This window comes from Peptidiphaga sp. (assembly GCF_057238965.1).
Window position 1 is genome coordinate 311 of record NZ_DBHHEV010000006.1, and the last position, 54,404, is coordinate 54,714.

The 54,404-nt window shown below is 63.7% G+C and carries 39 protein-coding genes, 3 tRNA genes and 2 pseudogenes (1 of these 44 cut by a window edge); 27 read left to right on the forward strand and 17 right to left on the reverse strand.

The window, feature by feature from the left end:
- Window positions 1-29: transfer RNA gene (locus tag ACO48X_RS01580), tRNA-OTHER, on the forward strand (it extends 42 nt beyond the left edge of the window).
- A gap of 736 nt (window positions 30-765) precedes the next feature.
- Here ACO48X_RS01580 and ACO48X_RS01585 read toward each other — a convergent pair.
- Entirely contained in the window at window positions 766-1,434 is a 669-nt protein-coding gene (locus ACO48X_RS01585; protein WP_484999896.1) for a uracil-DNA glycosylase, read from the reverse strand.
- Window positions 1,435-1,580: 146 nt separating this feature from the next.
- Between ACO48X_RS01585 and ACO48X_RS01590 the strand changes: the two genes are divergently transcribed.
- The 7 genes from ACO48X_RS01590 (at window position 1,581) to groL (ending at window position 10,737) form a co-directional block, all read left to right on the forward strand.
- The gene (locus ACO48X_RS01590; RefSeq protein WP_484999898.1) at window positions 1,581-1,832 is read left to right on the forward strand and encodes a DUF3263 domain-containing protein; all 252 of its coding nucleotides are present in this window, start codon (window positions 1,581-1,583) and stop codon (window positions 1,830-1,832) included.
- 9 nt (window positions 1,833-1,841) lie between these two features.
- Complete coding sequence (locus tag ACO48X_RS01595) at window positions 1,842-2,498, forward strand: LytR C-terminal domain-containing protein (RefSeq protein ID WP_484999900.1); 657 nt, start codon at window positions 1,842-1,844, stop codon at window positions 2,496-2,498.
- A 292-nt stretch (window positions 2,499-2,790) separates the two neighbouring features.
- Window positions 2,791-5,700: a leucine-rich repeat domain-containing protein gene (locus ACO48X_RS01600; RefSeq protein ID WP_484999902.1), complete on the forward strand. Its 2,910-nt coding sequence runs from the start codon at window positions 2,791-2,793 to the stop codon at window positions 5,698-5,700.
- 245 nt (window positions 5,701-5,945) lie between these two features.
- Window positions 5,946-7,649: an alpha/beta hydrolase gene (locus ACO48X_RS01605; protein ID WP_484999904.1), complete on the forward strand. Its 1,704-nt coding sequence runs from the start codon at window positions 5,946-5,948 to the stop codon at window positions 7,647-7,649.
- Window position 7,650: 1 nt separating this feature from the next.
- Window positions 7,651-8,352, forward strand: a complete 702-nt coding sequence (locus ACO48X_RS01610; protein WP_484999906.1) for a hypothetical protein — start codon at window positions 7,651-7,653, stop codon at window positions 8,350-8,352.
- A 150-nt stretch (window positions 8,353-8,502) separates the two neighbouring features.
- The gene (locus ACO48X_RS01615; RefSeq protein WP_484999908.1) at window positions 8,503-8,808 is read left to right on the forward strand and encodes a hypothetical protein; all 306 of its coding nucleotides are present in this window, start codon (window positions 8,503-8,505) and stop codon (window positions 8,806-8,808) included.
- Between the two features lie 300 nt (window positions 8,809-9,108).
- Window positions 9,109-10,737 (forward strand): chaperonin GroEL, encoded by a 1,629-nt coding sequence (gene groL / locus ACO48X_RS01620; protein ID WP_484999910.1) that lies wholly within the window; start codon window positions 9,109-9,111, stop codon window positions 10,735-10,737.
- A 167-nt stretch (window positions 10,738-10,904) separates the two neighbouring features.
- Here the strand turns inward: groL and ACO48X_RS01625 are convergent, their stop codons facing one another.
- Window positions 10,905-12,596, reverse strand: a complete 1,692-nt coding sequence (locus ACO48X_RS01625) for an HD domain-containing protein (RefSeq protein WP_484999912.1) — start codon at window positions 12,594-12,596, stop codon at window positions 10,905-10,907.
- Window positions 12,597-12,734: 138 nt separating this feature from the next.
- On the opposite strand from ACO48X_RS01625, the gene ACO48X_RS01630 reads away from it, so the two are divergent.
- Together ACO48X_RS01630 and ACO48X_RS01635 are read left to right on the forward strand one after the other, a co-directional pair.
- Window positions 12,735-13,535, forward strand: a complete 801-nt coding sequence (locus tag ACO48X_RS01630) for an SDR family NAD(P)-dependent oxidoreductase (protein WP_484999914.1) — start codon at window positions 12,735-12,737, stop codon at window positions 13,533-13,535.
- Entirely contained in the window at window positions 13,532-14,275 is a 744-nt protein-coding gene (locus ACO48X_RS01635; RefSeq protein ID WP_484999916.1) for a lysophospholipid acyltransferase family protein, read from the forward strand. Before ACO48X_RS01630 ends, ACO48X_RS01635 begins: the two co-directional genes overlap by 4 nt.
- 139 nt (window positions 14,276-14,414) lie before the next feature.
- On the opposite strand, the gene ACO48X_RS01640 is transcribed toward ACO48X_RS01635, so the two are convergent.
- The 4 genes from ACO48X_RS01640 to ACO48X_RS01655 all read right to left on the reverse strand — a co-directional run bounded on the left by ACO48X_RS01640 (window position 14,415) and on the right by ACO48X_RS01655 (window position 19,911).
- Window positions 14,415-16,187: a sensor histidine kinase gene (locus ACO48X_RS01640; RefSeq protein WP_484999918.1), complete on the reverse strand. Its 1,773-nt coding sequence runs from the start codon at window positions 16,185-16,187 to the stop codon at window positions 14,415-14,417.
- A 3-nt stretch (window positions 16,188-16,190) separates the two neighbouring features.
- Window positions 16,191-16,931, reverse strand: a complete 741-nt coding sequence (locus tag ACO48X_RS01645) for a response regulator transcription factor (protein WP_009197666.1) — start codon at window positions 16,929-16,931, stop codon at window positions 16,191-16,193.
- 178 nt (window positions 16,932-17,109) lie between these two features.
- The gene (locus ACO48X_RS01650; protein WP_484999920.1) at window positions 17,110-17,865 is read right to left on the reverse strand and encodes a PspA/IM30 family protein; all 756 of its coding nucleotides are present in this window, start codon (window positions 17,863-17,865) and stop codon (window positions 17,110-17,112) included.
- Between the two features lie 33 nt (window positions 17,866-17,898).
- Entirely contained in the window at window positions 17,899-19,911 is a 2,013-nt protein-coding gene (locus ACO48X_RS01655) for a TPM domain-containing protein (protein WP_484999922.1), read from the reverse strand.
- A 316-nt stretch (window positions 19,912-20,227) separates the two neighbouring features.
- Here ACO48X_RS01655 and ACO48X_RS01660 point away from each other — a divergent pair, with 316 nt between their 5' ends.
- From ACO48X_RS01660 to ACO48X_RS01680, 5 genes are all read left to right on the forward strand, one after another.
- Window positions 20,228-20,602: a cold-shock protein gene (locus ACO48X_RS01660; protein WP_484999924.1), complete on the forward strand. Its 375-nt coding sequence runs from the start codon at window positions 20,228-20,230 to the stop codon at window positions 20,600-20,602.
- On the forward strand, window positions 20,595-21,377 hold the full coding sequence (locus ACO48X_RS01665; protein ID WP_484999926.1) for a DUF3027 domain-containing protein: 783 nt from the start codon (window positions 20,595-20,597) through the stop codon (window positions 21,375-21,377). Before ACO48X_RS01660 ends, ACO48X_RS01665 begins: the two co-directional genes overlap by 8 nt.
- A gap of 1 nt (window position 21,378) precedes the next feature.
- Window positions 21,379-22,614: a mannose-6-phosphate isomerase, class I gene (gene manA, locus ACO48X_RS01670; RefSeq protein ID WP_484999928.1), complete on the forward strand. Its 1,236-nt coding sequence runs from the start codon at window positions 21,379-21,381 to the stop codon at window positions 22,612-22,614.
- 224 nt (window positions 22,615-22,838) lie between these two features.
- Window positions 22,839-24,338, forward strand: a complete 1,500-nt coding sequence (locus ACO48X_RS01675; RefSeq protein ID WP_484999930.1) for an NCS2 family permease — start codon at window positions 22,839-22,841, stop codon at window positions 24,336-24,338.
- Between the two features lie 332 nt (window positions 24,339-24,670).
- Window positions 24,671-26,047 (forward strand): MFS transporter, encoded by a 1,377-nt coding sequence (locus ACO48X_RS01680; protein ID WP_484999932.1) that lies wholly within the window; start codon window positions 24,671-24,673, stop codon window positions 26,045-26,047.
- A 145-nt stretch (window positions 26,048-26,192) separates the two neighbouring features.
- On the opposite strand, the gene ACO48X_RS01685 is transcribed toward ACO48X_RS01680, so the two are convergent.
- The gene (locus ACO48X_RS01685; protein WP_484999934.1) at window positions 26,193-27,419 is read right to left on the reverse strand and encodes an aminotransferase class V-fold PLP-dependent enzyme; all 1,227 of its coding nucleotides are present in this window, start codon (window positions 27,417-27,419) and stop codon (window positions 26,193-26,195) included.
- A 117-nt stretch (window positions 27,420-27,536) separates the two neighbouring features.
- Here ACO48X_RS01685 and ACO48X_RS01690 point away from each other — a divergent pair, with 117 nt between their 5' ends.
- The 6 genes from ACO48X_RS01690 (at window position 27,537) to ACO48X_RS01715 (ending at window position 37,198) form a co-directional block, all read left to right on the forward strand.
- Window positions 27,537-28,259, forward strand: a complete 723-nt coding sequence (locus ACO48X_RS01690; RefSeq protein ID WP_484999936.1) for a metal-dependent transcriptional regulator — start codon at window positions 27,537-27,539, stop codon at window positions 28,257-28,259.
- Window positions 28,260-28,893: 634 nt separating this feature from the next.
- The gene (locus ACO48X_RS01695) at window positions 28,894-29,772 is read left to right on the forward strand and encodes a C40 family peptidase (RefSeq protein ID WP_484999938.1); all 879 of its coding nucleotides are present in this window, start codon (window positions 28,894-28,896) and stop codon (window positions 29,770-29,772) included.
- 309 nt (window positions 29,773-30,081) lie between these two features.
- On the forward strand, window positions 30,082-30,993 hold the full coding sequence (locus ACO48X_RS01700; RefSeq protein WP_484999940.1) for a universal stress protein: 912 nt from the start codon (window positions 30,082-30,084) through the stop codon (window positions 30,991-30,993).
- Window positions 30,994-31,178: 185 nt separating this feature from the next.
- Window positions 31,179-31,250 (forward strand) — tRNA-Arg (locus tag ACO48X_RS01705).
- 384 nt (window positions 31,251-31,634) lie between these two features.
- The gene (locus ACO48X_RS01710; RefSeq protein ID WP_484999942.1) at window positions 31,635-36,821 is read left to right on the forward strand and encodes a hypothetical protein; all 5,187 of its coding nucleotides are present in this window, start codon (window positions 31,635-31,637) and stop codon (window positions 36,819-36,821) included.
- A 143-nt stretch (window positions 36,822-36,964) separates the two neighbouring features.
- On the forward strand, window positions 36,965-37,198 hold the full coding sequence (locus ACO48X_RS01715) for a hypothetical protein (RefSeq protein ID WP_484999944.1): 234 nt from the start codon (window positions 36,965-36,967) through the stop codon (window positions 37,196-37,198).
- A 273-nt stretch (window positions 37,199-37,471) separates the two neighbouring features.
- Here ACO48X_RS01715 and mscL read toward each other — a convergent pair whose 3' ends face one another.
- From mscL to ACO48X_RS01735, 4 genes are all read right to left on the reverse strand, one after another.
- Window positions 37,472-37,990: a large conductance mechanosensitive channel protein MscL gene (gene mscL / locus ACO48X_RS01720; RefSeq protein WP_484999946.1), complete on the reverse strand. Its 519-nt coding sequence runs from the start codon at window positions 37,988-37,990 to the stop codon at window positions 37,472-37,474.
- Window positions 37,991-38,001: 11 nt separating this feature from the next.
- The gene (locus tag ACO48X_RS01725) at window positions 38,002-38,589 is read right to left on the reverse strand and encodes an SAF domain-containing protein (RefSeq protein WP_009197643.1); all 588 of its coding nucleotides are present in this window, start codon (window positions 38,587-38,589) and stop codon (window positions 38,002-38,004) included.
- A 139-nt stretch (window positions 38,590-38,728) separates the two neighbouring features.
- On the reverse strand, window positions 38,729-39,229 hold the full coding sequence (locus ACO48X_RS01730; RefSeq protein ID WP_484999949.1) for an FmdB family zinc ribbon protein: 501 nt from the start codon (window positions 39,227-39,229) through the stop codon (window positions 38,729-38,731).
- Window positions 39,230-39,638: 409 nt separating this feature from the next.
- On the reverse strand, window positions 39,639-40,256 hold the full coding sequence (locus tag ACO48X_RS01735) for a 5-formyltetrahydrofolate cyclo-ligase (RefSeq protein WP_009197640.1): 618 nt from the start codon (window positions 40,254-40,256) through the stop codon (window positions 39,639-39,641).
- Between the two features lie 14 nt (window positions 40,257-40,270).
- Here ACO48X_RS01735 and ACO48X_RS01740 point away from each other — a divergent pair, with 14 nt between their 5' ends.
- From ACO48X_RS01740 to ACO48X_RS01750, 3 genes are all read left to right on the forward strand, one after another.
- The gene (locus ACO48X_RS01740) at window positions 40,271-40,465 is read left to right on the forward strand and encodes a hypothetical protein (protein WP_138587165.1); all 195 of its coding nucleotides are present in this window, start codon (window positions 40,271-40,273) and stop codon (window positions 40,463-40,465) included.
- Window positions 40,466-40,974: 509 nt separating this feature from the next.
- Window positions 40,975-42,489: a DUF6667 domain-containing protein gene (locus ACO48X_RS01745; protein ID WP_484999951.1), complete on the forward strand. Its 1,515-nt coding sequence runs from the start codon at window positions 40,975-40,977 to the stop codon at window positions 42,487-42,489.
- Between the two features lie 449 nt (window positions 42,490-42,938).
- Window positions 42,939-43,014, forward strand: a tRNA-Ala gene (locus ACO48X_RS01750).
- Between the two features lie 841 nt (window positions 43,015-43,855).
- Here the strand turns inward: ACO48X_RS01750 and ACO48X_RS01755 are convergent.
- The 3 genes and pseudogenes from ACO48X_RS01755 to ACO48X_RS01765 all read right to left on the reverse strand — a co-directional run.
- Window positions 43,856-44,647: pseudogene (locus ACO48X_RS01755) on the reverse strand (recombinase family protein); the annotation flags it as partial.
- 516 nt (window positions 44,648-45,163) lie between these two features.
- Window positions 45,164-46,573 (reverse strand): glycoside hydrolase family 18 protein, encoded by a 1,410-nt coding sequence (locus tag ACO48X_RS01760; protein ID WP_484999953.1) that lies wholly within the window; start codon window positions 46,571-46,573, stop codon window positions 45,164-45,166.
- Window positions 46,574-47,105: 532 nt separating this feature from the next.
- Window positions 47,106-47,696, reverse strand: coding sequence for a DNA-3-methyladenine glycosylase I (locus tag ACO48X_RS01765; RefSeq protein WP_484999955.1), 591 nt, complete (start codon window positions 47,694-47,696; stop codon window positions 47,106-47,108).
- Window positions 47,697-48,480: 784 nt separating this feature from the next.
- Between ACO48X_RS01765 and ACO48X_RS01770 the strand changes: the two genes are divergently transcribed.
- Window positions 48,481-48,642 carry a hypothetical protein gene (locus ACO48X_RS01770; protein ID WP_484999965.1) on the forward strand — a complete coding sequence of 54 codons (162 nt, stop codon included), beginning with the start codon at window positions 48,481-48,483 and terminating at the stop codon, window positions 48,640-48,642.
- A gap of 50 nt (window positions 48,643-48,692) precedes the next feature.
- Here the strand turns inward: ACO48X_RS01770 and ACO48X_RS01775 are convergent.
- Window positions 48,693-48,899 (reverse strand): annotated as a pseudogene (locus ACO48X_RS01775) (helix-turn-helix domain-containing protein); the annotation flags it as partial.
- Window positions 48,900-49,228: 329 nt separating this feature from the next.
- Between ACO48X_RS01775 and ACO48X_RS01780 the strand changes: the two are divergent.
- Window positions 49,229-49,639: a hypothetical protein gene (locus ACO48X_RS01780; RefSeq protein WP_484999957.1), complete on the forward strand. Its 411-nt coding sequence runs from the start codon at window positions 49,229-49,231 to the stop codon at window positions 49,637-49,639.
- Window positions 49,640-49,996: 357 nt separating this feature from the next.
- Here ACO48X_RS01780 and ACO48X_RS01785 read toward each other — a convergent pair whose 3' ends face one another.
- The gene (locus ACO48X_RS01785) at window positions 49,997-50,731 is read right to left on the reverse strand and encodes a hypothetical protein (RefSeq protein ID WP_484999959.1); all 735 of its coding nucleotides are present in this window, start codon (window positions 50,729-50,731) and stop codon (window positions 49,997-49,999) included.
- 1,424 nt (window positions 50,732-52,155) lie between these two features.
- On the opposite strand from ACO48X_RS01785, the gene ACO48X_RS01790 reads away from it, so the two are divergent.
- Window positions 52,156-52,929, forward strand: coding sequence for a DUF7822 domain-containing protein (locus ACO48X_RS01790; RefSeq protein ID WP_484999961.1), 774 nt, complete (start codon window positions 52,156-52,158; stop codon window positions 52,927-52,929).
- 260 nt (window positions 52,930-53,189) lie between these two features.
- Here the strand turns inward: ACO48X_RS01790 and ACO48X_RS01795 are convergent.
- Window positions 53,190-54,404: peptide MFS transporter (locus ACO48X_RS01795; protein ID WP_484999963.1), on the reverse strand; the 1,215-nt coding region annotated here is incomplete at its 5' end.

The following is a 54,404-nucleotide window of genomic DNA, read 5'->3' on the forward strand; positions in this document are numbered from 1 at the left end:
GGTCAAGGGTTCGAGTCCCTTAGGTGGCTCACACTTTCTTGTGCCTCTTGCCTGTGACCTTACGCCCTCGGGCGGTTCACGCCGCTGCAGCTTTTCAATCTCGTACGCGGTTGCAGTCTGTCTTTCAATCTCGTACGCGGTTGCAGTCTGTCTTTCAATCTCATACGCGGTTGCAGCCTCTCAATCTCTCGGATCCGTCCCTGCGCGGATAGGGCCGCGGGAGGCTCAAACCGCGTACGCCTCGTTCGCAATGCCCGGGGCGGAGGGGGAATCGTGACGAAATCCGCCTCTCGCAGTATGGGTTTACACGGTCTCCTAGTTTAAGATTGAATTACGAGCCGGAAGTCACGCACCGGCTCGGCAAACCGACACCGGTGCAGAAAACGTCGGAGGAGACGGCTGCGATGCCCGCAACCCTTCGCGGCCCCGGCAGTCGCCTTCATTGGTGTCGGTTTGCGCCGGTCTTACGAGCAGGCCCTTTCGTCATCGGCGACGGAAGGGCCTGCTTTGCCTCGCAGGCTTTCCCTGCCGCTTAGCCGTTCGCAAGCCGCCGGGGCGTTTTTTCTGGCGGCTCGGACGTTCGCCCGCTTCCGGGGAACCGGCTTAGCGCCGTCGGCGTGTGCTGCGTCGGCCCCTCGCCTTGTCGCCCGATTTGTCGCGCTGCGGCAAGCGGGGCGCGGGGGATTCACGCTGAGTTTTACGGACGCCGTCGTTGTCGCGCTGCCGAAAGCGAGGCGCGACGCTCCGTCAAAGCGGCCAGTCGCCCTATCGAAGCGACCAGTCGACAGGATGCCCGCCGAGGTCGGTGAGGAGGGAGTTGGCTCGGGAGAAGGGACGCGACCCGAAAAAGCCTCGAGTCGCCGAAAGCGGCGAAGGATGCGGGGACTCGATCGTCGGCACGTCGCCCAGCAGAGGCTTGAGCTCCTGGGCCGGCCTGCCCCACAGGATTGCGACCAGGGGGCCGCCGCGCCCCGCGAGTCTGCGGATGGCGTGGGCCGTCACCTCTTCCCATCCCTTTCCCCTGTGCGATGCGGGTTTGCCGGGCTGGACGGTCAGGACCCTGTTGAGAAGCATCACTCCCTGCTCGCACCAGGGGGTGAGGTCGCCGTCGTCGGCGGGGGAGATGCCCAGATCGTCGTAAAGCTCCCTGTAAATGTTGACGAGGGAACGGGGGATCGGGCGAACGGAAGGGTCGACGGAAAAGCTCAGTCCCACGGGGTGCCCGGGCGTCGGGTAGGGGTCTTGCCCGACGATCAGCACCCGCACGGCGTCGAACGGGTATGAAAAAGCGCGCAGCACTCGATCGCCCGCGGGGAGGTAGCCGCGGCCTGCGGCGTTCTCGGACCGGAGGAAATCGCCCATTGCGTGAATGCGCTGTTCGACGGGTTCCAATTCGCGCGCCCATCCGGGGTCGATGATGTCTGCCAGGGTCATGGCACAAGCCTAGCCTTCTTGTGTGTGAGATTGGCTGACCGAGAGACCCTCGCGGACCGGGCGGGGTAGGATGCCTGAGGAAGCAGGATCGCTTTCGGCCGGAGGCACACTCGCGATGGAGGCGCGAAACCGAGAAAGGCGGAACATTGGAGGAGGGCACAAGCCTGTCCGACGTCGAAAACGCCGTTCTGGACTTGGAGGAAACGTGGTGGACCCGCGGGAGAACCAAGTCTGAGGCCATAGCGACTCTGGGAATGACCACCACCCGATACTACCTCGTGCTTAATCGCGTTCTTGCCAATCCGCAGGCGCGAATGGAGCGCCCTGAGCTTGTGGGTCGGTTGCTGCGTTTGCGGGACCGGCGCGCTGGCGAGCGAAGTAGTGACGGCGATTGTTAGGCTATGAACGTGGCAGATAACGAATACCCCGCAGACGAGTTCGATCGGCTGGCAGACGCCCGGACGATTCGAGGAACTCACAGGCGCAAGGAGTCGAACCTCAAATGGTGGCTGGCGCTTGTCGCCGTTGTGATCCTTGCTCCGACCGCGGGATGGGCGATCTCGAACTACATCGGTTCCTCCGAGGAGAAGCCTGCGCCTACCGCCTCCGCGAAGGAGGCCCCTTCGGGCGCCCCGAGCGGCGCCTCTCCGACGGCGGGCTCAGGCGGCGATCCCAGTTCCTCCGGCGGGGACAAGCCGTCGGAGTCCGGCAAGCCAAGCGGGAACCCGTCGACGGACGCCTCTGCCACTCCGTCGGCGCAGGAGAGCAGCACGTCGGCCGACGCCGGCCGTCCCGTTCTCGTGCTCAACGGATCGAAGAAGCCCGGATTGGCCGCCACCGGGAAGCAGAAACTGGAAAAGGCCGGCTACACGAAGGTCTCGGCGAACAACTACAGCGGAGGAAGCCCCGCAGTTTCAACCGTTTTCTACGCGAAAGCCTCGGATGCGCAAGCGGCCAAGCAGGTCGCCGCGGCCCTCGGCATCCGTCCCGGCAACGTCGTCCTTGCGCCGAAGGCCACGGGCGGCGACCAGATCGTCGTCGTTCTTCGCGCCGACGTGAGGTGAGACGCGAAGCAAAGCCTAAATCCCCTCTTGAAGCCCGCTCCCTTTGCAAAGAAAGGAGCGGGCTTCAAGCTCTTGTGGGAGTTTGCAAACCCTTGTGGACAAGTGTGTGATTGCCTATAAAGCGAGGGTGCGTGCGCCCCTGCCGGCGCGGTGTATGCAACAGAAAACGACATGGGTACCTAAACTCATATATTTTTAGGTACATCCTGTGTAAAGTTGGTGGCACCTGGAAAAGGCAGCAATGTCTCAACGCTCACTTTCGCGCATTTGCGCTATTTCCATAGGAGAAAGCATGAATATTTCTACTAGGAGGCTGTCGCTCGCCGCCACGGTCGCCGTTGTGGCTCTGGCCGTGCTCATGGTCGTTTCACCGGCTGCGGCCGCGGAACCGGCTGCGGCCGTGAAACCGGTCGGAATCACGGAACCGGCTGCGGCAGGCAAACCGGCCGCGGCCGCAAAACCGGCCGTTTCCAATAATGCGCCGCAGGCCGCTTTGGTCCGCAACCATGCGGTTTCGGCCAATAAAGGGGCCGCATCGGCCAAGAGGCAACTTTTGCCCGCAGACACACCAAGCCCGCGAACCGGGGATTTCGAGATAGACAGCAAGGGCAAGCTAGTGCGGTATAAAGGCTCTGCCAAGGACGTCGTCATTCCCGACTCGGTCAAGGTCATCGGCAAGGAGGCGTTTTACAGAAGCGGCGTCGTCAAGGTCAAAGTCCCCGCGACGGTGACCGAAATCGAGGAAGAAGGCTTTGCCTACTGCCGCGAGTTGGCTGCCGTCGAATTCGAAGACGCCCAGGCCAAGCCCAGCAAGCTGGCGAAAGTCGGCGAGTCTGCTTTCAGCAGGACGGGAGCTCTCAAAGAAATCGTCCTTCCGCGTTCGGTGACGCACCTTGGGCAAGAGGTGTTTTACGACAGCGGAATCGAGAAGGCCGCCCTGCCTGTCGGGTTGACGGAGATCCCCGAAATGACGTTCATGAAGGCAGGTCGCTTGAAGGACGTCACCGTTTCGGACAACGTGACGAAGATCGACTACCGGGCGTTTGCCATAACCCATAGCCTCAGGTCTCTGAAAGTGGTCGGGGCGGATGGGCAAATCTCGACGGGATTTCCCTCGAAGCTCAAAGTTCTGGGCAGATGGGCTTTCTGGCGTTCGGGGATCAGGCAGGCCGTGCTTCCCTCCGGACTGGAAACAATCGAAGAATCCGCATTCAACCGTTCGGCGTTGGAGAAGTTGACCCTTCAGGAGGGTCTGAAGTCGATCGGTCCAGGAGCATTCTCCTTCTCCAATCTAACCGAACTGACGATTCCCGATTCGGTCGTCCACGCTGACGGCGCGGTGAGCGGCACGAGGGAAATCGCCAAACTCCACATCGGCAAGGGCGTGGGTCCCGATCAGCTTGACGGCTCATTCTCCCGAAACAATTCCCTCAGAACGATCTCCGTCAGCGAGGGCAATCCAAACTATGCGGTCGTCGGAAAGGCGCTGTTCAACAAGCAGCGGACCAAGCTCGTCGTCGTCCCCCGGGACCTCTCCGGAAGCAGCGGTCCAAAGACCTACGACGTTCCGGCAAGTGTGACGACGATCGCCAGTTACGCCTTCAGCAATTCGGCTTATGAAGAGGTCAACCTGCCGTCGGGCCTTCGAAGCGTCGAAGACGGAACTTTCTATTCTTCAGCGCTTAAGAGGATTGTTTTGCCGAGAGGCCTTGAGACAATCGGGGATAGCGCCTTCGCGTGGGCAGCCAACCTGACCGAGGTCGATCTTGGCGGCGCCACGACGATCGGCGTCTATGCCTTCCAGAAGACGCCCGCGCTCAAGACAGTCAACATGCGGACCGACCTCAACAGGCTCAAGGAAATCGGTTCGCTTGCCTTCTACGAATCCGGATTGGTCGAGGCGACGCTTCCCGACTCGGTCACGGCAATCCGCTCCGGCGCCTTCTCCGGCAATGAAAAGCTTCTCAAGGTCCGCCTGGGGTCGGGGCTCTCCGTGCTGGAGGAGAACGTCTTCTACGGGACGCCGCAACTGCGCGAAATGACGGTGGCCCAAGGCAATCAGACCTTCAGCGCCGAGGGCAACATGCTCTACGCCAAACGGAGCGATGGCGTGCACCTCATACGGTCCGCCCCGGGCGACCACACCCCCGAGCGCCGCGTCAAGGACGGCGTGACGGCGATCGACGAGAGCGCCTTCGCCGACAATGCGAAGCTGCAAAAGCTCCGCCTTCCCGACGGGCTCAAGAGCATCGGGAATCGCGCATTCTTGAATGCGACGGCTCTCAACGAAGTGCGTTTCCCCGACAGCCTCGAGGTTGTGGACGGATTCTTCAACACGCCGTCGCTGCACAAGGCCGATTTCGGAACCCAGATCACTTCGATTGACCGCGCTTTCGAAGGCAGGTACCCCGAGCGGATCGTCGTGCGCGGAGCCAAGAACGGAAAGTTCGTGTACTCCTACGACGAAAGCGACGATAACTTGACGAACGGCGCGCCCCGGCCAAAGCCCGTCTCCGCATACTTCGGCGAGGGGATGACGGAGGTCAGCTACTCTGCGGGCCTGTTCCCGAAGGTTCTCGTTCTGCCGGGCACGCTGAAGGAGCTCAACATCGACAGCGAGTCCGTCGATGGGCAATGGAAGGCTTCGGCGGTCTTCTACGTGGCGGCCGAGCCGGGCTCATCCGCCTGGAAGCTCGCGTCCGAGAAGATGTCCGCCTTCGGCATGGATCCGGCCAAGCAGCTTAAGAGGTATACGCCGATGAGCGTGACTGCCCGGCACGCCGCCTCTTCCCAGGGGAAGTTGGCTGTCACGGCAGATGTGCGCGGAGGCGTGGCAGAGGGCGCGCACCAGGTGCGGGTCGTCGCGGTCGGCTCCGACGGGACGACGACGCCGCTGTCCGACTGGGTCGAGGCAAAGGCCGCCGGCCAGGGCCACCGGGCGACCGTCGAGTACAACGCCCCCGCGGCGGGCGGGAAGGTCAGGGTCGAGGTCCGCGACCACACCGAGCTGACCCTCATGGCCGACGTCTCCGACGGCGCGACGCCGAGCCCGGAGCCTTCGGCTTCTCAGGCGCCCACGGCGTCGCCGACTGCGACGCCCACAGCCGGGCATGCCGCCACGCCCTCGCCGACGGCTTCGACAGGTTCGGCCGCGCCTTCCTCTCCGGCTGAGCCGGAAGCCTCCCGAACCGGCCGCGGCTAAACCGGCCCAGCCGCGCAAGGAAGGGCCCCGGGACGGACGATTTCGACGTCGTTCCGGGGCCCTTTCTGTGCCCGAGGCGCGTGTTCGCCGCCGTCGATGCACTTCCCGACCGGTTCGTAGACTTTGGACTCCTTCGAACCGCTTCCCAATAAAGCAAGGGTGGCTCATTTTCTAGAAGAATCAAGTTACGCCTGGCATACACGGCATCGATTTGATAGGCTCGTTGGGAAACAAAGGAGGATGCGATGGTTTCTTTTCATGATGTCATGCTATGGCGCGGCGGCAAGTTTCGCGACGCGGCGGTGATGCTGCGCGCCGCGGCGAAGCGATTCGGCGAGACGCACTCCGCGATGGCGGGGATAGGCTCTTCCGAGCTCGAAGGCAAGTTCTCCGAGGCTGAGCAGAGGAAGCGCCGATCGATGGTGGACGATGCGGAGGATCTCGAGCGCACCTTCCAGCACGCTGCCCAGAAATTCGACTTGGCCGGCGAGTCGGCGGACAAACTGGCCAAAGAGGCCGCCGACCTCAACGCCGAGGTGCGCGCGAAAGGCGGGGAGGTCGACGACGACGGCACCGTCAGCGGCGTCGATATGGGCTTCCGCCTTGGCAATCCGGGTCCGGTCACAAAGGAAGATCTTCAGGACACGCTCCAGGAGGGGTTTACTAAGCGAGGCTGCCTGTGCGTGGGCAAAGCCGAGCAGTTCCTCAAGGTCGTAGAGCAGATCTACTCGCATTTTGGCATCGAAGCCTGGAGCAATGCCATTGAGAGTGGAAGCAATGTGGTCCAGCTCGGGACCAAAGGGCCGCCGCGCTCGACGCTGGGGGCTCAGTACGTCAACGACTGGTGGACGGCGCTCTCGCCCGAAGAGCAGAAGGAGATCATCCTCAAGCACCCCGAATGGATCGGGCACCGCGACGGCATCCCGGCCGACGCTCGAAGCCGCGCCAACACGGTCTTGCTGCACAAGTACCTCGACCGGATGGAGGAGCTCAAAGGAAAGGTCGAAACCGAAGGGGAGTCCGACGCCCTGTTCAAAAAGTACGGCGTGACGCCGGGCGAGTACCGCGCTTACGTTTACAACAACCGAGATCACGTTCTTGCCCTGGCCAAGCGGTTTCCGATGCCGAAGGGCGGGCCGGAGGCGCTTTTCAGCGCGCAATCGGCGCGGCAGAGCCTCCTGGTCTTCGATCCGGGGAAAGGCCATGAGCACGTGCGGGCGGCGATAGGAGTGGGCGACGTCGACAAGGCCAAGAACGTCATGGTGTACGTTCCCGGCATGACGACGAATGTACGGGACGGCCTGATCGGCTCCGGAGGCGCAGGAGGGAGCTCCGTGGTCGGCCTCGAAAGGGCCCTGCAAGTGTCCGATCGGCAGCATACCGGGGGAAGCGCGGGGGTCGTGTGGCTCGACTACGACGCCCCCAGCTGGGGCGAATCGGCGCCGTATCAGAAGAATGCCGTCTATTACCCCCATGCGGCCAACGAGGCGAAAGAACGCCTGTCTTCCTTCATGGAAGGAGTGCAGCAAACGCATGCGGGGGATCCGAATCTCACGTTGAGCGGGCACTCCTACGGTTCGCTCGCCGCGGCTGTCGCCGCGGGCCTCACCGACGTTCAGGATCAAGTTGCGGTGTGGGGATCCGCCGGGGTGAACGCGACGACCAACGACGAGCTCAACGTCCTTCCTGGAAATACCTACGTCGGCGCCGCGGAGGGGGACGCCGTCGCGGCGAGCGGGCGGTTCGGCCTGAATCCCGACGTCAACAAGAACTTCGAGCATTTCAGCACCGAGAAGTGGACAAGTCCCGAAGGAGGGCGTTATGAGGCCTCTCATGGTCATTCGGAGTACCTTTCGGGGCCCGAGTCCAAGAATTCCGAGGGAAAAACTTCGACGTACAATATTGGACGCATCATGTCGGGCAAGGGCATGGCTGCGGAGGAGAAGTGAGATGGTCGGCAAGAAAGCGATCGCCGCCCTGTGCGCGGCTGGAGCGTTTGCGGCGGGGTGCGATATGTCCGACGAGTACCTCGGCGGGGGCGAGGCGACGGCTTCGCCCGTCGAGCGGCCCGTCGTCGAGCTTCGGCGCGAAACCCTGGGGCTGGAAATCTCGCTTTACCGGATGCTGAGCCAAGAATACGGGGTGGGCGAATGGAAGCCCCAAGAGGAGCAGATTCAGACGAAGGTGAGTGCGTTCGTCGTCTGCCCGGCCGGATACTCCTCCGAACTGTATAGGTTGGCGACGGCGGCTCCCATTCCGGCCGAAAAGTGGAAGGCTGCGACGGCGAGGATATACGAGCTCGCCAAGCCTTACGGATTTGGCAAGCCCGAACCTTATATACACACCGAGGGCAACGCGGGAATCCTCAATAATCCGCGCACCGGCGCCGAGCTCACCGTCATCAGCCACCCGGAGTTCCTTCTGATTGAGATCGACACCGGTTGCGGCAAGGACAACAGCCCCCAGGGTTTTTCCGACTGGCCTCGCGGAACGGAAGTGGTTCCCGACAGTCTGCGCAGCACCGGACGCGGCTTTTCTTCGCCGGAGAGATGGGCGCCCTACGATCCGAACGTCGCCGTCACACCGCCGCCGAGCCCCGCGGCAAAGCGGTCCGGCGCCACAGCGAAGCAATCCGGCGCCACAGCGAAGTGATCAAGCCCTGAGGAAAAGCGATCGGGCCCGAAGGAGTAAGCGGGCTCCAGCAGGGAACTCGAATGGCGGGCTCCTCTAAGAAGGCTCGAATGAGACAGGCGAATCCCAAAAGCCCGGCTCACATCCCGGGCGTCACGCAAAGGAGGAAACATGGGAGAGCTGAGAGTAAACGATGCGGCCCTTCGCAAGATGGTGGCGACGTCGGACGACCTGGCCGGCGTCATTCGAGGCATCGACAACGGCGATGCCATCCGCGAGTCGAACGACGGCGTCGTCAACGGCGGCCTGGGCGCCGCAGCCGAGAAGGCAGCGGGGTATTTCGAGGAAGCGGTGGGCATCTACGCGAAGCGCCTGGAGGCGTATTCAAAGGCCACCAGGGAGGCGGCGGAGGACTTTGCCTCAGCCGATCAGGCGAACGCGGCGGCCTTCTCTTCCACGCGGCAGAAGCCGGTGTGAACGGAGGCCGTCCTCGGGCGGCGGCTAAGCTTCCCTCGGGCGGAGGTTTCCGCGTGCAAACGGGAATCCCCGCCGAAAGAGACCTCCAGACTTGAGCCGCGAAGACTCAGCTTTGGGTGAACGGCGTTGCCTTGCACTCTCCGGGCGCGAGTGCCAGAATCTTAGTTAGCACTCGCAACCGTAGAGTGATAAAACCTCTCAGTCGGTGAGGCGCCGGGCGGGCCGGAAATAGGACCGGTTCGGGCGGCGTCGTCCGTCGCGGGCACCGACCGAGCATCCCATCTGGAGGGAATACTAAGCATGGCAAAAACCATTGCCTTCGACGAGGAAGCACGTCGCTCCATGGAGCGCGGCCTCAACCTTCTTGCCGACACCGTCAAGGTCACGCTCGGCCCCAAGGGGCGCAACGTCGTCCTCGACAAGAAGTGGGGCGCCCCCACCATCACCAACGACGGCGTTTCCATCGCCAAGGAGATTGACCTCGAAGAGCCGTACGAGCGCATCGGCGCCGAGCTGGTCAAGGAAGTCGCCAAGAAGACCGACGACGTCGCGGGCGACGGCACCACCACCGCCACGGTTCTGGCCCAGGCGCTCGTGCGCGAGGGCCTGCGCAACGTTGCGGCCGGTTCGAACCCGATTGCGCTGAAGAAGGGCATCGACAAGGCGGTCGCTCGCATTTCAGAGCAGCTGCTCGCCGACGCCAAGGAAGTGGAGACCGAAGAGGAGATCGCCTCGACCGCCGCCATCTCGGCCGGCGACAAGGAGATCGGCCAGGTCATCGCCGAGGCGATGAGCAAGGCGGGCAAGGAAGGCGTCATCACCGTCGAGGAGTCCAACACCTTCGGCCTCGAGCTCGAGCTGACCGAGGGAATGTCCTTTGACAAGGGATTCCTCTCGCCGTACTTCGTCACCGACCCCGAGCGTCAGGAAGCCGTCCTGGAGGAGCCCTACGTCCTCCTGGTCGACTCCAAGGTCTCCAACGTCAAGGAACTCCTTCCCGTCCTCGAGAAGGTCATGCAGACGGGCAAGCCGCTGCTCATCATCGCCGAGGACGTCGAGGGCGAGCCCCTCGCGACCCTCGTCGTCAACAAGATTCGCGGCACCTTCAAGTCCGTGGCCGTCAAGGCCCCCGGCTTCGGCGACCGTCGCAAGGAGATGCTCCAGGACATGGCCATCCTCACGGGCGGCCAGGTCATCTCCGAGACCGTCGGACTCAAGCTTGAGAACACCGACATCGACATGCTCGGCCGCGCCCGCAAGGTCGTGCTGACCAAGGACCAGACGACGATCGTCGACGGCGCCGGAACCCCCGAGCAGATCGAGGGACGCGTCGCGCAGATCAAGGTGCAGATTGAGAACTCCACCTCGGAGTACGACACCGAGAAGCTGCAGGAGCGCCTGGCCAAGCTCGCCGGCGGCGTCGCCGTCATCAAGGCGGGCGCCGCGACCGAAGTCGAGCTCAAGGAGCGCAAGCACCGCATCGAGGACGCCGTTCGCAACGCGAAGGCGGCCGTCGAAGAGGGGATCGTCGCCGGCGGCGGCGTCGCCCTCATCCAGTCCGCTGAGGAAGCCTACAAGGGATTCGAACCCGAGGGCGACGAGGCGACCGGTGCGCAGATCGTCAAGATCGCCATCGAGGCGCCGCTCAAGCAGATCGCTGAGAACGCCGGCCTCGAAGGCGGAGTCGTGGCCGAGAAGGTCCGCAACCTCCCCAAGGGCAGCGGCCTGAACGCCGCGACCGGCGAGTACGGCGACCTCCTCTCCGAAGGCGTCATGGACCCGGTGAAGGTGACCCGTTCCGCTCTGCAGAACGCGGCGTCCATTGCCGGCCTGTTCCTGACCACCGAGGCGGTTGTGGCCGACCTGCCGGAGAAGCCCGCTGCGGGCGGCGCCGACGCCGACATGGGCGGCATGGGCGGCATGTACTAAGCCGCGAGGCCGCATCGGCAGTCTCTTCGCATAATCGAGGGGCGGGAGCCTTCCAGGGTTCCCGCCCCTCGCGTGTGCAGCAGGGCTGAGCCAAAGAGACGGACGGCGGCAGCCTCGGCATCCCGCCTCTCGCGTGTGCAGCAGGGCTGGTGGGCCTCAGTCGCGCCTCACAGGTCGGGTTCGCGTTCCATTCCGCTCGTGGACACTTGCGCTGTGGCGGCCTCCTCTTCGTCGTCGACCCACTCGGGGGTGGCGGCCGAGAGAACTTTGTAGCCATGCCTCCCTCTTGGGAAGGCCAATCGCCACGACTCCGCACCTGAGGCGCCTCCCTGCTCGGCGGCGTCCTCTTCTGTCAGGCGGCTGAGGCTGGAGCCGAGCGCGTTGTCCCATTCTCCGGCTTCCGCGGGGGCGGCGTCCGGCGACTGCGAGTTCGCCGCCTTAAAGCCGTCCGGAACGCGAGGGCTTGCGACGGCGTCCAGGCCGTCCGCGGCACGGGCATTTGCGGCCCTCTGGCCGCCCGTCTCCGCCTTCCCTGACTCCGTTGCGCCCGCCTCCGCATTTCTTGGCTTGGCGGCGCCGACGGCGCGCACCGTCCCCGCCTCGGTCAAGGCGCCGCCGGAGCCCGCTTGGGCGTCGCCCGCGCAGCGTCCGGCCTGATGGCGGTCCTCAATCCGTTTGCGCACCTGTGCGGCCAGCCTTTCGCGTTTGAGCTGCTTGAGCTCTTCGGGGCTCAGATCCGTCGGAGTCTTCTCGCCCGGTGAGAATCGCTCCCCGCAGGACTCAAGGCTCGAAACCTGCGTGGCGCCTGAAACCTGCCCTTGGGCGTCCGCGCGGCCTCCGCCGCCGACGCGGCTTTGCCCGGCGTTGCTTTGTGCGGCTCTGACGTGTGCCGCGTCGCCTCGCCCCAAGCCGTCTTGCCTGCCGTTGCCGTGCTCTGTGGCCTGAACGGCGGCGAATGAGCCCGTCGCGGGAGACGGGGCGCTTGCAGGGTAGGGGGGCGTGACGGCTGAGAGGGGCGATTGCGCGGAGGAGGGCGTGAGGATTCGTGCGTGAGGGACGAGCGTGGGCCGGGGGTCTTCTTCGACCTCCGGGACCCTGGCGGCCATGGCCTTTCGCTCGTTGGTCGCCGGGGCGCCGTCCTGCTCCGACATGGCTTCAAGTTTGGCGGCGATCCGCTGCGATTCGGCTTGCAGGTTCTCCCGGGTGGTCTCCTCCCACTGGCGGGCCAGCGGCGTGATGAAGAGCGCTGGGCGTCCGAGCAGATGGCGAATGATCTCCTGGCGTCCGCGCAGGAAAAGAACCGTGGGAATGTGACTGTACTCTTTGCGAACTCGTTCTATGTACTTCTTGTAGCGCTGAGGCTCGACCGCGAGCGTTCCCATGTGTGCGTCGCGCAGGGCCAGCAAGTCGATGTCGATCGCATCGAGCTTGGCTGTGTCGCTCGACCGCGGATCGCACTTTGAGCGGACTCCCCTGACAAGCTCGGCCACTCGGCGGGCGTTGTCCTCAGGAACGCCGAAGCGCAGCAGATCCTCGTATGCGACCTCCGCGGAGGCCGCCTCGTCTTCTCCGCCGTTGCGGGTGTACGTGTCTTTCGCCTCAGTTGAGAAGACGACGCCGTGGTACCAGGCCGCCAGCCGAACAAGCTCGGGGCGGTGCATCTGCGGCGTCAGGGTCTCCACGCTCGCCGCGATGTCCATCAAGTGCTGAAGCCCGTGATAGTGCCTGTCGTCGGACGACCATCGTCGGAGAACGTCGCGACATGCTACGGCGAGCTCCTCCTTCGACAAAGGAGAGCCAGCCGCTTGGACTGCCCGCACATACGCCTGCGGCAGCCACTGCGGAATGTCGACGTGCATCGAAACCTCCTACCTTAGGCCAGCCATACTAGTCCTCTTGGCTGAAATCGCACATTCGGCGGCTGGGGAGCTCCTGAGCTTTCGCGTAGTCAGCGCTTTGAGTCCACGCAATGGGGCGAAATGCCCTAACGTAGTGATGTGAAGTTTTCGAAGAGATCGGCCTCGCCGTCGCCGCTGCGCGGAAGAGCTCTGGTGACGGGGGGAACCTCCGGGATCGGATTGGCTTTCGCCCGCGCCCTGGCCGCACGCGGATGCGACATCGCGCTCGTGGCCCGCAACGAGGCCCGACTGGAATCGGTCGCCGCCGAGCTCTCCTCGAGGGGCGTCGACGTCGTCGCGCTTTCGGCCGATCTCTCGCAAGCGGAGGGCGTGGCAAAGGTCTGCTCCTACATCGACGAGGAGCAAGTCGAGATCCTCGTCAACAACGCGGGCAAAGGCCTGCATCACCCCCTCGCCACAACGGACACGGCGCCGCTGAGGGAGGCCATCGATCTCATGGCCACCGCCGTCGTCGAGGTCGGCGCCGTCGCCGCCGCCGCCATGAAGGCCCGCGGCCACGGCGTCGTCGTCAACACGGCCTCGGTTTCGGGCCTCGTTCCCATGGGCCTGTACTCGGCGATCAAAGCCCTTGTGAAAACGTGGTCGCAGGCGCTCGCGCTGGAAATGCGACCCCACGGAGTTCAGGTTGTGACCTTCATGCCGGGGTGGGTGCGCACGGAGCACCACGCTCGCGCGGGCATCGCGACGTCGAACCTTCCCGACGCCGTCTGGCTCGACGCCGACGCCGTCGTCGAGGAGACGCTTCGAGCCGTCGACGCCGGGAAGACCTACGTCACGCCTTCCCTTAAGTTCAAGGTCGCCTCGGCCCTCGCTCGATACGCCCCGCAGCGCGCCGTCGGCGCCGTGACGCAGAAGATCGTGAGGAGGCGCGACGGGTGACGGAGAACCTTGAGCCGGTTGACCGGTATCTCGACGAGAAGAGGGCCAGAAGGCGCCATCGCGTGCGCAGGTACATGACCCGGCCCGTCATGTCGACCTACTTGAAAACCGAGGTTCTGGGGGAGGAAAACGTCAAGGGCCTGGAAGGCGCCTTCATTTTGGTGCCCAATCACTCCTCGCACTTGGACGCGCCCATGGTCTTCTCGCTTCTGCCCGACTGGATCACAGAAAAGCTCGCCACCGGCGCCGCGGCCGATTACTTTTACCGCAAACGCGGGATCTCCTCCCTCACGTCCGTCTTTTTCAACACCTATCCGATCCTGCGCAAGGGCAAGCGCGAAAGCGTCGAGCACAGCAAGGCGGCGGGGATGACGGGGCGCCTGCTGCGGGCAGGCGTGCCGATTCTGGTCTTCCCCGAAGGCACGCGCTCGCGCAGCGGCAAGATCGGCCAGCCGAAGGCGGGCGCAGCGGCCCTCGCCATGCAGGTGGGGGTGCCGATCGTCCCAATCGCCATGCTCGGCGGGCACGAAGCCATGCCCGTGGGGAGGTTTCTGCCGAAGTTCCGATCGGAAGTGTGCCTGTTCATCGGCAGGCCCATGAAAGGACGCGAAGGGGAGTCTGCGGAAGCCTATATGGCCAGGGTTTTCCACGCGATTGAGCTCATGCTCGAACAGCACACGCCTCATCCCGTCGACGAGGACGGAACGTCTCCCTTCGGGGAGTTCGACGACGCCGCCTGAGGCCTGACCGCCTTCCGGCAGAGCCGGAGGACCGCCGGAACGAACCGGCTCTTCAGCGCGCCGCGATCGTCTGCGTGTGAGGCCGTTCGCGGCCGTCTCCGCACAAAGCCGGGCCGCCAAACCGTCTTTGCCTGCGAGGTCAGTCTTTTGCCGGGCCCTTGGCCGGGGCTTTGTTAGCCGAGCTCGTGTTGTCTGAGCTCTTGTCGGCCGAGTTTTTGTCGGCCGAGTTTTTGTTGGGCGAGTTCTTGTTGGCCGATCCTTTGCCAGCCGAGCCCTTGAACCGACCGATGCCCTTGGGCTTGGACTCCGGCTTGGACTTCTGCTCCGTCTCCGACGGAGATGCGACGCGCGCCGCCTCCTCGGCAGCTGTGATGCCGCCCGACGCCGTTGAGGAGGCGACAGGCGGGAAGGTCAGGCGCACCGTCAGGCCGCCGCCCGGCGTCTCGCTGATCCGCGCCGTCCCGCCGTGTGCGGCCATGACAGAGGCGACGATGGCCAGGCCAAGGCCCGATCCGCCGGATGCCCGCGACCGGGAGGAGTCCGTTCTGAAGAAACGCTCGAAAAGCCGCTCAGAATCCTCAGGTTCGACGCCGGGCCCGTGGTCGCGAACCTCGACGACGGCGTCCTTTCCCTGTCTTCCCAGAGCTATCTCGACCGGGGTGCCGGCCGGCGTGTGGCTGAGAACGTTGGAGAGCAGATTGGTGACGACCTGGATGACCTTGTCTGAATCGGCGTAGATCGTGATTTCCGGCGCGGGGCCTCCGTCGAGGCCGATGACGGCGGCGGGGCGGCCTGCGTCGCGAACCCTCAAGTCCATGGCCGCATTCATGGCTATTTCGGTCAGCTGCGTGTCCTTCAGCGAAAGAGGGCGCCCCTCGTCGAGCCGGGCGAGCTGGAGAAGGTCCTCGACGAGTCCGCTCATGCGCTGAGCCTCGGATTCGATCCTGTCCATCGTGACCGGGATTTCGCAGTCCGGCACGCCGCCGATGCGATAGAGCTCGGCGTAGCCGCGAACCGTGGCCAGCGGAGTGCGCAGCTCATGCGAGGCGTCGGAGACGAACTGACGCATCTTTTTTTCGGAGCGTTCCTTGATGTCGAAGGACTGCTCGATCTGCTCGAGCATGACGTTGATGGAATCGGCGAGCTTGCCCACCTCGGAGCCCTCTTGGCCCTTGGGGACGCGGCGCGAGAGGTCGCCGTCGGCGATCGCATGGGTTGCGCTCTCGATCCCGCGAAGGGGCTTGAGCGACGAACGGATGGAAAACAGCGCCGTGAACGCGCCGACGATGACAATCGCTGCGCCCGACAATCCGATGACCCAGGCGATTCGGGCGACCGTCGCATCGACGGGGGTCAGGGGGAGCGCGATGATCATCGTCCCGATCGTCGTTCCCCGCCCGTCGTTGAGGTTGAAGGCTATTGCGCGCCACTGGGTTCCGAACTGCGTTCCCTCGATGGTTTCGAAGTCTGCGGCCTTTTTCGAAGCGAAGCTCCCGGGGTCTTTGGGCTTGCCGTAGCGCTGATACGTCTGCCGACTGAAGTACTCCGGCCCCGCCACGTCCCAATCGGGCTTCTTTGCGGCGTTGTTGTCGGGAGAGGGGACGATGATCGTGTCCCCCTCCATTTTCACGTAGATGTAATAGTCCGAGAGGTTGAGATGGCCGACGTCGTCTGCGGAGCCGTTTCCCTTTATCTTCGCGATGTTGGCGAGGGTTTTGCTAGCGACGACCTGCCCGGTGGATTTGAGCTGGTCGTCTACGTTGTGGACGAGGTAGGACCTGAGCATCGATATCGTCACGAATCCCAGGGCGACGATGACCAGAGCGAGGAGCGACAGAAACGTGATGAGAAGGCGAAAGGTCAGCGTCCGCCTTTTCATGACGTGGGCGCTGCCCACGGTGCTATCCGTCATGCGTTATTTCGTGTTGCGGAGCACGTAGCCGATTCCACGCTTCGTGTGAATCAGGGGGACGATGGCCTTTGCCTCTTCGGGATCCGTGATGCCGAGGGCTTCGGCCGAGTCGATCTTGCGGCGCAGATAGGAAATGTAGGACTCGACGATCGAGACTTCGCCGTTCCAGTTGTAGTCCCACACGTGGTCGAGGATCTGCATTTTCGACACGACCCTCTCGGCGTTGATGAGCAGATAGCGCAGCAGCTTGAATTCGGTCGGAGACAGTTCGACGATCTGGCCGGCGCGCCGTACGTCGTACGTCTCCTCGTTGAGTTCGAGGTCGCCGTAGGTCAGGACGGCGGCGTCGGCGTCCGAGGGGTGCGTGCGGCGCAGGACCGCGCGGATTCGAGCCACCACTTCTTCCAGCGAAAAGGGCTTGGTGATGTAATCGTCGCCGCCCACCGTCAGGCCTTGGATTTTGTCTTTTACGTCGTCGCGTGCGGTGAGGAAGAGGACGGGAAGCTCGGCGTCGCGCTCCCGGAGTTTGCGCAGGATCGTGAATCCGTCCATGTCGGGAAGCATGACGTCCAAAACGGCGAGATCGAGATGGGCGCCGGCCTGATGGTCGAGGGCTTCTTTGCCGTCGGCCGCGGACAAAACATCGAATCCTGCGAAACGCAAGGACGCGGAGAGCAACTCTCGGATCGACGGCTCGTCGTCGACCACGAGAACGGTTGCTTCGGGAAGCTTAGAGTCGGTCATACCGTCATCTAACAACCCATTCCTGGGAATTGTCTGCAAAAGCGCCCCTGCCTGGCAGGCAATGGTTCCTGCGCAGCAGGGGCGCTGCAATGGCGGCGCGGGCGCGCTCAATGAGCGCCGTCTCGGCGTTCGCTGCGGCCGAAGCCTCGGCCGGACGAAGCCGACGCCCGCCGCGATGTCAGTAGGCGTTGAAGTCGCGCGCCTCAATCTGGGCGGGGGTGTCGCCGCTCTTGAGGGCGGCGAGCCTCGCCTCGATCTCGATGTCCTGCGAATGGTCCTCGAGCTCGGCGAACTGCTGGTCCAGGGACGAGACGGCCACCTCGGCCTTGCCCTGGGCGAGCGCCTCCTGGCGGCGGATCTGGTCCTCGTAGCGGCCGAGCTCGGACGTGGGGTCGAGGACGTTGATCGAAGAGATCGCATCCTGGACGCGATTTTGGGCCTCTGCCGTCTTCGCGCGGGCCACGAGCTGGTTGCGCTTCGTCTTGAGCTCGTCGAGCTTGCTGCGCATCTGGTCGAGGCCGTTCTTGAGTTTGGCGACGACCTCTTCCTGCGAGGCGATGAGCGGCTCGGCGTCCTTTGCCTCCTTCTCGGAGGCCATCTGCTTCGAAATGGCGATCTTGGCCAGGTTGTCGAACTTCGCGGCGTCCTGCTCGTTGCCAGCCAGGCGCATCTGCTCGGCTTTGTTCGACGCAGCGAGGGCCTTCTGCCCCCACTCGCGGGATGCCTTGACGTCCTCCTGATAATCGGCCTGGGCAAGCCGGAGGTTGCCGACGGTCACGGCCACGGCGTCCTGCGCCTCGGCGATCGAATTCGTGTAGTCGCGGACCATCTGGTCGAGCATCTTCTGAGGATTCTCGGCCCTGTCGAGCAAGGCGTTGATGTTCGCCTTGGCGAGCTGGGTGATCCGTCCCAGGATCGTCTGCTTCTCAGCCATATCTGTGCCTTTCGGTAAGGTGTTGATGAAGTTTTAGAAAGACCCGCCGTCGGAGTCGCCGAAGTCAAAGTCGAAGTCGAAGCCGCCGTCGGAGTCGCCGTCGAACAGGGAACCCAGGGAAAACCCGCCGTCGTCGGAGTCGCCGCCGAAGAAAGACCCGGTGGAGAAGCCGCCTCTGTGGCGGTCGTCATGCCCGCCGTTGAAGAGGGACCCGAGCACCATGCCGGCGAGCATGCCTCCCATTGTGCCGCCGATTCCGCCGCCGTCGCGCGCGTCATAGTCATACCTGTGCGAATCGCGCTCGCGGAGGTCCATGACCCTGTCTTCCGCCCGGTCGGCTGCGGAAACCGCGGCCTTGTAGTAATCGTCCCTGGCGTCGGGCGATTCCGCGGAGTCGCCCTTGGCGACGTTCTCCCGGGCGGTTGCGAGAAGGGTTCTCGCCTTCTGGTCGGCGTAGCGGCCGTACCCTTCGATTTTCTCCACGCGGTCGATCGTCTGCTGGGCGATGCCCCGGTTGCGATGGCTCGCCTCCTCTTTCCGCTTCCTGATCTCGTCCGCGTCCTCGGCCGCGGCCAGCTCTGCCAGGGCCTTTATCGGGTCGACGTCGCCGTTCGAATGAGCGGCTATCGCCTTCTCGGCGTCGGCCTGCTTTGCGGCGATGGCGGGGTTGCCGGCGCCGAGGCGTTTGGCGTCGACGACGTCGGAGGAGATGGAGGCCAGAGCGGCATGCACCTTTTGGAAGGCGTCGTCGAGGGAGCCGCGCGCCTTTTTGATCTCTTCTGCCTTTGCCGCCGCGTGGCCGAGCGTCTCTTCGGCCATGCGGGCGAAGGCCACGGCCTCGTTGCGCTTTCCTTCGGAGGCGTTGTGGCGGCCCGAGGCGATCGAGCTGCGGGCGCTCGTGACGAGAGTCGCGATCTGGTCGGGGTATGTTCGCAGCGTCGCGAGCGCGGCCGGCGAGTACGTCAGGGCGAGGTTGTCGATCTCGGCCATGAGGATGTTGCGCTGCCCGTCAAGCTCGTCGGCCCTCGTTTGAAGCTCGGCCAAGTGCTGGTCGACCCGCGCCGAGAGGTTCCTCAGGTTTTGGAAGCCCTGCTCCTGCGCCGTGATCGCCTCGCGGGCCGAAGCGGTCAGCGCGAGTATCCTCTGATTCATCTCCCACTGCTGCTGAGGGGTTTCGGGAATGTCGTCGTCGAGCGCCTGGCGCACAACGAAGGCCTTCTGCATGGAATCCTGGGCGAAGGCCAGAGCCTCGGCGAACTGCTTGGTGGCCTCGACGCCGAATTCCGCGCGGGCGAATTCGAGCTCCGCGGCCGCCCCGCGCACGCCGTCGTCGGTTTCGAGGAGCTGGCGGGCGGCGCGCTTCGACAGCGAAGCGAGGTCTTCCGCGTTCCTGGCCTCGAGCTCTTTGCCTTTCTTGCGCCTGCGCCAAACGTAGACGCCGCCGGCGGCGCCGGCTCCGACGGCCGGAACGCCGATGAGGAGCGCCGCGGTGCTCCCCGACAGTCCCGACCCTTTCGATTCGCCGGCCCCCTCCGAATCGGCCCCCTCTTTTTTAGTCGCATTCTCTTCGAGGTTGGAGACGACGGACTTCGCCCCGCCCGCCCAGTCGCCGCTGCGCCATTTGTCGTACACGCCCGAACCGTCGAGGGCCTTCCTGAGCTCGGCGACGGAATAGCCTGAGCCCCCGGCGAAGAGCGAGAACCTGTTGGTCTCGGTCGCCACGGCGATCAGCGAATCCGAGCGGGACAGGCCGGACTTGCGGAAAGCATCCTTCGCCCAAGTGTCGGTCGTCTTCGACCCGAAATTCTTGACGAAGACGATGTAAACGGACTTGTGGGTCTTGTCCCGGGCCGAGGCGAGCGCGTCTTGAAGGGCTTTCTCGTTGGATATCACGCCTGCCGTGTCCGTCACCGTCGACTTGAGCTGCTCGGGCTCCTCGGCGAAGGCGGGGGCCGCGAGGGCGGCGGGAACGGCCACCAGACCGGCGAGGGCTATCGAAGGCGCGAGAAGTCGTCGCACCGGGCAATGGCGATTCGTTTTCTTCACGGTCTGATTCTCACCTGCCATGTCTGCGTGGGCAATGTGGGGCCGGGGAACGAATCCCCAGGGACAAAGTTACCAGGTCGCCGACGCAGCGGGGCCGATGCGGTCTGATTTTCCGCCCGTGGCAATATGCCGCTTCGTCGGTTGAAAGCGCGGCGCGGAGGCGCAGCGAGGACGGCGCGAGGGGCGCATCGAGGGCGGCGCGGGGGTGACGTGCGCATCTGGCCGGCCCGCCTGTGTGCGCAGCGGCTAAACTACTGCACAGTGGACGGTATGGCCGCGCCTCATGCGGCCGTTTCTATACGAAAGTTGGTGTGACGTGCCTACGGGTAGAGTCAAGTTCTTCGACGAGAAGAAGGGATTCGGCTTCATCGCGGGCGACGACGGGACGGAGGTGTTTTTCTCCGGCTCTGCGCTGCCCGTCGGCTCGCGCGTGAAGGCCGGAACCCGGGTCGAGTTCAGCGTCGCCGACACTCGGCGGGGGCCCCAGGCCCTCACGGTGGCCCCGAAGGCCAAGGTCGAATCGCTCGCACGCAAGAATCGGCGCAAGCCAGAGGAAATGGTGGCGATCATCGAAGATTTGATCAAGATCCTCGACAAGTCCTCCAATCAGCTTCGCCACGGCAGGTATCCCGACGGCGGGCGCCGCATCGCCTCGGCCCTGCGCAGATTGGCGGATGATTTCGATGCCTAGCGCGGTTGTGAATCCGACGTCGTCGGCGGGCAAAGAGAAGATCCTGTTCAAAGCGGTCGAGGCGGCCCGCACGGCCTTGGAGGACGTGGCGAATCCCGAGGAGATCGGGGAGCACGCGGGCGTCGTCGTCGAAGCGGAGAGGCTGCTCACGCACGCCTTCGCCTGCCTGAAGGCCGGGTACAGGGGCTGGTTCTGGACCGTCACCGTTTCGCGCATTCCCCGTTCATCGCGGGTCACGGTCAGCGAGGTGGCCCTGCGGCCCGGCCCGGATGCGCTGCTCGCCCCGGAATGGGTTCCTTGGTCGGACAGGGTCGAGCCCTCCGACGTGTCTCCCACGGACCGCCTTCCCTACAACGCCGACGATTCGCGGCTCGAACCGGGGTTCGAGCAGACGGGGGAGGACGCCGATCAGATCGACCCTTTCGAGATGGGCCTGGGGCGGCCGAGAGCCCTGTCAAAAGAAGGACGCGACGCCGCATTTACAAGGTGGTACAAGGGGGATAGCGGCCCGGACAACCCCGGAACCCGCCAGGCCCAGGCCAATTGCTCGACGTGTGGCTTCCTCATGCCCATGGGAGGGTCCGCCAGGCTCCTCTTCGGCGTGTGCGCCAATGAATGGTCTCCTTTCGACGGCAAAGTCGTTTCCTTCGACCACGGCTGCGGCGCTCACTCCGAGACCGACGTCTCCGCGGAAGACCAGGAGAGGATGTGGGATCCCGCCGAACCCGTAGTCGACGAGGCAGATATGGAGCTCGCCGCAGGGGTTCGATCCTGACGTGCTGGAATTGAGGGGACGCGCTCGTCCGTACCAGTGGGGGTCGACGTCGGCCATTCCAGGTTTGCTGGGGAAGCCGCCCGCCGAAGGGCCCGTAGCCGAAGTGTGGCTCGGCGCCCACCCGGACGACCCCGCCTCCGTCGGGGTCGGAACGTCGATCGTCGACGATTCGCAGCTCTACCCGTCGCGGGTGCCGCCGGGGCCGCCTTCGCAGTCGCTGGCCGAATGGATCGCCCAGGACCCCGAGGCTGCGCTGGGCGAGTCGGTCGTCGAGAGGTACGGGACGTCCCTGCCCTACCTTCTCAAGGTCATCGCTCCGGCCGAGCCGTTGTCGCTTCAGGTCCATCCGACGATCGAACAGGCGGAAGAGGGCTTCGCGGCCGAAGAGGCGGCGGGCGTTCCCAGGTCCGCGCCCAACCGGAATTACAAGGACCGCAACCACAAGCCCGAGCTCGCCTACGCGCTCACGACCTTTGAGGCGCTCGCGGGATTTCGGGCACGACGCCGGATCGGCGAGGTTCTCAAGGGCCTGGATGCTCCCTTGGCCCAGCGCCTGCGGGCGGTCCTCGGCATGGGCGGAGTTCGCGGGGCCTTCGAATACCTTGTGCGCGAGCAGACCCGGCCCTCGCCCGAGGAGGTCGCCGAAGTGGCGGAAGCATGCGCGGCAAGGCCCGCCGCCGATTCGCCGTCGGCCCGCGCCGACCGTGTGGCCGCCATGCTCTCCGAACGCCATCCGGGCGACCCCGGGGTGGTGGCCTCGCTCCTTATGAACCCCGTGACCCTCAACCCCGGCGAGGCGCTCTTCCTCTCCGCGGGCACCGTCCACGCCTACCTCAGCGGCGTGGCCGTCGAGATCATGGCGGCCTCGGACAATGTGCTGAGGGCGGGGCTCACCCACAAGCATGTCGACGTGCCCGAGTTGCTCGCGGTGCTCAACTCTTCCGCCTCGCCGCCCACGCGGATCGCACCCGAGCGCGTCAACGCAGCCGTTTCCACCTTCTACGCCCCGGTCGACGACTTCGAGCTTTCGGAGATCCGGCTGAGGGACGCCAACACGCGCGTGCGGGTGCGCGGGATCGGCCCCCGCACGGTTCTGTGCCTCCAGGGCGCCGCCCAGCTGGAGGCAGGCGGCCGCGTCCGGAGCGTCATCGCGGGCCAGGCCGTCTTCGTCCCGGCCAGCGACGGGCGGCTGACCATGCGGGGAATCGGGCATTTAGTGCAGGCGGCCGTGCCCTGAGCCGCGGCGGCGTCGGCCTTCCGCACGAGCGCCGTGTCCGCGCACCGCACTCGTTCCGCACTCTTCGCCAGAGCGCCGCACCCGCGCTCGCGAACTGTGCCATTCGTGATTTGAATCGCTTGCGATCTGCACCGCTTGCGATCCGTGCCGTTCGTAATCCGCCCTGCGAGGCTCGCACAGTTTCGTCTCGCCATTTGGTCAGAATCGCTTCTTGAAAGTTTGATATGCGAGACTGGTGTGACGTGAGTACTTCTCAAACGACGTCGGACTCCGCCTCCGGATCCCGGCAAGGCGTTCTCGACCGCTATTTTCATCTCAATGAACGTGGAACTTCGGTGTGGCGGGAGGTCCGCGGCGGCGTCGTCACGTTCTTCGCGATGGCCTATATTCTGGTCCTCAACCCCATCATCCTTTCGGGCACGGACTCCGCCGGAAAGTACCTCGGCGGAGGGTCGGAGCCCGACGCGGCGGCGATCGTCGCCGGAACGGCCCTGGTCGCCGGACTCATGACGATCCTCATGGGCACGGTCTCGAATTTCCCGCTCGCTTTGGCGGCGGGCCTCGGCCTCAATTCGATGGTCGCCGGAACGATCGTCAAGATCCCGGGGATGACGTGGGCCGACGGCATGGGAGTCATCGTCATCGAGGGAGTCGTCATCGTCTTCCTTGTGCTGACGGGTCTGCGCGAAGCGATCTTCCGCGCGGTGCCCAAATATCTGCGCACCGCGATCTCCGTGGGGATCGGGCTGTTCGTCACCTTCGTCGGCCTCGTAAACGCAGGCATCGTCCACAGGGGCGGGGAAGGCGAGACGGCCCTCGTCTTCGGCGTCAACGGCTCGGTCTCGACGTGGCCGCTCGTCGTCTTCACGCTCGGGCTCGCTTTGACCGTCGTCCTCATGGTTCGCCACGTCAAGGGCGCGATCCTCGTCGGAATCGTTTCGACCACGGTTTTGGCGGTCGCAGTCGAAGCGGTCAGGCACGTCGGGCCCCGCGGCGGCGACAACCCGGGCGGCTGGGGTCTGACCGTTCCCTCGCTCAAGGGGAGCCCGGTTCAAACGCCAGACTTCTCGACCCTGGGCGAGTTTTCGATTTCCGGGCCGTTCGCGAAGATCGGCGTGGTTGCCGTCGTGGTTCTGGCCTTCTCCGTCATGCTCGCGGACTTTTTCGACACGATGGGAACGATGGTCGCCGTCGGCGCGGAAGGCGATCTGCTCGACGACGCAGGCAACCCGCCGAACACGCAGAGGATTCTGCTAGTCGACTCCCTCGCGGCGATCGCGGGCGGCGTCGGCGGAGTTTCCTCGAACACCTCCTACATCGAGTCGTCCACCGGCGTCGCCGACGGCGCGCGAACCGGCCTTGCGTCCGTCGTCACGGGCGTCGCCTTCCTGCTGTCGACGTTCTTCGCCCCGCTCGCGGCGCTCGTGCCCAACGAGGCCGCGGCGCCGGCGCTCGTGGCCGTCGGCTTCCTCATGATGCAGCAGGTGGCGAAGATCGATTGGACCGACCTGGGGATTGCCATTCCCGCCTTCCTGACGATCGTCTTCATGCCTTTCGGCTACTCGATCACGGTGGGCATCGGCGTCGGCTTCATCTGCCATTGCATGGTTGAGGCGGCTCGCGGCAGGGCGCGCAAGGTCCACCCGCTCATGTGGCTTGTCAGCGCGCTGTTCGTCGTCTACTTTTTGCTCGACCCGATCCAGAGGATGCTCGGCCTCATCTGACGCGGCAACCCTCGTCTGGGCGGGAAAGCCAGTCCTCGGCGCGAGCCGCCGAGGACTGGCTTTTGCCATGAGGCGCGGAAAGGCCCGCCGCCCTGCTCCTCGTCGAAGGCCGGCATGGCGAAGCGGGGATCGCCGTCGATCCTATTGCGTTCGCCTGGATGTGCCTCCGAGCGCGGGAACGCCGATGCGTCGCGTCTGCCAGGCGGCGCCATTGCCCGCTGCGCCGTGGGGCTGGCGTGGGATCGACGACGGTGTTCCCTCATTGGCGTAAAGTGAAAGCCTCACACTGAAAGCGAACGGAGCCGTCCGCGACGAAGGAAAAGGAGGGGCCAATGGGGCGCACGTTCGCCAGCCTCAAGCACAGAAACTACCGAATCTGGTTCTTCGCCTCCCTCATCGGCAACATCGGCACGTGGATGCAGTTCATCGCGCAGGATTGGATCGTCCTCGCCGAGCTCACGAAGGACAACGCCTTCGCCGTCGGCCTGGTCTCGGCGCTTCAGCTCACGCCCACAATGCTTTTCCTCCCGTTCACGGGGCTGCTCGTCGACCGGTTTGACAGGCGCAAGATCCTCCTAATGACCCAGGGCGCGCTCGCGCTGCTCGCCGCCGGGCTCGGGGCCCTCGTGCTCACGGGCGAGGTGCAGGTTTGGCACGTGGCCGTTTTTGCCTTCGCGAGCGGGACGGCGGCGTCGATCGACATGCCCTCGCGAGCCGTGTTCGTTTCCGAGCTGGTTCCCGCCGAGGATCTGCCGAACGCCGTCGGCCTCAACTCGACGAGCTTCAACCTGGGGCGGCTCGTAGGCCCCGGCGCCGCGGGTCTGCTCATCGCCGCGGTCGGCTCCGGCTGGGTGTTTCTCGTCAACGCCGCCACTTTCGGTTTCACGATCGCCGCGGTTCTGGCGGTGCGCCCCAGCGAATACTTCACAAAATCGGCCGGCCAGGCAGAGCCTGCACGCGAGGGCGGTTCCGCCGCTTCCCGCCGCGGCCGTTTTCGCGAGGGGCTCCGCTATGTTCGCCAGCGCCCGGACCTCGCCGTCATCTTCGTCGTCGCGGGAACTGTTTCATGCCTGTGCATGAACTTCGGACTGACGAGCGCGGCCATGGCCAGAACGGTTTTCGGCCTGGAAGCCGGGGAGTACGGCATTCTCGGCTCGCTGCTCGGCGCGGGCTCGCTCGGCGGCGCGCTTCTGGCCGCCCGCCGCTCCAGGGCCCCGCGCGTGCGCACGGTGGTCATCGCGGCCGCGCTGTGCGGCGTCACGGCTCTGGTCAACGCGGTCATGCCCACGTACGCCTCCTACGCCGTCTCGCTCGTGTTCGTCGGCTTCACCGCGCTTCTCCTTTTCACGAGCGCCAACACCGCCGTCCAGGTTTCCACGTCTCCGGAGATCCGCGGACGCGTCATGTCGCTCTACCAGACGGTCATGATCGGCACCGCGCCGATAGGCTTGTTCATCGCCGGCTGGGTGTGCGAGAACGTCAGCCCCCGCTGGGGCGTGGGGATCGGCGCCGTCGCGTCCTTCGCCGTGGTCCTTGGGGCCTTCGTGTGGGGCAGGCGCCACTGGGGAGTGGAGGTCCGCTACTCATTCACGCCGCGCCCGCGCGTCGAAATCATCGGCCCCGTCGAGCGGGAGCGGCTCAGGGAGCAGGAGCTCGCGCGCGAGGTGGCCTCCGCCCAGGACCGCCACACTCCCGGGGTCGTTCCGTAGAGATTCCGGGGCTGTCCTCTGAGGTTTTCGGGGTTGTTCCGCAAACGGCTCGCGTCCGTCTGACGGCGTCTCAGTTCCGCTCGGCGACAGGCCAGATCGCGGCCCGCAGGAGGCTCGCGTCCGCTCGCGACGGCCCGCAAACGGCTCACATGCGCTCGGCGACGTAGTCGATGCAGGCGGCGAGCGCTTCGACGTCGTCGGCTTCGACGTTGGGGAAAGTCGCCACGCGCAGCTGATTGCGCCCGAGCGAGCGGTACGGGTCGACGTCGAGGATCCCGTTCGCGCGGAGGACCCGGCGCAGAGCGTCGGCGGGAATCGCCTCGTCGATGTCGATTGCGGCGACCACGGAGGAGCGCCATTGCGGCGAAACGAAGGGCGCAGCGAAGTCGGAGCGCTCCGCCCACTCATAGAGGATTCCCGAGGATCGGCGGCAGCGGGCGTCCATCGCCGCGAGGCCGCCGCTTTCGAGCATCCAGTCGACCTGCGAGGCAATGATTGCGAGGTTGACGATCGAAGGCGTGTTGAGCGTCTGGTCGGCGCGCGAGTTCGCCGCCGCGAGATGGAGGTTGAGGATGTCGGGGACGTACCGCTCTCCGGCCAATTTCTCGAATCGCGCGAGCGCGGCGGGGGAGGCGAGGGCCAGCCACAGCCCGCCTTCGGCCCCGAAGCATTTCTGGGGGGAGAAGTAGTAAAGATCGGTTTCGCCGACGTCGACGGCCACGCCTCCCGCGCTCGACGTCGCATCGACGAAGGTCAGCGCCTGGCCGCGGCCAAACCGGCGAACGGGGCTCAGCGCTCCGGTCGAGGTCTCGTTATGCGCGTACATATAGGCATCGACGGCTTCCGGCCCCAACGCGTCTGCGGGGCCGTCCGCGCCTGGAAGCGAAGCGCGCGAGAGCCTCGCCGCCAAGCCTTCGGCCGCCGCGCCGCCCGCTGCGGCCGTTTCCGCGCCCTCGCCTCCACTGTCCGCCGTGCCGTCGTCGCACAGGGCGACCTCGCCAGCGGCCGCTTCGACCGTTGTGCACTCGACCCACGGGGCGCGCGCCGCCGCCGCGGCGGCCTTTCTTGTGAATTCGCCGAAGACGGCGGCCTGCGCTCGGCGTCGCACCCCGGTGAAGGCGATCGCGTCCCACACGAGCGAGGCGCCGCCGTTGCCGAGGAGCACTTCGTAGCCGACGGGGGCGTCGAAGAGCTCTGCGAGGCCTTCGCGGATGCGGCGGACCAGCGCCTTGACCGGCGCCTGCCGGTGCGACGTCCCGATGAGGCTTTCGGCGCCGCCGAGGGAAGCGGGCAATCCGGTTCTTGGGCGTGAAGGCCCCGAGCCGAATCTGCCTTCGCGGGGGAGCAAGCCTGACGGGATCTCGATATTCATAAGCCAATAGTGCCTTTATTCCGGGCGATATTGCAGCTTAGGTCCACTATTCTGGATGCAGACGCCAAATTTGGATGCGGGCGCCAGGCGAATCCCAACGGTTAAGCGAGGAGAATCATGAGTCACCTAGTCGACACGGCTGAGATGTACCTCAAAGCCGTGTACGAGCTTGAAGAAGAGGGAATTCCTCCGCTGCGCGCCCGCCTTGTCGAACGCCTCGAGCAGTCGAAGCCGACGGTGTCCGAGACTGTCGCCCGCCTCGAACGAGACGGCCTCATGCACGTCAAGAACAACCGCGTCGTCGCGCTGACGGAAGAGGGCAAACGGCAGGCCACCAGGGTCATGCGCAAGCACCGGCTGGCGGAGCGCCTGCTCCTTGACGTCCTCGGCATGCCCTGGCCCGACGTCCACGAGGAGGCGTGCCGGTGGGAGCATGTCATGTCCGACGCCGTCGAGGAGCGCCTCGAAACGCTCCTCGAGCACACGGACGTCGATCCGTACGGAAACCCGATCCCGGGAGTCGAAGGGGTGGCGAGCAGCGCCGTGCAAAGCGACCTTCGCTCGGTGAAGGACCGCGTCGCCCAAGGCGACCTCGGGGAGGCCGTCATTGTCAGGATCGCCGAAGGCGTGCAGACCGACCCGGACTTCCTCGGCCGGCTCTCGGCCGCCGGCATCGTCCCCGGAGCCCGAGTGAGGATCGAGGACGACGGCGGACGCGTCACGATCGCCTCCTCCGGCGAGGGAGGAAAGTCCGGCGGAGAGGAGCCGGGCAAAGGCGCGCGGCACGGCCGTGAGGTCGCGCTTTCCGACTGGCAGCAGGCCCATCTGTTCGCGAGGTAGCGAAAACGGAGGCTTTGGCTCTTTCGCTGCGAGCAGCCCGCCTTTCTGTTTGCGAGGCAAGCGCCGCACGGGCTGCCCGCTGAAGGCGGCGCGTTTCGCTTTGACGCAGTGCGACGTCGGCGGCTTTGCGCGCTGGGACGCCGCCCCGAGGCTCTCCTGCGGGGCCGACGTCCAAACTCCGAGGCGCAAGAATGTGGCGGAAGGCTCGTTCTGAGCCTTCCGTTTGGGAAATCGTTGCAACGACGCGACAAAAACGTGGTCTCTTCTTGCAATCTCGCCGAAATGTGACATAAGTCCTAAAACTAGGGTAGTAGTTCCGGCAAATGGTCCGATATTGTGAATAAGTCGCGCAAATTCAAGGGTTTTGCGAGAGATGGGTAACGCTCTCCGTTTCTCCGCTTCCCTGTTTGTCACGATCGCCGATAACAAAATCGAAACGTTTGCAACGCGGACTTTTCCCTTCTGCGTCAAGGGAAAGTGCGGTTACGGCGAAGGAGGAAAAGGTGAGTTGTGCCTCGTTCCGTTATCTAAATGTGACAATCGGGAGACGGCCCGTTATTGTTTTACGTGGACAAACAATCCGGGGCTCCCAAGGCCTCGAATTGAATGACGAAACGTTTAGGAGAAAACCGAGATGACCGGACGCCATTCGCTCAACCGCGAGGTCGCCCTCAGCGCTCTGAATTCCCCCGCCGGCCGCAGCGTGGCAGCAGCCATGGCCGTTGGAACGATGCTTGGCGTGGCACTGCCCTCCGCCAACGCCGACGAGGGATCGGCCAACGCCGACCTCGCCCCCGTTACCGACCTCAGCGCCGACGAGACGATCACCGACACTTCGGCAGTCAAGGCCCCCGCCGACGCCAACTGGCAGCTCGAGCAGGTCCAGGTTCAGGATGCGCAGGCTTCCGACCAGCAGCCCGCTACCGCTTTCCAGGTCAGCGTTCAGAAGAAGGCAACGCCGGTTGCCGCCCAGCCCGCTGCCGCACAGCAAGCCGGTAGGACGCAGAAGGCGGCTGGCAGCCAGGAATCCGGAAACGTCCAGGGGAACATTCAGCAGGCAAACGCCACCATCACTCGCGGTGCGCGCCCCGCCGCCGCCAACAACGTCAGGCAGCAGCAGGCCGCTGCCCCGGTCGCCCAGGCGGCTCCCGTCGCCCGCACCGCATCCGGAAGCGGCTCGTCGGTTCTTTCGACCGCGATGTCCTACGTCGGTTCGCCGTACCGCTGGGGCGGCACCACGCCCTCCGGCTGGGATTGCATCGGCTTCGTCCGTTACGTCTACGGCAAGTTCGGAGTTTCGATCGGCGGATACACCACTTCCGTCCTTTCCGCCGGCACGAGGGTTCCCTACTCGCAGGCGCAGCCCGGCGACATCCTCTACTGGCCCGGCCACGTCGGCATCTACGCCGGGAACGGCCAGAACGTCGGCGCATGGAACCCCTCGATGGGGACCCGCGTCGGACCCAACTCTTGGGTCGGCGGTACGCCTACCGTGATTCGCGTGCTCCACTGAGCAACTGAGTGTGTCGAAGGGGCCGCCCTAAAGGGGCGGCCCCTTCGCTTGCGTGTCTTCTCTCTTGCGGCCTCTCCGTTTCTCCTGCCGCCACGCTTCTTTCAAGGCAGCCGTTTCCGAGGCCTCGTCGCTTCTCCCGGCCCCGCCTGTTTCGACGTCGCCGCCCCTCCCGCCCCTTGTGCCCGTTGCCCTCTTTTCCTTCGCTGCCGCCTCTCCATTCTCAATTTCCTCGAATTTGGCGGGCTGTGAAGCTTTACCTGGCCACCGGGAACGTGGGAAACTGTAAACACCTAAACGGAGGTGATTACGGTGGCTTATCAACACGACAACGTGGTTGTGTGCGGCGTCGACGGTTCCGACGCTTCTTTCAACGCTCTTAAGTGGGCGGCGCAGGAGGCGAAGATGCGCAACGCCGTGCTGGAGATTCTTTGCTGCCATCAGGAACCGACATATCCGGGACACCGCGGCAACGCCGGCTTGACCGAGGCCGATGCACGGGAGGTCGTTGAGAAGGCGCGGGAGAAGACGGCCGACGTCGGCGTCGACGTCCAGACCTCTCTCGAGGCGGAAGACCCGACCTCGGCGCTTCTGGCGCGTTCGAAGAAAGCCGCGCGAGTCGTCGTAGGGGCGCGGGGCGGATCTGGCGGATTCGCCGACAGGCTTTTGGGGTCGGTGGCTTCGGCCCTTTCCGCGCGCGCTTTCTGCGCCGCCGTCGTCGTCCCGTCGACGGCGGTGAGAGACGTGCTCCCGGTTGAGCACATCGTGTGCGGCGTGGACGGATCGGAGACGTCGAAGATCGCTTTGGGGCTGGCCGTGCGGGAGGCCGCGAGATGGAAGGCCAAGCTTTCCTGCGTCTCCGCCATCAACCTCAGCGGGTCGATGTGGGTTCCGGGGCCCGGGTATCACCAAGAGGTGCTCGACGACGTCCGCGCCGGCCTCAAAGACACCGTCATGAAGGCGGCCGAGGGGTACAAGATCGACGCGCACTGCCACGTGATCGAGGGCAATCCGGCCGCGCTGCTCGCCGAGTTCTCGACGGCGGTGGACATGCTTGTGGTCGGCACTCGCGGACGCGGAGGCTTTGCCGGCCTGCTGCTCGGATCGACGAGCCAGGCCATCCTCCATCACTCCGTGTGCCCGACGATCATCGTTCCGCGCCGAACCAGTGAGAACGAGGACGCCCCGTGGGGCAACGTCCCGTGGAGCCGCACCGCCAAGTAGGGGCCTTGCGACTGGCTCGACTGCGAGCGCGCACGCCCCGGTCCGACGGCGGTGGGTGCATCAGGCGAGTGGACAGGCGGAGTCCCGCGTCGATCGGCCCTGCCCGTCGGCGGCTGACCGGAGGTGGCGCACGCCGCCCGCGCTGACGTGCTTGAACCCGCCGACGCGGGTAGACTAGGCACGTTGCCCTCGTAGCTCAGGGGAAGAGCGACCGCCTCCTAAGCGGTAGGTCGAAGGTTCGAATCCTTTCGAGGGCGCAGTTTTTTCGGTGCGGCCACCGACAGCCCGGCCTTTTCCGGGGTTCGCATAGGAATCCGGCCTTTTCCGGGGTTCGCATGGGAATGGGGTTCACTTGGGAGTGTTGCAGGAGCTTGCATTCTGGCGCTAGGCGCCACTGCTCTTCTCCGAAGTTCGCAGTTGTTTTTGAGGGGCGGCGTCGCCTCTCGAAAGGACGACGTGCGTCGCTCCCGCCGTCTTCGCAGGGAGGCCGACGGCGCCGAGTGGGACGGCGCGCAGGTCCGAAGGCGGCGTCGCACGTGCCGCATGGTCAGCCCTGAGTGCGGATGTGTGAGGGCGGCTTCGTTTACGGGCGATCGGCGCGGTAAGCGGAATTTCGGTTGCAGTACCGATACCGTGGATGCGTGAGCCCTTTCTTCAAGCGCAGTCGCAAAAATGACAAGGCCGCGCCCGCGGCCGAGTCCGCCGCGCCGTCGCCGGAGGCCGCCGAGGCGGACGAGAATCGCCCGTCCGTTTCCGAGCGCGCAGAACGCTCCGGAAAGCGTTCCTTCATCGCGCGCAAATCCCGGGAGATGAAGGAGCCGGACTTATTCGCCGAGGCGCAGCCGGCTTTGGCCGACGACGTCGGCGGGCCGTCGCGTGCCGAGCGGCTTTCCCGCGCATATTCGGATTGGCACAGAGAACTTGCCGTCGTCGCCGACGAAGCCGCCGTGCCCATCAGGGCAGGCGACCCGGCTGTGGTCGACCTCACCCACCCCCATCCGACCGGGGCTTCACAACTGTACTCCGGCAAGCCGACCCTGCTGACGTCCGTCATCCGGGAGGAATCCGCCCAGCGCGAGGCACAGGCCCACTTGGCCTCGCTGCGCACGCGAATGGAGGGCCTTTCCGAGCAATACGGGTACGCGCCGGTCACGCTCGCGATCGGCCACATATCGTGGACCGAGCTGCCGGCAGCCTCCTCGCAAAGCCGCGAGAAGGGCGGTTCGCCGGGCGCTTCCTCGGGGAAGGCGTTGGGCCGCGACACCGTTGAGCAGATGGCCATCGGCGCGGCGCGGGCTGACATGCACGACGTCGCCCTGGGCGAAGAGCTGCCCGGGAGGCCGGGCGCCGGCGACGGATCGGCCGAAGATGCGAACGGCGGCAACGGATCCGGAGGCGACGGCGGCAACGGCAAAGTCCACGCCGCGGACGCCGCCGGAGCGGGATCGCCGGGCGGAAGCGCCTGCGAGGCGCACAACGACTCGCCCCGGCCGCTCGGCAACGCGTCCGACGGCTTGGCGGACACGCCAGGGGGGCGTGCAAGCGCGCCCGGCGATCGCGGCAACGCGCTTGAGGGCCTCGAAAGCGTGACATTCGAAAGCACGGAGGAGCTCGCCGCAACGAGGTCGGCCGACTCGGTTGAGGACGGAGCCTCCGGGAGCGACGCGGCGGCCCCCAAGATCCGCGAAATGTACGAGGCAGGGCTCATGCGTTCGGCCAGGCTCGACGAGGCCGGCCCTGACGACGCCTACATCACGCTCACAGCCCGCTGCGACGTCAACCCGGCGGTGCTGCGCGCTCTGCGTTCCCACGGAATGACCGCCGAGGAGGGATCGAGGCTGCGCGCCATGGCGGCCGACGTCGCCCGCCACGAGGCGGCCGTCGCCTACCTGCGCGAACTCGGACGCGTGTACCTGCCCGGGTTTTCTTACGAGGACGGGGCTTTGCTCGGCAGTTTCACGCATCCGGGCCTCGTGCTCCTGGCCGACCTCGAGGCGATGAAGCCCTACATCGAAACTTCCGGGATCATGGCGGCGCTGGCGGGCGACGACGAGACCCGGCGCCTCGCCGCGCTGCCGCTGCCTCCCGCCGAGATGCGCGACCGCTCGCCGGAGGCCGAACGCGGCGCCGGCGACCGCGACCCCGCCGAGTTGGCGATCATCGAGGCGATCGCGTCCGGGCGGTCGATCGTGGTCGACGCGCCGCCCGGATCTCAGGCGGTGGGCGCCCTCGCGGCGATAGTCGCCGACGCCGCGGCCTCCGGCAGGTCGATCCTTTACATTCCGGGGCGCGCCTCCTCGGCCAGGGCCCTCGTGGACGAGATGGAGCGCCTGGGCCTGGGCGACCTCGTCCTTGACTTTTCGGACCTCGACACGGTGGCGCGCCGCATCCGCACGGGCATGCGGCTGCGCGGAGACGAGGAGGACCCGGCCGACGTTTTGGAGCTGCGGGCGCGCCTCGTTGCCGTCCGGCGCGAGCTCAGCGAGTACGTCGCTTCGCTGCACGACGTCGATCCCCAGGGGGGGCACCCGGTGCACTCGCTTCGGGGGAGGCTGGCGCGGCTGACCGAGGGCAAGGACGCCCCGCGCAGCAGGGTCCGGCTGGACTCCGACACCGTCCACGCCCTGCGGGGCGAGCTTTCGCACGTGCAGGCCCAACTCGAAGACGCCTCGGAGCTCGGGGCGTTCGTGGGCATGGCAGACTCGCCGTGGGCCGGTGCGGACATTCACACGGCCGCGGCGGGGGAGGAGGCCATGGCCCTCGCCAAGAAGCTCGCGTCCAAGACGATCCCCGCCGTCAAGGCCCAGGCCGAACGCGCGGCGGAGGAGACCGGGCTCTCCGTGGCGGAGACTTTCGAGGACTGGCGCGAGCAGATTGAGATGCTGCGCGGAATCTCCCACTCCCTCGACATTTTCCTGCCCCAGATTTTCGAGCGCTCCGTTCAGGACATGGTGATCGCGACGGCGTCGAAGGAATGGCGCGAAAGCCACGGCGAGGAGATGAAGGGATCGGAGCGGCGCCGTCTGACGAAACAGGCGAAAGACTATGTGCGGCCGGGGGCGGTGAGCCACGACCTGCACCGCGACCTCGTCACCGTGCAGCGCCAGCGCGAGGTGTGGAAGCGCTACAGCGCGGAAGCCAGCTGGCCCAAGCTTCCCGAGGGCATGACCCAGATCCGCGAAAGCGCGCGCGACGCCGGCGGGCAGCTTGAGGAGCTGGAGGGGATCCTTCCCGGGAGGAAGCTTCGCATGATGCCGATGGGCGAGCTGTTGGACTTCCTCCTCTCGCTGTCGATGGACGAAGGCACGATGTCTCGCCTGCCCAGGGCCAACGAGCTCGTCGCCAAGCTGAAGGCGGAGGGCTTCGGCGGCGTCGTCAAGGACTTTTCCGAGCGAGGCGTGCGAACCGAACAGATCCCGGCCGAGCTCGACCTCATATATTCGGCCTCCCTTTTCGAGCAGCTCGTCGGGCGCTCCCCGGCCCTTTCTCGCACGACGCCGGCCAACCTCGCCGTCCTCGCCGCCGAGGTGCGCAGGCTCGACCGGGAGCACACCGAGACGCTGGCCGGGCCGGTTTCCCGCGCCGTCGTGCGGATCATGCGCGAAACGATCTCGAAGCGGCGTGAGGACACCCTCAAACTCGACGATCAGCTCGAACGCTACTCGACGGGCGCCCTGCGCGACGCGATCGCCACCTATCCGAGGCTCGTTCAGGCGTCCCGCCCGGTGTGGGTCATTCCGTCGATGATCACGGCCGAATTCGTGCCTCCCATGCCCTGGGCCGACATCGTCATCATGGACGAGCAGGACGCCGGCGGCCTCTCTTCGGCCGTTTCGATGCTCATGCGCGGCCGTCAGATCGTCGTCATGGGCAATCTTCGCCGCGCGCGGGCCGAGGGCGGGGATTCGACGATCGCAGCCTTCGCGGACATTCTGCCCGTGTGCGAGCTTCCCACGCTGCGCGCCCAGCATGACGAGCTGGCCACCCAAACGCTGCGCGAACAGGGGTATGCGGACGTCCTTGAGCTCGTGCCGTCGGCCAAGCGCGGCCGCAAGCCCAGCCTTGTGCTCGTGGAGGGGCGCGGCGTGCCGAATCCGCAGTCGGGCATGGTCGAGGGGCCGCAGGTCGAAGTCGACGCGGCGGTCGACGCCGTCGTCGACCATGTGCTGACGCGGCCCGGCGAATCCCTCGCCGTCGTCTGCGTCTCTCCGGCCCACGCGGTCCGCATACGCGAAGCCCTTGCGCGGCTGGCCGCCGATTCCCCCCAGCTGGCCGAGTTCGTCTCGAAAGGCGGGGTCGAGCCTTTCGCCGTCCTGGAGCTCACGCAGACCGGCGGCCTGCGCCGCGACTCCATCATTCTGACCGTGGGTCTGGGCAAGACGGTGCACGGGCGAGTGCTGCACACCTTCGGGCCCCTCTCGACGGCCGGCGGGCTCACCGGCCTCGTCGACGCCATGGAGGCCGCGCGCTCCGAGCTCAAGATCGTCTCCTCCCTCGGCCCCGGCGAGATCGGCGCGGACAGGCTGTCCACGCCCGGCCCGCGGCTTCTGGAGAAGCTCATCGACAGGGCGGACGGCCGCGAGGTCCCGCTCGACCCCTCCAGTTCCGACGAGCCGATAGGCGCCCTCCTCACGGACCTGCGGGACAGGCTCGTGCGCGCCGGGTACGCCGTGGCCTCCGATTTCGGCTTCGACGACGGCGTGAGGATTCCGCTCGTCGCCGGCGACGTCGAGCTTCCCGGCACGTGGCGGGTCGCCGTCTTGGTCGACGACGAAGCCTACGTAAACGAGCCGTCGGTGCGGCGCAGGGACAGGTACTGGCTGGAGCGGCTGGAATCGCGGGGCTGGGCTGTGATCAGGACCTTCTCCACCTCGCTGTTCATCGATCCGGAGGGCCAGGCCTCGCTTGTTGTCAACGCGATCAAGCGAGCCCGCGCGCTCGAGCTTTCCGACAGCGTCAGGGTGCCCGTGCTCGGCGACGAATGGGCCGCGCCGGCCGACGGCCCGGGCGGCGAAGCCGTCACTGGCAGCAAAGTCGTCGTCGGAGGCGAAGTTGTCACTAGCGGCGAAACTGTTGCCGGCGGCGAAGTTGTCACTGGTGGCGAAACTGTTGCCGGCGGCGAAACTGTCACCGGCGGGGCTCCTCTTTCGAAGGACCCGAATTGGGCTGAAAAGCTGAGGCGTGAGGCGGCGGTCAAGCGCGGCCCCCGCCCGGACGTCGCGAAGGGCCTCTCCCTTGCCGCGTATACGGACGATCAACTGGACGAGATGGTCGCATGGATAGCCGCCGACGGCGCCGAGCGCAGCCGCCCAGAGTTCGTCGACGCTCTGCGCAAGGAGCTGGGAATCAAGGGGCGGGGCATGCAGGTCGATACGGTTCTGGGCCACGTCGTGGACCGATCCGGCCTGGCGGTTGGCTTGGGCCTCGGCGATTCCGGCTCCGACGCGCTTTCAGATTCCGGCGCTTCCCACGGCGCCGTCTCCCGACTCTCCGGCTCGCGCTCTTCTTCCGAGGCTTTTTCGGAGGCGGGCTCGCTTCTCGCTCCCGGTTCCCGTTCGTCTTCGGCTGCGCCCCAGCGTTCCTCCGAGGCAGCTCAGCGTTCTTCCGAGTCCGCCCCGCGGTCGCCAGAGGTTTCCCAGCAGTCTCCGTACTCCGCTGACCCCGCTTCTGAGGTCTCCTCTAAAGCTGTGCCTGAAGGTGCTCGTTCTCCTTCGGATTCGTCCAAGGCGGCTTCCGAGGCGGGCGGTTCGGCCTCCAGTGCCTCTCAGTCTGCTCCCGGTGCCGGCCGTTCGGCTTCGCGCTCCGCTTCCAGGGGCAAGAGAAAGTGAACGCGTCTCAGGCTGGCGAATCGGACTCGAACGGCGGTCAGAATCGCGAGTTGCTTGCCGGTGCCAGCGGCGATTCGCCGACGTCAGATCCAGCTGCCAAAGCTCCGGCGCGGAACCGATCTTTAGAATCGGCAAGGCGGAGCTTGGCCGGGCAATCGCAGGCGCCGAAGCGTAAGCGTCGCGCGGCGGTGCGTTTGTCGAGGGTCGACGCCGAGCGCCTGGCCCGCGGCGAGATTGCGAACCCCGAGGAAGCATTGCATCTCAACGACCTGCGTGAGACCCGCTCCCTCCAGCGCGAGGAGTCGGCCGTCGCCGCTCGCGACGCCAATGAGCGCCGCTTGCTCGGAGACCGACCGCCGCATTTCGGCTCGCTGTAAGCCAGATTCCCTCGCGATAAACTCTCGAGTTTCAGCGGGGTGGATGCTCGAATCTCGTCTCACTGGGCTCTCAAACCGATGATCATGCACCAAGTTTTATGTCGGGATGCTGGTTCAGACAGTTTCTATCCGGCGATTCCGTCCCAGGCAGTTTTCTTGTCGAAGTGCTGGTCATGAAACGGAGGTGCCCCGGAATGACTCCGGGGCACCTCTTTCTAGATTTCAACTTTAGATCGTGTCAATCTAGCGGTCCTTATTGGGCGTGGCCGTTCGTTACTGGCGATAACCGTCACCCGTGTAGCCGCCACCCGCGGCACCGCCGCCGTTCATGTAGCCGCCGCCGGCGAGCGCATCGCGAATCTCCGTCAGGAGCCTGACTTCGTCGCTGACCTCTGCTTCTTCGGCGTTGAGGCCCTTCCGCTTCGCCATGCGCTCGTTGAGCTTGTTCATTGGGAAAACGAGCGCCAGATAGACTGCGGCTGCAATGAGGAGGAAAGCGATCAGAGCGGTGAGCACGGTGCCGGGCTGAACCGTTGCGTCACCAACATGGAACTCGCCTATGTTGTTAAAGTTGGGTTTTCCAAACAGCCCTCCGATAGTCGGGTTAATCACCTTGCCAACAAGGTTGTTGACGATTGGGCTGAAGGCATCGGCAATGACGACAGCGACGGCGAGTTCGATGACATTGCCGCGCATGATGAATTTCTTGAAACCCTGAATCATGGTGAATCCATCTCTTTCTTTTAGGTGGATGACCCGCGCGCCCTTTTGCAACGCGGACGTGATGGTCACGCGCCATGGGGTTAACGAACGACCACAACCCGCATGGGCATCGTTGAGCCATAACCGATAACCAGGCTAATGGTGTTTTGAGGCACAGCAACGTACAACACCGACGTGTGAGAGGAATCACTAACAAAGGATGTCGATTCATTCTTTGGCCCCACCCCGACGATCGTTGCTTTATCCACGATCTTCACTGCTTCGCGAGCCTTGCTGTGCTCCCCGGGCGGTGCGTAGAGGGCAACGGTGCGCCCCGGAGTGAGGAGCTTGTCGGCTCCGCCGACGTCGGCGACCACAGGGGCGATTTCGGTTCCTTCGGGGGCAGAAGCGAGAAAGTCGTCTGAAAGGGTCATCTTTCGCGTCACGGGTGCGCCCTTGGGCACGGAGGTTATGAGGACTCGTTCGTTGAGGTCTTCGAGGGAGCGAGTCAATCCTTCGGGAGCTAGTTCGGCGGATACCTCTGCGATCGTGAGATTCGACGAGCCGAGAGCGGTTCCCGGCGTCAAGTCTTTCTTCGCCACGACGACGCTGACCGTCGCAGGGGCCAGCCCCCGTATGGTCGAGAGGATCGCAGCCAGCGAGGTCAGGACCGCGACAGCCAACAGCATGTGCCGCAGTTTCCAAAGGGTCGCACGAATTCGGGATAGGTTCATGCCGCCAGGCTACGGCGGTGTGCGCCGTCGTCGTTCCCGAAGGAAGCGCGCCTGTGGACGAGGTGCGCGTCCGCACAAGCTGTGGGCCCGAACTCTACGCGGGCGAGCCGACTTTCTTGGGGGAGGGGCTTCCCGTGCCGCGCTTGCCCGAGGCTGGGTCTGCTCCGCGACGCTTCGATGTGGAGGTTCCTGTCGAAGTGGAGGCGCTTGTCGAAGTAGAAGCGCCCGCCGAACCGACTGCCCGACCGGAGTCTGTGCTCCCGCTTTTCGAGCCCGCGTCTTGTGAATGCGCGTTCGCGTTCCCCGAATGTGAGCCCGCATCCCCGTTTTCGGAGCTCGCGCTCTCCCCGGACCCCGATCCGGCCGAATCCGAAGCTTCGCGCCCTTCCGAGTTCTTCGAGTGGAGCGTGCTAGAGGAGGACCGCGCATCGTTGTGATAGAAGCCTGAGCCCTTGAAGACGATGCCGACCGAGTTGAAGAGCTTGCGGAGCGAGCCGCCGCACGCTTCGCAGACCTTCAAAGGCTCGTCCGAAAACGACTGGCGAACGTCAAACTCGTTGCCGCACTCGGTGCAGCGATACGAATAGGTGGGCACGAAGGGCCTCCTGCTAGAGCGAACTTTATCCGAGGGCCAAGATTACTCCGCGGCGCCATGGCGCGCCACGCGGTTCGCTTTAGGGGAAGGTGCACGGTTCGCATGGAAAAGGGCGTAGATCGGAGGCGCAGCTCGCGTCGGGCGAAACAAGGGGCGTCGGCCTCCCAACGGAGAGCCGACGCCCCTGCGACGTTATGAGACTCGCGCGTTGCGAGTGATTTCCACGTGATTTCTTAAGTTTGTTCTCGATTGGCTATGCGTATGCGTGTGCATCTATGTGAAACCCGCTCACGTTTGCGTCATTCAAAGCTTTGGGTCGCTTCGAGAGACGTTGGGCCGCCTCGAAAGGCGTCGCAGCCTCGACCAGTGCGTGAAACGACGTCGGCCAAGCGGCGCAGAGGGCGCGGGCTTATTCTGTTGACGTCCAATACTCTGGCAGCACCACAAAGGGTATCCGCATGTCCATCTCGTCCTGCGGAAGTTCCATATCGACCACCTCGTCAGGGTAGACCATCGCGCCGACCCTGGCGTCGTCCTTGATCTGCTTGAGGATGCGGTCGTACCAACCGCCTCCCTGGCCCAAGCGCGTCCCTCCGCGGCCTATGAGAAGGGCGGGGACGAGCAGAGCGTCGACCTGGGAAAGGGCCTCCGGGCCAAGTGCCTCGCCGCTGGGCTCGGGCGGGCGCCCCGGGGCGAGGACGTCAAGGTCATGCGCGCCGGTGTACCAGCCCCAGGCGCGCGTGAGCCCCGGGCCGAGTTTCGGCAGCAGGAGGCGCTTTCCCGAGGCGACGATGGCGTCACACAGGGCGAGCGTGGGCGGCTCCTCCTTGATCGACACATAGGCCGCTACGACCTGCGCGTCGCCTAGGAAGTCCAAAGCTGTGTCAACCCATGTGCTGGCGAAGTCCTCGCGTGCCTGCAACGACCTTTTGCTCCGGTTTTTGCGCGCGACCTTGCGGAGTTCCTGTTTGGCGTCCTCGACATCCAGGTCGGCGACGTTCGGAAGAGTCACCGTCTTTGTAATCATGGCTCAATTCTTTCATGACGACCCTGGGAAAAGATAGAGAGATCTTTGGCGAAACAAGAGATGTCGGCACGGCAGAGGGGCCGCGCTGCGAGGCTTGCCAGGTCGCCGTCGCCCCGGACGAGCGCGGCACGACGCCGCAATCGCACTGTCGCAAGCCTTTGCCGACCTTGAAAAATCCTTTACGGAAATATGGTGAAATCCTTTGTTGACTGCCGAAGCGACGCCGCTGTTTGCCGCGGCGACGGGTGCGACGGGAGTCTCGGCACGCGGTTGCCGCACTCCGGCGTCGGATGTAAGCGAGGGCTTCGACGTCGTCCGGCATCGGCGAGGGGTTGCACAAAAGGCGGCATCGCGCCGAAACGACTCGGTTGGGAGCAAATCGGGAGCGGCAGGCGTCGAAGCGGGCTCGGGCGAAGGCCGACGAAAGTCATACTTTCGTCGGAGTGGCGCGTCGCGTGTCGCGCAACTCTCAGTGCGATCCGCGCAGATTGGGCGGATCGCGCGCTTCCAGGCGGTAATCTTAAGCGAACGCGTCCGCGAGGCGCGGAAAACCGCGCGGAAGGGGAGGCGCCTGCCGTGCGAAACAGGCTTGTTTAAAGGAGTGGTAATGCGATTCCAGAGTTACATGCCACATGGGCATCTACACCCATGGATGGATTTTGGAAACACGCGGCTCCTCCTCATGGTGCGCGATCCATCCTGCCGTTAGCGTGGTGCCGTGGGTTTCGAGGGGTATTTCGTACTGGGCGCAACTGTCTTGTTGATCGCCTTCGTCATCCCTGCTCTGTCAAAGCGCAGGGAGTTTCTTGCGAACGCACCGCTGGAGGATCGTTACTCCGAGGACCTGAGAATGCTCAAGGTGAGCGACGCACCGGGCGCCGATCGTCCCAATGACGACGGCCAGCGCGGCTCGGTGTTCTTCAAACGGCCGGAGGTTGACATGGCTGGGGGGCGAGTGACGAAGGATGTGCGTGAGCTCGCGCGCGAGCGCGCCCGCGTAAGGGCGCGGATGTCGAAGCGCGCGGCTAACCTTCAACGGGGTTTCTTCGGCGGGGCGCTTGTAGCCGCGCTCGCCGTTCTTCTCTGGGCGGGGGCGGCCATCGGCTTTGCATCCCCCCTGTTCGCTGGAATCGCGACGGCGGCGACGCTCGCATACGGCGCAGGCTTCGTCTACGTCTACCGCAAGGCGGCTGAGGCCGACGCCGCCGACCGCGAAGAGCTTGCGGACATCGTCGCCGAGATCGGCCCGCGGCGCGCTCAAGGGCGCAAGGTTGCCGCCGACGCCGCGCGCAGGTCCGCCAAGAAGAGGGCCGACGTCGAAGCGCGCGCCTCTCTGGACAAGGCCGCTCGCGGGGCTCGCGTCGAGGTCCGCGAAAGCGACGGGGCCCGCGCCGCTGCTCGGCGCGCGGCCGCCAGGAAGGCGGCCGCGCAGAAGGCCGCAGCGACCGCCCGGATCGAGGGCGAGCTTCGCCGGCGTTTCGAGCGTTCGAAGGCGGCATCCCGAATCTCAGATGCGGCCGGTGCGGGCGGCAAAGCGGGAGCGGGCGCATCCGGCAAGAGCGGCGGCTTCGGCGCGTATGGCGACGGTCAGTCCGCCGACAGGGCCGGCGGTCGCGTCGGATCCGACGCCTCGAGCGCGCCCAGAGTCGGCGCACGCAAGGGCGTCGCCTCGAACGCCGGGCTTCGAGCGGGCTCCGGCACGGGCTTCTCTTCGGCCAGCTCGAAGGGCTCGTCTGCTTCCAATGGCTCGTCCCACGATTCTCATGCAGGGGGCTCCGCCTCGCGCAGCGCTCGCGGCGGCGCGACCGTGCGTGGGAACATCGGCCCCGCTGCGAGGGGTGCGGGCGGCGTCGTCGGCAATGCTCCCGCCGTCGGCAATGCTTCTGCCGATGCCGGTCTCGGCGCCGGGGCTTCCAGCCGTCGCGCCGAAATGCCTTCCTACACGCTCAAGCCGGGATCGGTCGATCGCAAGGTTGTCAAGCCGTACGCGGCGCCCGCCTCGGCGACGGCGCCCGTGCCCTACCGCCCGCAGGTGATCGGCGAGAGGTACGACGTCGCAACCGGCGTGGTCATGCCAAGCGCTCCCGGCGAGGTGCCGCTGAGCCCGGCCGAGGCGAGGGAGGCGCAGGCGAAGGTCGAGCGTGCGGTCGAGGCCTCGGTGGTCAGCCACTCGTCCGAGGTGCTGAGCGGGGGCTCGGTGCTGGACGCGCTGCTGGAGCGCCGCCGGGCCTAGTCGCCCCGCCAAAAGCACGGCTCCGTTTGGCAGGGCATGTTTGCCCTGCCAAACGCGTATCTCGATCCTGACCGCGCATGTCCGCGCCGTCAGAGTGCATCCCTCTCCGGGCAGGGCCTGTCTGCCTTGCCAAATGCGCACCCTGATCCCGACAACGCCGTCCGGCCTGCCTAACGCGTATCTCGATCCTGACCGCGCATGTCCGCTCTCTCAAACGCGCACCCTCGAATCCAACAGTGCAGTCCGTCCCGCCAAACGCGCATCTCGGTTACTGCAGAGCATGTCTGTAGCGACCAGCCTGTCCATTCCGCCAACAAGAACGCATGCTCGCCTCGTCGAAAGCGCCCCGCCGCCCCGTTCGAGTCGCAGGCACTCCCGCGACTGCGACAGACCCGACACTCGCGCGTTGGAATTGAAGCGCTCCTAGGTGCTAAGCTACTGGAGTCCTAGGGGCTATGGCGCAGTTGGTAGCGCGTCTCGTTCGCAATGAGAAGGTCAGGGGTTCGAATCCCCTTAGCTCCACCATCGTCGTCTTACACGAAACATTGCCAAATTTAATATGTTTGTTGCCCTCTGGGAGGTTTTCCTGGAGGGTTTTTGTGTTGTCCTGGCTGTGGGTGTCTTGGTCCTGGTTTTCTTGGCTAGGGATGTCTCGGCCGTGGACGTCTTTGTCTTGGTTGCTCTGGCTTCTGTTGTGTTGTCTGTGGGCGCTGTGGTTGTGGGTGTCTGGCCCATTATTGCTGCTGTCGTTTTGAATGGTCCGGCCGCTGCGGGTGTTATGGCTGTCGCTGGTGTTGTTTTGGGTTATGTGGCGGAGTTGTGGGGTGGCGGGGTGGTCGAAGGGCGGTCGGGGGTGTGGGTGGATGGGTCGTTGCGGGGCGGTGCCGGACGGGGTGTTGTCGTCTGGGTTGATGAGGATGTCGGTGAAGAAGACGGTGTTGAGGAGTTTCTTGAGGCTGGGTGGAGTGTCTGGGTGGGTGTAGAGGCGGTGGCAGTGTTCGAGGAGGGCGAGGGCTTCTTCGAGGCGGTGTTCGACGCGTTCGCGGTCGGCGGTCAGGGCGGCGAGCTCTCGGCTTATCTGATCGAGTTCGCGGGCCAGGCGGGCTTGCTCGGCTTTGAACAGGTCAAGGGGGACGGCCTCGGCGTAGTGGGCTTCGAGGAGTTTGGCTTGTTGGGTTTTGAGTTTGCGGGCTTGGGTGGTGAGTTTTTGGGTGTGAGTGTGTTGGCGGGCGTAGAGGCGGTCGAGTTCGCCGCGCAGGCGTGTGTCGATGGCGCGTCGGTCTTCGGGGGTGATGTGGATGTGGCGGTAGAGATCGGCAATGCGAGCGTCGACTTCGTCGATGAGGACGGCTTTGAAGGAGCATTGCTCGCGGTGGCGTTGGCGATAGGAGCAGACGAAATATGGATAGATGTGGCCGTTTCTGGCTTTGGCGTGGTGGATGATGAGCCGGCCGCGGCACTGGCCGCAGCGGACGGTGGTTTTCAGATGGTGGTTATGGATGCGTTGGCGTTCGCCGTGGCGGTGCTGGCTGAGGACGGTTTGCACGCGCTGCCAGGTGGCCTCGTCGATGAGGGGCTGGTGCGTGCCCGGGTAGTGGACGCCTTGGTAGGTGACGATGCCGCGGTAATAAGGGTTGCGCAAGATAGTAAGGAGTGTGTTGTGGCCGAGGGGGTGGGAGGGCCGGCTGGGCGTGGGGGCGGTGGTCAGGCCGTGAGCGGTGAGATGGTCCGTGAGGGTCGACAGCGTCCAACGGTCGGTGGCGTACTCGGTGAAAGCCTGAGTGATCAGGGGGCCGCGGACAGGGTCGACGTCGACCCAGCGGGCCTGCCTGCCCTGGCTGTCGCGGCCTTGCCTGTTGAGATAGCCAAGCGGGGCCCGGCCGACGGTCCCGCCAGCGCGGGCTTTCTCGCCCATCCCCTTGATGACCTCGTTGGCCAGGTTGCGTGAGTAGAACTCGGCGATGCTGCTCATGATGCCGTGCAGGAGCATGCCACCAGGCGTCTGGTCAATGTTCTCACTGGTGGAGACCAGGCGCACGCCGGCCTCGTCAAACGCCCGGGTGATCTCCACATCGTCCGCCCGGTTCCGCGCCAGGCGATCCAACTTGTGGACAATGACGTAATCAACCCCACCGTCTTGCGCCAGGTAGGCCAACATTTTTTGCAGTTCGGGACGATTGACGCTGCGGGCGGACTCGCCGCTTCCTTCTGAGGTAGGTCGACGACGAGCGCACCCATCGTTATTGCGGTGCCAGCGATGGAGGCAGCGTTTTGCAGTGTTTCAACGCGAACGGGGTCAACCACGCCAGCTGCTTTGAGATCGATCAGCTTGCCCGGTGTGTTGACGTTAATACCAAAGCCAGGCTACGCTGCCTTCACCTGTGGCAGACACTCACCGGCATTGAGGCCAGAGTTGGTTAGCAGGATGCGGAACGGTTGCTCGAGCGCGTGAATGAGCAAATCCTCACCAGCGGACACCGATGCATCGGCACCACCACGTGGGTGTAGCTCGTCGCGAGATTGACCAGTGTCGCGCCACCGCCAGGCACGACACCCTCAGCTAGGGCAGCCTTAACAGCAGCCATCGCATCATCAACGCGGTATTTCTCCTCTTCGATCTCGGTTACTTCTTGTCTTCATATTCTAAACAGTTCACTTTCTAAACTATTCATTGTCAACGCCGTGCCACGCGCCGACGGCGCCAAACATACACTGCGCCGCCAACTCCACCCAGCACAATCGGCACCGCTCCGCCATAATATAGCGGCGGAACATTATCACCAGCAGCTGCCAGTGCAGCCTCGTGCTGCGGTTGGCTTGGCTGCGACTGTTCGGCCTGTGAGATATGCATGGCCTTCGACGGCAAGGTGGTATTCTGTGGCTGGTTTGACTGCGGCTGGGTCGACGTCGTTGTCGCAGCGCCGCTATGCAGCGTGCGGTCGAGTTGCCGCAGCAACGCATCATTACTCTGCGGGTCGGAGAGATAACGCCACACAATGATCCCCTGCAGGTTGTGCTGCTGGACATATTCTGCCTTATACTTCATCGACTCCGCATCGTCGTAGCTAATAAACTCACGCCGCGCGGCATTGTAGAGATAAGGCGCTTTGCTTGCGTTGTCCCAGTAGCGAGTGTAGCCATTCTTGTTAATATACTCTCGCTCGAGCCGGTCATACGTGGTGTGGTACTCGCCAGCCTTTTGGGTGTCCCCAACGGGCTGGTGCAGTCCATGATTCGCCCCAGGAACTGAGGTAAACCGCCGGCTATACCACGCCGCCCCGATCATCAATTTCTTTGTTGGCGCGCCATGAGCTTGGTAGTGCTGCACTGCCGAGTTGGCACTTTGGTCGAGCGGGTCATCAGGTGCAGTATAGAGCCCAGCATGGTGCCCAGCGTGCGTCTTGAACGAGCCGAACCCACGCATGTCATACGTCATAATTGCAATCTGATCAAGATACTGCTCGTACTCAGCAAACTTATTTTGCTCGGCATACCACTTGGCTGGTGCACCTGTCATCGAGATACTTGGCTTGCGTCCACCGGTGGTCGTTGCCGTTCGCAATTCGCGCAAGAGAGCAATCAGGTCAGCCTGCTGGCTCCCCTTTGGAAACTCCCAGTCGATATCCACCCCGTCTAACTGATGAGCGTGCAGCGCCTCCTTGACGGAGCTCACAAAGGCATGCCGGGTACTTGCTTGGCGCACCATCGCATCGAACTCCCTCCGCGCGGCATCATTGCCGCCACCAATTGAAAGAATAAGGGAGATACGCGGATTGACCGCGTGAATCCGCTGCAGCGTAGCCGCCTGCTTAAGGTGCGGCAATGCATCAAGCTTTAGACGCCCATCGGCCGAAATGCGCCCAAAATGGACGATGAGCCGATCGATCATCTTCAGATGTTCGTCAGTCACTTTTGGGAGATTCTCGTCGCTGACATAGACCGAGATTGTCTTCCGCTCAGCAGCCTGGGCTGGCACCGGAGCCACCAGCTGGCATCCGACCGCTATCATTATGACACTGAGCAGACTTTTCACAATTGCCGTCCGCATATCGCCTCCTTGCTTTTGCTGTCTGTCTTCTTCCATCCTATACCGTTTGCCGGAATGTGTAAAGTATGAAGTGGTGTAGGTTACTCGTTATCGGTGGCACAAATGGCACATGCGTCATTGACAGCGCGGCAATATAGAGCAGCCGCACCGCATAATACACTACGTGGTGAAACCAACCCCGCGGTCGGTCATCAAGCGAAATGCTCTGACCGCTTCCGTCAACAGTCGATTAACTTACGTCAAATTTAGCAAAGATAAGCATGAAGTAACTCTAATGTCTTTTTAGACATCACTAGAAGTGCGTCTCGAAGTTTTTCCTGGTCCATAGTTTCGGCAAAGGTCAAAAGCTTTTTCGTGGACTATCTGAACAAATGCTTCACGATTTTTCTCGCTTTTCGTCTTCGCTCCACAGGAATCATCGATCTTGAAAGCAAGTCCAATAACCTCCACAGTTACCTGCGGGGCGGCTTTGGCATCGAGTCCAAGATCGTCCTGTATCGGAATTGCATAGAAGGCTTGTCACCTCGATGAGTTTGTCTGAAGACCGCAATCTTTGAGCGTTAGAAGCTCAACTTGAGCGTCCCGAAAAGCTTTCCGCTCTTCTAAAATCACAATCTAAAAGGTGGTCATTAACCATTCCTACTGCTTGCATAAACGCATATACAATGGTGGAGCCGACAAACTTAAAGCCTCTTTTCTTCAAATCTTTGCTTATCTTGTCTGACAGTTCCGTTTTTGCAGGGACTTCTTCTATTGATTTCCAAGAATTTATAATCGGCTTATGATTTACAAAGCCCCATACATAACTGCTGAATGAGCCAAACTCCTCACGTACCTTAAAGTAAGCTTTTGCATTGATTGCAACAGACCTCACTTTCAAACGATTGCGTATAATTCCTTTGTTTTGAAGAAGCTCTTCTTCCCTTTTTTCATCATAGTTGACAACTATTTCAGGGATGAAATCATCATAGGCTTCGCAGAGTGATCCCATTTTCTTTAATATTGTAGACCAGCTAAGTCCTGCCTGCATTCCCTCTAGGCAAAGCATCTTAAACAGTTCCCTGTCTTCAAACATCGGTATTCCCCACTTCTTATCGTGGTATTCCTGTTCAAGCTGATTGTGGTTCGCCCAACCACATCTCTTAATTTTCTTTTCCATAACTACTCCTTACCGATATTTTCGTACTCAATTTTATCAAGTGTCTCGTGAAAACTAAACTAGACGAGTCCATTCGAACCATAACAGGCCAAATTATACTCAAGATAATGATTTAGCGAAGGATTATGTCTTTCTGGGCGGTGCAGGTCGCCGAACTTCGATAGGCCAATCGCCTGGAGGGCCGGAAGGCGGCATGCTTCGAGTTGTGCACACCCATTCTTCCCGCGGGCCGAATCAAGGTTAAAACCTCCCGGAGCATCGTTGTTTTAAGGATGTCATCTTTAGAGCCCGATTGGAGCTGGGCTTTTGAGCGGAATGTTAGGCGATGCATCTAAGTGCAGTATAGAAGACGCAACCTGATTGTTTCCTACATGTCTCGGATGTCTACGCAAGCTGAGCGGAAGGCCGACAGCTTCGACGGCGCGGTGTGTGTGAACGAACGAGTCGCCTGCGGCTTGTCGCAGGCCTGTTGCGGCCGGATCGATCTGGCGCCGTTGATCCCGTTGTTGCTCATGCACATGCAGCTATGGCCTATACGGAAAAGGGGGCGCTATGCATTTGTTGTAATCGCAGACTGTCCAACATTCTTTCGATACGCAAGGGGGCGGTGTGTAGCTCCGGCATTGGGCAACCCTGCGCCACGCTCTGATGACAGAGTCCTCGGCTGGGTACCGCGACGCCCTAGAGTCCTTAAACACTCTGCTTTTGTCCGTGGCGGGGACTGCTTCAGACCCGAACGGCGGACGCAGTCAGCGGGCCTGGCCTCCTCGGCTAGGCTGGTTTTATGAGCAGCAGCGACGATCCTGGCGGGCCCGCCCGTCTTGCGGAGGAGGCCATCCTCCAAGAGCTTCGGGCCGCCCGTAAGCGCCCGGGCGGGCTGTCGCCGCAGGCGATGGCCATGGGGGACGTGCCGGAGGCGTACATCGCTTCGGCCTCGTCCCCTTGAGGCTCATCACGTCCACGTTGCCGTTGGGGAACGCCGGCCTGCTTGCGAAGTCGGATGACCGTGTTCTTCGTGATGTTGAAACGCGCGCAGATATCCCGCACTGGTACGCCGGTCGCGTAGAGACGGGCTACGTCAGCACGCTGGGCCTGGGTCAGAGAGGTGAACGTGACCTTACGAGTCGCACGCGGCGCTGCAGGGCCGGGCCATGGCGGACGGTCAGCGGCCAGATCAGGGGGCAAGCTCGCGATCAAGTCCACCAACGGCCGTCACTGTTTCAAGTCCACATCAGCAAGAGCCACTGAGTTTCCTTTTCTAACTTTCAGCATTTTTGATTCTTCCGCCGTACTTAAATAAACGAAGTCATTATTTTCATTCATTTAAGACCTTTTGATTTTTTATCTTTATTTTAAAGAAGTTTCTTCCGTGTTTATGTTTGAAAATTCGTCTTCTGTTTTTGAGGTACCGGAGAATTTTGCGACAACTCTTCACAGCCATTACGTAAGTGTATATATTGGTGGAGGCAGCAAGATCCCGTCCGATGGAGCAGCGTCGGAAAGGGGCGGACTAATTTAGCGGAAGGAACCCCGTGTCTTTGAATGAAAACAATCCAAGCGCAAATCGTCTTTCGACGCAGTCGTCAGCGGCCTGGGGGCCGGCGTCGGTGAGTGCTCCGACGCCGGGGGCGGTGCAAACGCCGTCCTCTTCTAGGACACTCGTATCGGGATCCGTTCCGCCGTCGTCCTCTTCGCAAACGCCTGACGCCGCTGCCTCTGCCTCTGCGGCCGACCAGAAGAAGAGGCTGAGGGCTGCGAGAGCAACGCTGCTTCAGGCGGCGATCCCTTTGGTGCTCGCGTGGGTAACGGCCATGGCCCTGCCGTTCTTCAACTACGAGTACTACAAGTGGGCGATGGCTGTGCTGGTCTGTGTGGTCTGCTGGGCCGCAGGGTGCATGTTCTACGCCGCGAAAATGCTGAAGCTCAGCTTAAAAGGCCGCTAATGAATCCGCCCTAGCGGGCGAAGCGGCGGGCTTCTCTCCGCTTGGTGAGGGAGTCCGTCGAATCAAACTTTGTGGCCGTTAAAGCCTCCTGACTGACGTTGGGCGTGCGTTAGCGCTGCTGCGAAATCGGTTGGTGTGCGGGTAGGCCTTGACTTTCACTCAACGCGCGGGAGTTGCCGCTGGAGCAATCGGAGGCTCCCGTGGAGGCGCCGGGTGGCCATGGTTGAGACAAGCAAGGCGATGTGACCTGGAGCAGGCGGACGGCAGCTCTTGTACCGGCGGCCTCCTTGTCGTCAATACAACTGAGTGGTTGCCTTGAAGTGAGGAACAGACTAGTCGACGCCGGAAAACTGTCAATTATTGGAGAACGCTGATCTTGATCTCCCCAGAGACGTTGCTCTGTCTGTCCGTTACTTTGATGGTGTAATCGCCAGGGGCCGTGAACTTGAGTTTCTCCGGCCATGAAGAGGCTATCGAGCACTTCGAGGTCTTGTTTCCTGAAAAGCCGTTTGGACCGGACACTGTAGTGATCATCTCGCAATTGTCCGATTCAATGACTGAGCCTCTGTGTTTAGCTTCCCAATAATACTGTAATTCCATTGTATTCTCTTTGATCTGAAATTTATTTGGACCGATCTTCTCACCGCCATAAACCGACTGATCGTACACTTTGACTCCGATATTATCTGGTTTGTAAGTTTCAGGGTTGTCGAGCGTTGTGTTAGTGACCTCAGGTATTGGTTCTTCAGAGGGTTCTTTGGAGCTTTCGCCGGTGGCGTCGGAAGCCGAGGGGGTCGTAGTTGTGGGGCTTGTAGGCGGCGCTGATTTGGCTTGAGTCGATGTCGTTTTGGAGTTTTCGGCAGCAGTGGCGTCGTCCTTCACAAGTGCCGGTCCGAAAGCGATGATGACTGCGGAGATGATGCCGACGGCCGCCGAAAGGAGTTTCCATCTTGGGCCTTCGTCACTGGATGATTTATGTGACTCACCGAAATATGTGACGCTTTTAAAAGTTCCTGTATTGTATATAGAAGTATTGTTTTGATTGCCGCTGTTCGAATTCTGCAAACCATGGTTGTTTATACTGTTTGTCATCGTTATCTTTGCTCCTTTGGGTGTGGGTTGTCGAGATTGAATTGAGCGGCGTCGAACGCTGCTGATAGATTCGAGAGTACTACAAAGTAACCGTTGATGGAATGTTGTTTTTACGTGAAAGACTCCTAACCGAAGCGATCTTTGCTTTTCTGTGCGGATTCGGGAGGCTGCGTCTATCAGCGGCCGTCAGCAGTCACTTGCAGTCACGTAGATCGTTTGAGGCTTTGCGCTGCGAAACCCGCGTTTTGGATTCTTGGACTCCGGAGTGGGCGCCGATGTCGGGAAGTTGGATCCTCCGTGCAAAGCCGACAGCAGGGCAGTTGCGTTACTTTTAAGAGGAATCTAATCCTGTGCGGGCTCGGATCAGAGCGGCAGATGATCGATCATCACCGAGCCGCGAGGACCGTTTCATCGAATTCGTAGTCGTCAAGAAGATGAATGGTGGTTGCGAATAGGTCGGCTGCGAAAGCTTGCTCAGGCTCTGCGAACGCGGGTCCGGCGTCGGCGCCCTCTGTTCGTTTTCTCCTGTCGCTTTCTGGCTCAGCGTTGTTCTCCGTTGGTTTGGCGCGGCACTCTGCTGGTTCTGCGCGGCTGCCCGAAGGTTGTGCGTGGCGGTCCTTGACTTCCTTCCGTCAAAGGCGTCTGTGAGATGAGCGCCCTCACTGCTCGGCAAAGTGATTTTACGGCTTCATGCGGTGGTGAAGCGCTGATTCTTAACCTCCTACTCTCCGAGGATTCCCGAGTGTCGTTTGTTAAGCCCTCGTTCTTCCTCACGTTTCTAGTCGGTGGGCGCGAGAAGGCATGTTCATGGCGAGAGACGAGCTTGCCGGGGCTGCAGGAGCCTCTGAAGCGCGAATAGACGCGTTCGAAACGGACAATGCGATGCCGATGTTTAGACAGCTCGGCCTCATGGGAAAAACTCGATGGAACTCTCGCTTTCTCTTCTTCACGACGCCGCCCACGCAGTCCTGCGCGCCCGGCGTCGTCGATTTTCGCGGCCACGGTGGGGGCACGGTTCCACCTGTTGGCGTGGGAAATGCGTCGGGCGGAGCAGCACCGAAAGGCTGCGCTGAAACTGGAGACCACGGGGACGTCCCTCGGGTGCTCGAGGAGGGGATCACAGAGCTGGCGTCCGACGTTGTCGAAGACCTTTCGGGCACGGCAGAAACGGTGGCCGAAAACTTGAAAGTCAGCACTCTCACCGCGGGTGTTCGTTTGAAGGCGCTCGGCTTAATCTCCGAGGCGGATTTGGAGGATAGTCGCGTTGAAGCGATCGGCAGTGGGAACCTAGGAGGGAGGAACGGAAGAAGGCGAAAGGAGGGACGCCTGTTTGGCGGCTCCGCTTCCGCGCCGCGGACTCCGAGTTTGAACAGCCGGGCACGGAACGCCAGACGAAGAGACACGCGTGGCCAGCGAAGGGGCACGTGTGGTCAACAAAAGGGACGCTCGTGGTCAATATGGGGACGCACGTGGCCGACGAAGGAAGGGGCATGGTCCAGAACGGGACGCACATGCTTCAGAAAGGAACGCACATGGTCAATCGCGCATACCTGTACAGCCTCGACAATCGGCCGGTCAGCTATTTCGACCGCCCGGAGAGGGCGAGCGGGCTCTCCGAGTGGCCCGGCACCGTTCCAATCTCCTACCGCATCCTCGCCTCGGGAAACACGCAGATCTGCTCGTCCCTCATCGCCAATGGCCTCGAAGGCGCCCCCGACGTCAAGGTCTACGCCATAAACGGGGAATATGACGTCGGGTTCGCCCGTTTCTTGAGGTTCATCGACGTGATTCGCTTCGTCTCGGGCAGCTCGCACTTCGAGGCCCCTAATCTGCTCGATGAAACGATTTCAACCCGGTCCTTCCTCGATCTGCACATGAACAAGTACGTGCAGCTCGAAACCGTTGAACTCGACATCCTCTCCGGCGGCGACGAGGCGATGATGAGAGAGATGGTCGAAGCCGAAGCCTCGATGTGCACGTGGATCGGCGAATCCATCGACGCCCTCCCAAACGAGACGAACGAAGCCGCAGCGGTCGTCTACGAATCCAGCGTCAAGGGTGCCGGTCCCTTCGCGGGCCTGCGTTTCGACGACAAGTACGACGCCGGCCGCGACCCCCTCGGATTCCGCTGGAGCGAGACTCTCAACTTCGACATGCCGACCCGCGCTGAATTCGAGGAGACGGAAGGCCGCGACTAACCCGGTCTGCCGCGACTAGCCGTCCGCCGCGACTTGCCGGGCACGCTGTGAATGGCTCGGCCTGGCGTCGACAGCCGGGCTGTCGCGAATAATCGGTACGCCGCGACTAGCCGAGCCTTTGCCGATCTGATGCGTTGGCGAAACCGACCTGACGCGTTGGTGAAACCGAGCTGGCACATCGGAAAACCCTGCGGCCGCCGTCTCGGTGACGGCGGCCGCGAAACCGGCGGAGTTCAGGCCAACAGAGCTGCGGGGCCCCGCTACTCCCGAGAGAATGCGCCGACGTCGGCCATCTGCCGCTTGGTCCACGGGGCGACGGCGAACAGGATGACCGCCACGGCAACCGTGACCGCGCCCAGGCCGTAGTAATACGTCGAGTTCGGGATGTCCTTGGTTTGAGAAATGATGAAACCGGCGAGCCCCTGGCCTGTGGCGGTCGTCAGCAGCCATAGGCTCATCGCCTGAGAGGCGAAGTTCTTGGGCGCCAGCGCCGAGGTCGTGGACAGGCCCACCGGAGACAAGAACAGCTCGCCCACGGTCTGCACGATGAACACTGCCGCCAGGAACCACCATGGCGCAAGATTCTTGCCGCCGGTCCACGTTTGGAACCCGAAGCCCAGGATAAAGGCAGACAAGCCGACTAAGAGCACTGCGATTGCGAACTTGGCGATGGTCGACGGGAACTTCCCCGCCCGCCTGGTAAACAGCCAGCCGACCAGCGGCGCCAGCACTACGATTGTGGCCGGGTTGATGGACTGATAGGTCTCAGGGCTGAGGACCCAGCCGACCACGGGGATTTTCCCGTCGGTGTTTTCCTTGGCAAAGGTTGCCATTTTGCCGGCGGCCTGCTCGGAGATCATGAAAAACAGCACCGCGCCGATCCACAAGGGGATGTAGGCGCGCAGATGGGTGCGTTCGCGGGAGGTGACCTTCGGGGAACGGAACATGAGCATGAAGTAGCCCAGCGCCGCCGTTGCCGGGACGACGAGCATTGTGGCGGAGAGGGCGTTAAGCAAGCTGCCGGTGAGGTAATACAGGGTCGTGACCAGCGCCGCCGTTCCTGCGATCGCGGCCACAGCGGATATAACAAGCTTGCGGCGCTCCCAGGGGCGGATCGGGTTGGGGACGGTGAATGCGAAGGCAGAAAGCCGGTGGCGGCCGTAGACGAAGGCGGCCAGCGCGAACCCCATGCCGACAGCGGCAGAGGCGAATCCCGCGTGGTACCCGTAGTGTCCTCGCAGCCAGCCGGTCACTATGGGAGAGGCAAGCGACCCGACGTTGATTGACATGTAGAACAGTTGGAATCCGGCGTCGCGCCTGGGGTCGTTATCGTCGTACAGGCCTCCGACGATCGTCGACAGGTTCGGTTTGATGAAGCCGGTTCCCACCGCGACCAGGATGATTCCAAGCCAGGAAACGGCTGGCACAGGGATCGACAGGCAGACGTGGCCCGCCATGATGACCAGCCCGCCGTA

Coding starts and splice junctions, on each gene's coding strand:
- ACO48X_RS01585 (WP_484999896.1), bottom strand. CDS start 1,434: ATGACCCTGGCAGACATCATCGACCCCGGATGGGCGCGCGAATTGGAA.
- ACO48X_RS01600 (WP_484999902.1), top strand. CDS start 2,791: ATGAATATTTCTACTAGGAGGCTGTCGCTCGCCGCCACGGTCGCCGTT.
- ACO48X_RS01605 (WP_484999904.1), top strand. CDS start 5,946: ATGGTTTCTTTTCATGATGTCATGCTATGGCGCGGCGGCAAGTTTCGC.
- ACO48X_RS01610 (WP_484999906.1), top strand. CDS start 7,651: ATGGTCGGCAAGAAAGCGATCGCCGCCCTGTGCGCGGCTGGAGCGTTT.
- ACO48X_RS01615 (WP_484999908.1), top strand. CDS start 8,503: ATGGGAGAGCTGAGAGTAAACGATGCGGCCCTTCGCAAGATGGTGGCG.
- groL (WP_484999910.1), top strand. CDS start 9,109: ATGGCAAAAACCATTGCCTTCGACGAGGAAGCACGTCGCTCCATGGAG.
- ACO48X_RS01625 (WP_484999912.1), bottom strand. CDS start 12,596: ATGCACGTCGACATTCCGCAGTGGCTGCCGCAGGCGTATGTGCGGGCA.
- ACO48X_RS01640 (WP_484999918.1), bottom strand. CDS start 16,187: ATGACGGATAGCACCGTGGGCAGCGCCCACGTCATGAAAAGGCGGACG.
- ACO48X_RS01645 (WP_009197666.1), bottom strand. CDS start 16,931: ATGACCGACTCTAAGCTTCCCGAAGCAACCGTTCTCGTGGTCGACGAC.
- ACO48X_RS01650 (WP_484999920.1), bottom strand. CDS start 17,865: ATGGCTGAGAAGCAGACGATCCTGGGACGGATCACCCAGCTCGCCAAG.
- ACO48X_RS01665 (WP_484999926.1), top strand. CDS start 20,595: ATGCCTAGCGCGGTTGTGAATCCGACGTCGTCGGCGGGCAAAGAGAAG.
- ACO48X_RS01675 (WP_484999930.1), top strand. CDS start 22,839: ATGCGAGACTGGTGTGACGTGAGTACTTCTCAAACGACGTCGGACTCC.
- ACO48X_RS01680 (WP_484999932.1), top strand. CDS start 24,671: ATGGGGCGCACGTTCGCCAGCCTCAAGCACAGAAACTACCGAATCTGG.
- ACO48X_RS01685 (WP_484999934.1), bottom strand. CDS start 27,419: ATGAATATCGAGATCCCGTCAGGCTTGCTCCCCCGCGAAGGCAGATTC.
- ACO48X_RS01690 (WP_484999936.1), top strand. CDS start 27,537: ATGAGTCACCTAGTCGACACGGCTGAGATGTACCTCAAAGCCGTGTAC.
- ACO48X_RS01695 (WP_484999938.1), top strand. CDS start 28,894: ATGACCGGACGCCATTCGCTCAACCGCGAGGTCGCCCTCAGCGCTCTG.
- ACO48X_RS01725 (WP_009197643.1), bottom strand. CDS start 38,589: ATGCTGTTGGCTGTCGCGGTCCTGACCTCGCTGGCTGCGATCCTCTCG.
- ACO48X_RS01735 (WP_009197640.1), bottom strand. CDS start 40,256: ATGATTACAAAGACGGTGACTCTTCCGAACGTCGCCGACCTGGATGTC.
- ACO48X_RS01740 (WP_138587165.1), top strand. CDS start 40,271: ATGACGACCCTGGGAAAAGATAGAGAGATCTTTGGCGAAACAAGAGAT.
- ACO48X_RS01760 (WP_484999953.1), bottom strand. CDS start 46,573: ATGGAAGAAGACAGACAGCAAAAGCAAGGAGGCGATATGCGGACGGCA.
- ACO48X_RS01765 (WP_484999955.1), bottom strand. CDS start 47,696: ATGGAAAAGAAAATTAAGAGATGTGGTTGGGCGAACCACAATCAGCTT.
- ACO48X_RS01770 (WP_484999965.1), top strand. CDS start 48,481: ATGAGCAGCAGCGACGATCCTGGCGGGCCCGCCCGTCTTGCGGAGGAG.
- ACO48X_RS01785 (WP_484999959.1), bottom strand. CDS start 50,731: ATGACAAACAGTATAAACAACCATGGTTTGCAGAATTCGAACAGCGGC.